Annotated in this window: 46 protein-coding genes, 2 rRNA genes and 2 pseudogenes (2 of these 50 running past the window's edge); 11 read left to right on the top strand and 39 right to left on the bottom strand. The window is 54.1% G+C overall.

Annotated elements, in window-relative coordinates; all coding sequences use genetic code 11:
- The 5 genes from TPCCA_RS01580 to tmpC all read right to left on the bottom strand — a co-directional run.
- Nucleotides 1-961 carry the 5' portion of a translocation/assembly module TamB domain-containing protein gene (locus TPCCA_RS01580; RefSeq protein ID WP_013944987.1) on the bottom strand. 3,446 nt of this gene lie to the left of the window's left edge, so only the first 961 of its 4,407 coding nucleotides appear in the window; its start codon is at nt 959-961; its stop codon lies beyond the left edge, outside the window.
- A gap of 103 nt (nt 962-1,064) precedes the next feature.
- Nucleotides 1,065-2,015: an ABC transporter permease gene (locus TPCCA_RS01575; RefSeq protein ID WP_013944986.1), complete on the bottom strand. Its 951-nt coding sequence runs from the start codon at nt 2,013-2,015 to the stop codon at nt 1,065-1,067.
- Complete coding sequence (locus TPCCA_RS01570; RefSeq protein WP_013944985.1) at nt 2,012-3,214, bottom strand: ABC transporter permease; 1,203 nt, start codon at nt 3,212-3,214, stop codon at nt 2,012-2,014. The genes TPCCA_RS01575 and TPCCA_RS01570 overlap by 4 nt, the downstream gene beginning before the upstream one ends.
- Entirely contained in the window at nt 3,124-4,725 is a 1,602-nt protein-coding gene (locus TPCCA_RS01565) for an ABC transporter ATP-binding protein (protein ID WP_013944984.1), read from the bottom strand. The genes TPCCA_RS01570 and TPCCA_RS01565 overlap by 91 nt, the downstream gene beginning before the upstream one ends.
- A gap of 240 nt (nt 4,726-4,965) precedes the next feature.
- Nucleotides 4,966-6,027, bottom strand: coding sequence for a membrane lipoprotein TmpC (tmpC, locus tag TPCCA_RS01560; protein ID WP_013944982.1), 1,062 nt, complete (start codon nt 6,025-6,027; stop codon nt 4,966-4,968).
- A gap of 157 nt (nt 6,028-6,184) precedes the next feature.
- Between tmpC and TPCCA_RS05480 the strand changes: the two are divergent.
- The 3 genes and pseudogenes from TPCCA_RS05480 to TPCCA_RS05710 all read left to right on the top strand — a co-directional run bounded on the left by TPCCA_RS05480 (nt 6,185) and on the right by TPCCA_RS05710 (nt 8,823).
- Nucleotides 6,185-8,048, top strand: a pseudogene (locus tag TPCCA_RS05480) (major outer sheath N-terminal domain-containing protein).
- Between the two features lie 69 nt (nt 8,049-8,117).
- Complete coding sequence (locus TPCCA_RS05715; protein WP_013944979.1) at nt 8,118-8,462, top strand: DUF2715 domain-containing protein; 345 nt, start codon at nt 8,118-8,120, stop codon at nt 8,460-8,462.
- 43 nt (nt 8,463-8,505) lie between these two features.
- A complete protein-coding gene (locus tag TPCCA_RS05710; RefSeq protein ID WP_275450012.1) occupies nt 8,506-8,823 on the top strand; it encodes a DUF2715 domain-containing protein in 318 nt (105 codons plus the stop codon).
- A gap of 58 nt (nt 8,824-8,881) precedes the next feature.
- On the opposite strand, the pseudogene TPCCA_RS05705 reads toward TPCCA_RS05710, so the two are convergent.
- The 10 genes and pseudogenes from TPCCA_RS05705 to TPCCA_RS01505 form a co-directional block, all read right to left on the bottom strand.
- Nucleotides 8,882-10,462, bottom strand: a pseudogene (locus TPCCA_RS05705) (major outer sheath C-terminal domain-containing protein); the annotation flags it as partial.
- On the bottom strand, nt 10,371-10,907 hold the full coding sequence (locus TPCCA_RS05765) for a major outer sheath N-terminal domain-containing protein (protein ID WP_455432118.1): 537 nt from the start codon (nt 10,905-10,907) through the stop codon (nt 10,371-10,373). The gene TPCCA_RS05765 and the pseudogene TPCCA_RS05705, both read right to left, overlap by 92 nt.
- Nucleotides 10,908-11,241: 334 nt before the next feature.
- Nucleotides 11,242-12,255: a DUF368 domain-containing protein gene (locus tag TPCCA_RS01535; RefSeq protein WP_013944977.1), complete on the bottom strand. Its 1,014-nt coding sequence runs from the start codon at nt 12,253-12,255 to the stop codon at nt 11,242-11,244.
- Nucleotides 12,256-12,327: 72 nt separating this feature from the next.
- Complete coding sequence (locus tag TPCCA_RS01530; protein WP_013944976.1) at nt 12,328-12,690, bottom strand: single-stranded DNA-binding protein; 363 nt, start codon at nt 12,688-12,690, stop codon at nt 12,328-12,330.
- Between the two features lie 22 nt (nt 12,691-12,712).
- Nucleotides 12,713-13,297 carry a transporter substrate-binding domain-containing protein gene (locus tag TPCCA_RS01525; RefSeq protein WP_245522177.1) on the bottom strand — a complete coding sequence of 195 codons (585 nt, stop codon included), beginning with the start codon at nt 13,295-13,297 and terminating at the stop codon, nt 12,713-12,715.
- Nucleotides 13,298-13,310: 13 nt separating this feature from the next.
- Nucleotides 13,311-13,529, bottom strand: a complete 219-nt coding sequence (locus TPCCA_RS05615) for a hypothetical protein (RefSeq protein ID WP_245522176.1) — start codon at nt 13,527-13,529, stop codon at nt 13,311-13,313.
- A gap of 65 nt (nt 13,530-13,594) precedes the next feature.
- Nucleotides 13,595-14,491: an ABC transporter substrate-binding protein gene (locus tag TPCCA_RS01520; RefSeq protein WP_245522175.1), complete on the bottom strand. Its 897-nt coding sequence runs from the start codon at nt 14,489-14,491 to the stop codon at nt 13,595-13,597.
- A 43-nt stretch (nt 14,492-14,534) separates the two neighbouring features.
- The gene (locus TPCCA_RS01515; protein WP_193386056.1) at nt 14,535-15,563 is read right to left on the bottom strand and encodes a PASTA domain-containing protein; all 1,029 of its coding nucleotides are present in this window, start codon (nt 15,561-15,563) and stop codon (nt 14,535-14,537) included.
- Between the two features lie 85 nt (nt 15,564-15,648).
- The gene (gene rpsD / locus TPCCA_RS01510) at nt 15,649-16,263 is read right to left on the bottom strand and encodes a 30S ribosomal protein S4 (RefSeq protein WP_013944971.1); all 615 of its coding nucleotides are present in this window, start codon (nt 16,261-16,263) and stop codon (nt 15,649-15,651) included.
- Between the two features lie 164 nt (nt 16,264-16,427).
- On the bottom strand, nt 16,428-18,161 hold the full coding sequence (locus tag TPCCA_RS01505; protein ID WP_013944970.1) for a CTP synthase: 1,734 nt from the start codon (nt 18,159-18,161) through the stop codon (nt 16,428-16,430).
- Here TPCCA_RS01505 and TPCCA_RS01500 point away from each other — a divergent pair.
- A complete protein-coding gene (locus TPCCA_RS01500; protein WP_013944969.1) occupies nt 18,088-21,204 on the top strand; it encodes a WD40 repeat domain-containing protein in 3,117 nt (1,038 codons plus the stop codon). The two genes, TPCCA_RS01505 and TPCCA_RS01500, sit on opposite strands and share 74 nt — an antisense overlap.
- A 12-nt stretch (nt 21,205-21,216) precedes the next feature.
- Entirely contained in the window at nt 21,217-23,163 is a 1,947-nt protein-coding gene (mutL, locus tag TPCCA_RS01495) for a DNA mismatch repair endonuclease MutL (protein WP_013944968.1), read from the top strand.
- Here mutL and TPCCA_RS01490 read toward each other — a convergent pair.
- The 17 genes from TPCCA_RS01490 to rpsA form a co-directional block, all read right to left on the bottom strand.
- On the bottom strand, nt 23,150-24,091 hold the full coding sequence (locus TPCCA_RS01490; RefSeq protein WP_013944967.1) for an ABC transporter permease: 942 nt from the start codon (nt 24,089-24,091) through the stop codon (nt 23,150-23,152). The two genes, mutL and TPCCA_RS01490, sit on opposite strands and share 14 nt — an antisense overlap.
- Nucleotides 24,082-25,215 carry an ABC transporter permease gene (locus TPCCA_RS01485; RefSeq protein WP_013944966.1) on the bottom strand — a complete coding sequence of 378 codons (1,134 nt, stop codon included), beginning with the start codon at nt 25,213-25,215 and terminating at the stop codon, nt 24,082-24,084. The genes TPCCA_RS01490 and TPCCA_RS01485 overlap by 10 nt, the downstream gene beginning before the upstream one ends.
- Nucleotides 25,212-26,972 (bottom strand): ATP-binding cassette domain-containing protein, encoded by a 1,761-nt coding sequence (locus TPCCA_RS01480; RefSeq protein WP_041609985.1) that lies wholly within the window; start codon nt 26,970-26,972, stop codon nt 25,212-25,214. The genes TPCCA_RS01485 and TPCCA_RS01480 overlap by 4 nt, the downstream gene beginning before the upstream one ends.
- Nucleotides 26,969-28,000 carry a BMP family ABC transporter substrate-binding protein gene (locus tag TPCCA_RS01475; RefSeq protein WP_041610030.1) on the bottom strand — a complete coding sequence of 344 codons (1,032 nt, stop codon included), beginning with the start codon at nt 27,998-28,000 and terminating at the stop codon, nt 26,969-26,971. Before TPCCA_RS01475 ends, TPCCA_RS01480 begins: the two co-directional genes overlap by 4 nt.
- Nucleotides 28,001-28,132: 132 nt before the next feature.
- On the bottom strand, nt 28,133-28,945 hold the full coding sequence (locus TPCCA_RS01470) for an SPOR domain-containing protein (RefSeq protein ID WP_013944963.1): 813 nt from the start codon (nt 28,943-28,945) through the stop codon (nt 28,133-28,135).
- Nucleotides 28,909-29,544, bottom strand: a complete 636-nt coding sequence (locus tag TPCCA_RS01465; protein ID WP_013944962.1) for a dephospho-CoA kinase — start codon at nt 29,542-29,544, stop codon at nt 28,909-28,911. The genes TPCCA_RS01470 and TPCCA_RS01465 overlap by 37 nt, the downstream gene beginning before the upstream one ends.
- Before the next feature lie 85 nt (nt 29,545-29,629).
- On the bottom strand, nt 29,630-30,874 hold the full coding sequence (locus TPCCA_RS01460) for an FGGY-family carbohydrate kinase (RefSeq protein ID WP_013944961.1): 1,245 nt from the start codon (nt 30,872-30,874) through the stop codon (nt 29,630-29,632).
- Between the two features lie 18 nt (nt 30,875-30,892).
- Complete coding sequence (locus TPCCA_RS01455) at nt 30,893-32,158, bottom strand: ribose-phosphate pyrophosphokinase (protein WP_010881743.1); 1,266 nt, start codon at nt 32,156-32,158, stop codon at nt 30,893-30,895.
- Nucleotides 32,159-32,323: 165 nt separating this feature from the next.
- Nucleotides 32,324-33,577 carry an OmpA family protein gene (locus TPCCA_RS01450; RefSeq protein WP_010881741.1) on the bottom strand — a complete coding sequence of 418 codons (1,254 nt, stop codon included), beginning with the start codon at nt 33,575-33,577 and terminating at the stop codon, nt 32,324-32,326.
- Complete coding sequence (locus TPCCA_RS01445; protein ID WP_010881740.1) at nt 33,568-34,449, bottom strand: alpha-hydroxy-acid oxidizing protein; 882 nt, start codon at nt 34,447-34,449, stop codon at nt 33,568-33,570. Before TPCCA_RS01445 ends, TPCCA_RS01450 begins: the two co-directional genes overlap by 10 nt.
- 36 nt (nt 34,450-34,485) lie before the next feature.
- Nucleotides 34,486-35,319, bottom strand: coding sequence for an HAD family hydrolase (locus tag TPCCA_RS01440; RefSeq protein ID WP_013944959.1), 834 nt, complete (start codon nt 35,317-35,319; stop codon nt 34,486-34,488).
- Between the two features lie 54 nt (nt 35,320-35,373).
- The gene (locus tag TPCCA_RS01435) at nt 35,374-37,947 is read right to left on the bottom strand and encodes a cytidylyltransferase domain-containing protein (protein WP_013944958.1); all 2,574 of its coding nucleotides are present in this window, start codon (nt 37,945-37,947) and stop codon (nt 35,374-35,376) included.
- Nucleotides 37,947-38,903, bottom strand: a complete 957-nt coding sequence (locus TPCCA_RS01430) for a hypothetical protein (RefSeq protein ID WP_014342355.1) — start codon at nt 38,901-38,903, stop codon at nt 37,947-37,949. The genes TPCCA_RS01435 and TPCCA_RS01430 overlap by 1 nt, the downstream gene beginning before the upstream one ends.
- Nucleotides 38,875-40,449: a spiro-SPASM protein gene (locus tag TPCCA_RS01425; protein ID WP_320341447.1), complete on the bottom strand. Its 1,575-nt coding sequence runs from the start codon at nt 40,447-40,449 to the stop codon at nt 38,875-38,877. The genes TPCCA_RS01430 and TPCCA_RS01425 overlap by 29 nt, the downstream gene beginning before the upstream one ends.
- A gap of 209 nt (nt 40,450-40,658) precedes the next feature.
- A complete protein-coding gene (gene coaD / locus TPCCA_RS01420; RefSeq protein WP_013944955.1) occupies nt 40,659-41,138 on the bottom strand; it encodes a pantetheine-phosphate adenylyltransferase in 480 nt (159 codons plus the stop codon).
- A gap of 177 nt (nt 41,139-41,315) precedes the next feature.
- Nucleotides 41,316-42,035, bottom strand: a complete 720-nt coding sequence (locus TPCCA_RS01415) for a tetratricopeptide repeat protein (protein ID WP_013944954.1) — start codon at nt 42,033-42,035, stop codon at nt 41,316-41,318.
- Between the two features lie 262 nt (nt 42,036-42,297).
- A complete protein-coding gene (gene rpsA / locus TPCCA_RS01410) occupies nt 42,298-44,898 on the bottom strand; it encodes a 30S ribosomal protein S1 (protein ID WP_013944952.1) in 2,601 nt (866 codons plus the stop codon).
- A 190-nt stretch (nt 44,899-45,088) separates the two neighbouring features.
- Here rpsA and TPCCA_RS01405 point away from each other — a divergent pair, with 190 nt between their 5' ends.
- The 4 genes from TPCCA_RS01405 to TPCCA_RS01390 all read left to right on the top strand — a co-directional run bounded on the left by TPCCA_RS01405 (nt 45,089) and on the right by TPCCA_RS01390 (nt 48,920).
- Nucleotides 45,089-46,549, top strand: coding sequence for a S41 family peptidase (locus TPCCA_RS01405; RefSeq protein WP_245522170.1), 1,461 nt, complete (start codon nt 45,089-45,091; stop codon nt 46,547-46,549).
- A gap of 214 nt (nt 46,550-46,763) precedes the next feature.
- Nucleotides 46,764-47,603 (top strand): 16S rRNA (uracil(1498)-N(3))-methyltransferase, encoded by an 840-nt coding sequence (locus tag TPCCA_RS01400; protein ID WP_013944950.1) that lies wholly within the window; start codon nt 46,764-46,766, stop codon nt 47,601-47,603.
- Nucleotides 47,582-48,331 carry a WecB/TagA/CpsF family glycosyltransferase gene (locus TPCCA_RS01395; RefSeq protein ID WP_013944949.1) on the top strand — a complete coding sequence of 250 codons (750 nt, stop codon included), beginning with the start codon at nt 47,582-47,584 and terminating at the stop codon, nt 48,329-48,331. Before TPCCA_RS01400 ends, TPCCA_RS01395 begins: the two co-directional genes overlap by 22 nt.
- Nucleotides 48,332-48,419: 88 nt before the next feature.
- Nucleotides 48,420-48,920, top strand: a complete 501-nt coding sequence (locus tag TPCCA_RS01390) for a deoxycytidylate deaminase (RefSeq protein ID WP_013944948.1) — start codon at nt 48,420-48,422, stop codon at nt 48,918-48,920.
- A 37-nt stretch (nt 48,921-48,957) separates the two neighbouring features.
- Here TPCCA_RS01390 and TPCCA_RS01385 read toward each other — a convergent pair whose 3' ends face one another.
- The gene (locus tag TPCCA_RS01385; protein WP_013944947.1) at nt 48,958-49,749 is read right to left on the bottom strand and encodes a hypothetical protein; all 792 of its coding nucleotides are present in this window, start codon (nt 49,747-49,749) and stop codon (nt 48,958-48,960) included.
- A 132-nt stretch (nt 49,750-49,881) separates the two neighbouring features.
- On the opposite strand from TPCCA_RS01385, the gene TPCCA_RS01380 reads away from it, so the two are divergent.
- Both TPCCA_RS01380 and TPCCA_RS01375 read left to right on the top strand, forming a co-directional pair.
- Nucleotides 49,882-50,643: a ParA family protein gene (locus TPCCA_RS01380; protein ID WP_013944946.1), complete on the top strand. Its 762-nt coding sequence runs from the start codon at nt 49,882-49,884 to the stop codon at nt 50,641-50,643.
- A complete protein-coding gene (locus TPCCA_RS01375; RefSeq protein ID WP_013944945.1) occupies nt 50,630-51,604 on the top strand; it encodes a ParB/RepB/Spo0J family partition protein in 975 nt (324 codons plus the stop codon). Before TPCCA_RS01380 ends, TPCCA_RS01375 begins: the two co-directional genes overlap by 14 nt.
- Here the strand turns inward: TPCCA_RS01375 and TPCCA_RS01370 are convergent.
- From TPCCA_RS01370 to TPCCA_RS01345, 6 genes are all read right to left on the bottom strand, one after another.
- On the bottom strand, nt 51,601-53,127 hold the full coding sequence (locus TPCCA_RS01370) for a CCA tRNA nucleotidyltransferase (protein ID WP_013944944.1): 1,527 nt from the start codon (nt 53,125-53,127) through the stop codon (nt 51,601-51,603). The genes TPCCA_RS01375 and TPCCA_RS01370 overlap by 4 nt on opposite strands.
- Nucleotides 53,111-54,559, bottom strand: coding sequence for a tRNA (N(6)-L-threonylcarbamoyladenosine(37)-C(2))-methylthiotransferase MtaB (gene mtaB, locus TPCCA_RS01365; protein WP_013944943.1), 1,449 nt, complete (start codon nt 54,557-54,559; stop codon nt 53,111-53,113). Before mtaB ends, TPCCA_RS01370 begins: the two co-directional genes overlap by 17 nt.
- A gap of 9 nt (nt 54,560-54,568) precedes the next feature.
- Nucleotides 54,569-55,222: a tetratricopeptide repeat protein gene (locus TPCCA_RS01360; RefSeq protein WP_013944942.1), complete on the bottom strand. Its 654-nt coding sequence runs from the start codon at nt 55,220-55,222 to the stop codon at nt 54,569-54,571.
- On the bottom strand, nt 55,219-55,584 hold the full coding sequence (locus tag TPCCA_RS01355) for a bactofilin family protein (RefSeq protein ID WP_013944941.1): 366 nt from the start codon (nt 55,582-55,584) through the stop codon (nt 55,219-55,221). The genes TPCCA_RS01360 and TPCCA_RS01355 overlap by 4 nt, the downstream gene beginning before the upstream one ends.
- A 57-nt stretch (nt 55,585-55,641) precedes the next feature.
- Nucleotides 55,642-55,752 (bottom strand): 5S ribosomal RNA (gene rrf / locus TPCCA_RS01350).
- A 48-nt stretch (nt 55,753-55,800) separates the two neighbouring features.
- Nucleotides 55,801-57,671: ribosomal RNA gene (locus tag TPCCA_RS01345) — 23S ribosomal RNA — on the bottom strand (it continues 1,082 nt past the right edge of the window).

Here is a 57,671-nt window from a genome sequence, read left to right as displayed (position 1 = left end):
GGGTATACCCAACCTGAACGTTCCCGCTCACAGACAATTCCTGCATACCCTGTGCTGGCACGTGGGTGTCGCGGAGCCGCGCCCACTTAAGGGGACGAAAATTTTCACAGCGCACGGAAGCTTCACAAGCGCCGGTTGCAGTATTCCATTGCCCAGAAACTTCCATAGGGTAGATGCCCCGCGCCGTGTGAAACTTAAACAGGTCGTCTGCGTAAATTGCCACGAGAGTAAGCGTCGGCACACTGAAAAAAGAGCCGCTCGGGGGTGCAAGCTCGAGGGTGGCGGAACCTGACGTAAACGACGTTTCAAACACGCCTGAGGCGTCCAGGTGTGTGTACAGCGGCCCCCAGGAAGAGGAACGGGTGTCGACATACTCAGCTTCGCAAGAAAGAGCGAACGAGGCGCCAGTTTCCGCAAAAGAAAACCTACCCTGCGGCACAGAAAGGTGCGCGCGTCTGGAATCGCTGCGCACCGTAACTGCAGTGTTATGGACGCGCACGTCTATTTCGCGCAAATCGGCAAAGAACGAAGCCATTTCCCCGTCTTTCGAGAACAGTTTTTGTAACTTTTCTTTCACATGACGGTGACGGTACAGGTCGACGTCCACTGCTCCGTCATGAACATGAAGAGCCCAAATACCCCGCACAGGGTTGGAACCAAAAAGCGAGAAAATATTGTACGCAACGACTATTTTTGAAAAGACGGCAACCTGCTCACCGCGAACTGCTTCCCGAACACGAACATTTCTCAGCGTAACTGCGCGGAGAACAGAAGGGGAGAGAGAATCATACTGAAAACGTAAACCTGAATACTCCTCAACTAAGCCAAGCCAGACGCGCTGCACACCGGCCAACTTTTGCTGCACAAAGCCAGAGAGCGGATCGAAGACGGCCAGAGCGCAGAGCACGAGCACCACAAACAGTGAGCACTCAAACCTACGCACCGAAGGAAGCACAGCCACAGCCCGCTAAGTGTAGCAAAAAACGCGCCCGGAATACAGAACCCCCTACCCGGGTGCTCATTGCAAAGAATAGGTGCCACCCAACTCACCCTTCTTCCAAAAATTAATACCTCCGCGCACGGTCATAGGGCTGACCGATGGCACGCGGTGCCTCCCCACGGCCGCCAAACAATAGCAGCACCACAACCGTCAGCGCATACGGAAGCGCGCTAAACAGCTCGATAGGCAAATGTTTCAACAACTCAACACTCGTGGCATACACGTTCAAAATCTGTGAAAAGCCAAAAAGAACGCTTGTCACCAGCACCCCGAAAGGATGCCACCGTCCTGAAATCAAGGCTGCAAGTGCGATAAACCCCGTCCCATGCGTGCTGTAGACGGTGTACTGGATATCCTGCGTCAGTATCAGCACCCCGCCGCCAAGTCCCGCACAGAGTCCTGAAATTACCACCGCCGCAGACCGCAGACGAAACACACTCAAGCCCGCACCGTCTACCGCATACGGCTGATCCCCTGTGGCACGCACGTGCACACCGAAAGGCGTGCGATACAGTACGTACCACGCCAATGCTACTAGCACAAAACCTAGATATACTGTCGGGTACGTATGGGTGAAAAACATCGGGCCAAGCACCGGAATGCGACTGAAAAAACCGTAACTAGTCTTAACTAACCCACGAGAGTACGCCTGCGTTCCCTGCTGCCCAAAAATAACCTGTGCGAAAAAAACCGTCATTCCTGTTGCACACAAATTGATCGCAGTGCCTGCGATGATCTGATCACTGCACAAACGCACACTCAAATATGCGTAAAACAACGCCACCGACGCGGCAACTGCCATGCCAACTCCCAGTGCAATCCACGGAGCAGCTGTCGTATACGGCTCGCACAGGACCGTCACCGTAGCAGTGGAAAAAGCACCAAACATCATCAACCCTTCAAGGGCAATATTTATCACCCCACTCCGCTCGGAAAACAACCCTCCCAACGCAGTAATCAAAATAGGGGTTGAAAACACAAGCGTCAGCGCCACCATCGAATAAAACGTGTTCATACGCGCGCACCCTGCCTCCCCCACCTGACGAGCATCGCCCGGATTCCATTGTGCATGGAAAGAAAGACAATAATCGCCGAAACGATAATTACCGACACCTCCTTCGGCACTCCGTTCAACTGCATGAGTGGGCCTGCCGCGCGCAACGAACCGAGCAGCGAACCGCCGAACACACACCCCCACGCCGTATTACGGCCCACCAAGGACACCACAATCCCCTCAAATCCATACCCTTCAAATCCGGGTAACACCCGCCCGTACGAAAAAGTACCGATCGCTAGCAACACACCGGCGAGCCCTGCATACATACCCGAAATGCTCGTTGCAAGCATCACACGCCGCCTGACGTGAATCCCCGCATAGCGGGCCGCTTCGGCACTAGCACCAACGACACGGAGCTCATAGCCGAACGTTGTTTTCTCAATGAGAAACTTAAAGCTAACCAGTGCAGCTATCACAAGCAAAAAGCCCCAATGCAGACGCGACCCATTGCTTACACGCGAGAGAAAATCACTGTGCAACGTCGCAGCTGGGGGTAAAGACACCGTACGCATCAAGTCGCTCCCAGGCAAAGCGGTGACTACAAAATTCGCCCCATACAGTCCTACGTAGTTGAGCATAATGGTAACCACCACCTCACTGATCCCGCACACTGCGCGCAACACCCCTGGTATCAAACCCCACAGTCCTCCCCCTACCATTCCTGCAAGAACCGCCGCAGGAATGGTAAAGAAAGAAAGGTGCTCATGCCAAAGGACACCGACACACACTGCGCACACGCTACCGACTACGAGCTGCCCTTCTGCCCCGATATTGAACAATCCCATATGGGACGTAAATGCCACCGCAAGTCCTGTGAGTATCAGCGGCAGACACGTCACCACTCCTTCGCCCATATACCTGAAGTTCCACACGGACCTGCCGGTGCCAAAAGCCTGTACATTCACGCCAAACATCGAACGTACCAAAGCTATGAGAATGTATTTAGGGTGCAAACCTGACACCGCCATTACCACCGCACCTACGGCAAACCCCAAGATCACCGCCAAGCAGGGAATAAGCAGCGCGTGGTATTTGGGGTGAACCAGGCACCCCCGGAGACGCGCAATCACCCCTGTACCCCGGTTTTTTTGCCCGCAGTCTCTTTTTTCCGCATCCCACTCATGAGACGCCCGAGCTCTTGCTCTGTTGCGTCGCACGCGTGCACGGTCCCCACTATCTCTCCCTCGTACATAACTGCAATAGAATCTGCCAGTGCAAGCACTTCATCCATATCAAGGGAAAAGAGGAGCACTGCACCCCCCCGATTACGTTCGGCGACAATAGCGCGATGAACATACTGAACCGCACCCAAATCAAGCCCGCGCGTCGGCTGCGCGGCAATCAAAAGACGCGGTGCACGGTGCAACTCGCGCGCAATGATAATCTTCTGCTGATTACCTCCTGAAAGGGCGCGCGCACGAACCGCACACCCGAGCGCACCGGATTGCACCTCAAATTTTTTCGCCAACGCGTGCGCATGCTGCGCAATTACACGCCGATCGAGAATGCCACGCCGCGCAAACGGCGCGCGAAAATACGAGCGCAAGACCATATTCTCTTCCACAGAAAAATCGAGCACAAGGCCGTGCTTCCGCCGATCCTCAGGAATGTAACTGACACCACGCAGAACACGCTCGCGCACGGAAGTGCGTTGTATCTCGCACCCGTCAAGCAGAATCTGACCTTCCGACACCGGCACAAGACCTGCAATTGCTTCGAGCAGCTGTGACTGACCGTTGCCGTCTACACCGGTGATACACAGGATCTCCCCGCACCGCACCTGAAAACTTACGGCTCGAACGCCGTACGCGCGGGGCGCTGCAGAAGGAGACGCGTCAGCCGACATCTGCCCAGACGTAACGCGGCGCGCCCCCACGCTCAAGGAACGCACCTCTAATACACACGCCCCATCCTTCCTTGAAGCGCGAGGCAGCGCGTAGTCCACCGCATGGCCCACCATCATTTCTACCAACTGTTCTTCTCCCACCTCAGCCACGGAAACCGTACCGATACACGCCCCCCTGCGCAGTACCGTACAGCGATCGGCGATTGCCTTAATTTCACTCAGTTTGTGTGTGATAAGCACCACCGCCTTACCCTCACGAGCAAGACGTCTGATCACCTGCATCAGCTGCTGCACTTCTTGTGGAGCGAGAACTGCGGTAGGTTCATCAAAAATGAGCACCCGAGCATCGCGGTAAAGCATTTTGAGAATCTCAACACGCTGCTGCATGCCAACAGTGATGTCCTGAATTTTCGCGTATGGGTCCACCGCAAGTCCGTAGCGCTCGCACAGCTCTCCCACTGCGCGATGTGCAGCACGAACATCCGTGCGAGCAAAGCGCGCACGAGGCTCGACGCCAAGAACGATATTCTCACTAACGGTTAGATTGTGAACCAGATTAAAGTGCTGGTGCACCATACCAATGCCATGGCGCGCCGCATCGCGCGGACTACGGATGCACACACTCCTGCCATCTACAAATAGCTCTCCAGATTGCTTCGGACACGTACCAAAAAGGACTCCCATGAGCGTAGACTTGCCTGCACCATTCTCTCCCAGCAAGGCATGCACCTCCGCGGTCTGCACACCGAAAGAAACACGGTCATTGGCAACAACGCCTGGGAACTGGACAGTTACATCGCGCATTTCCACCGCGTATGGCATATCCCCTCCCTCAAGTTCATTACTGGACGTCCCCATACTCACTGACCACGGGTGGGTCGAGACACACGCCCCACTCTACGCACCCGCAGAAGAAGAACGCATACGCCTCGGCAAAACAACCCGTGACCCGTAGGGAATGTCCTGCACACAGAAGCCATTCACGACGGCCATGCCGTACAAACAAAAATCAGATGAAGAAGAAGGCCTCCCGCGCGCAGGCACGGGAGGCACCTCTCCCCCTTAGTTCATCATGCGTGCAGATCGCACCGGAACCACTATCTCCTTCGAGACAATCTTCTCCTCAAAACTCCGAATTTTCTCCATGACCGCACTGCTCAAATTGGGATTTTCCTCAGGAATCCCCACTGCCTTGTCTTCAAGCCCGAACATAATGGACTGCCCCCCGGGAAAAGAGCCATCGTACGCCATCTTTGAGATCCGCTCCGCAGCGACATCCGCACGCTTGACCATAGAGGTAAGCACCACAGACTTTGACCCATCGAACACCCCATCCATGTACTGGTCACGATCTACGCCAATAACCCACACGTCCTGACCATTGAGACGACGATCGCGCGCCTCTTTGATAACGCCGTTTCCTGTGCCCCCCGCTGCTTGAAAAATGACATTCACGCCCGAGTCGTACAGCTTTGCCGCGAGCGCCTGCCCCTTTTGGGGATCTGAAAAGGTATTGGCAACCTCAACCACTACCTGTATGTCGGGATCGACGGCCTTAACCCCCGCTTCAAAACCCGCTTCGAAGAGAGGCATCATACCCAGCTCCATGCCAACGATGAAACCGACGGCGCTTTTTCCCGCCTCTTTCGCCTTCAGCGCCGCTGCAACGCCGACAAGGAACGACCCCTCATTCTGACCAAACACTGCAGAAACAACGTTATCCCGGTCTTGGACAACCGCATCGATGACCAGGAACTTCTGCTTAGGAAAACGATCAGAAGTCTCGATGACCGCCTCCACAAGGAAAGAGCCGCATGCTACCACGAGCCCCATATTCTCATCTGCAAACGCAGACAAACTAGGCACGTACTCGGCGTCAGTGAGAGCAGTCACATACTTGCACTTCGCGTTGTTCTCCTGTGCGAAGCGCGAAATACCTTCCCACGCCTGCTGGTTAAAGGACTTGTCATCGATGTCCCCTGAATCGGTTACCATTCCAACGACGAAGTCACCACCCTCTGTGCCCCCTGCGTTTCCCATCTGCGGCCTGTCGCTCTTAGAGCAGCCGATGAGCAGCATGGCGCAAAAAACGCCCGCAAACGCGCGTACCCACTTCTCTCCCATAAGAATCCTCCCCCCTTTACCGACAAACATGCGCAAAATAAGGGGTCACAGTGTAACCCAAGGGGACAAGGAGGTGCAAGGAGTGGTGAGTTTTTGCGTGTGTGCAGGAGGCAGGGTGAGGGGGCTACTAGACAGGGCCGGGGGGGGGTGAGGTAGCATGGGGTGCATGCGGTGGGGGAGTGTGCTGTGTGTGGTGGTGGGGGTAGGAGCGAGCGGGGGAGTGCTTGGACAGGAGTTTTCCCCGAAGCTAACTGGCTCTGCCACACTTGAGTGGGGCATCAGCTATGGCAAGGGGGTAGGCAGTCACGACCAGGCCCCTGGTGCAGTTATGGGCACCGGTCCCTACAATCTGAAGCATGGGTTTCGTACTACCAACACGGTGGGAGTATCCTTTCCCCTGGTTATGCGCACCACCCACACGCGCCGTGGGCAGCACCCGGCACTGTATGCGGAGCTGAAGGTAGCGGACCTGCAGGCGGACCTGAGTCAGGGGAAGGCAGGTTTTGACTTTAAGCGCAAGGGGAAGGTGGAGGCGACGCTGCACTGTTATGGGGCCTACCTGACGATTGGGAAGAACCCCACGTTTCTGACGAACTTTGCCCGGCTGTGGAAGCCGTGGGTGACAGCGCAGTACCAGGAGGATGAGGTACAGTATGCGCCGGGGTTTGGGGGTTTAGGCGGCAAGGTTGGGTATCGAGCACAGGACATTGGGGGCAGTGGGGTCAGCCTTGATGTGGGGTTTCTCTCCTTTGCCTCTAACGGTGCCTGGGATAGTACTGACACCACGCACAGCAAGTATGGCTTTGGGGGCAGACTTGAAGCTAATGTATGCGCGTGCAGGACACCCTCTGTGCACGGTAGAGCTTGCCAGCAATGTTACGCTGGAAGACGGATACCTCATCGGTGCGCAGAAGGACGCAAACAATCAGAACAAGGATAAACTGCTGTGGAATGTAGGAGGCCGACTCACCCTCGAACCAGGCGCCGGCTTCCGCTTCTCCTTCGCCCTCGACGCCGGTAACCAACACCAGGACCCTGCCGGTGCAGGCGGTCGCCTTCTGGCAACAGGGAGCTCGCGGGAGAAGTTTGGCAAGGCGTTCGATGCCCTCAGGGTGCAGCAATTCCACGTGAAAGAGGCCGAGCATCTTGAATTTTTGCTGGGACAGATGGTGGAGTCCTCGATTCTCGAGCGGGTGGGGCTTGCTCTCACGCTGCAGGACGGTACGCTCGTCCCTACGCTGACGAAGGTTGCCACTGATAGTGGGGATCAGTTCATCCAAGAGGCGTTGGTAAAACTCTTGCCCCAGAGGGCGCAGGCGGAGCAGGGGCTACAGGAGATTGTGGCGCCGAGTCAGTCGGACATCGTGCTTATCATGCTGCTGACCTGGCTTGAGCGTGCGTGGCTGGACCGGTTCAATGCTGATGCGCTGCTTACGGCGCAGTGGACCTATGTGTCGGCTGGACTGTATGGGGCGACGGCGGGTACTCATGTATTTGGCAAGCGCGTGCTACCTACGGTGCGGTCCTACCATTTTGATCTGGCCAGTTTTTTTAAGGTGGAAATTAAAAGCGGCGACCCCTATGCCCACCTGCTCACCGGCCTGGACGCCGGCGTTGAAACACGCGTGTACATCCCGCTTACGCACGTATTTTATGTAAACAACGGGTCGCAGCCGTACCAGGGGATGGACAGCACCGGATACATCAACCTGCCGATAGTGAGCAGGGCGTGGTGTAGCTATCGCATCCCCCTCGGCGCTCACGTTTGGGTGAAGCCCTATGCGGTGTTGAACGAGAATACTAATCGTGTCAACCGCAATGCGAACGGGGATGCGCTCCTGCGTGAGCATGCGCTTCAGTACCAGGTGGGACTGACGTTCAGTCCCTTCGAGAAGGTGGAGCTCAGCGCCCAGTGGGAACAGGGGGTGCTCTCCGATGTTCCCTACATGGGTATTGCCGAGAGTATGTGGTCTGAGCGTTACTTTGGCACGTTTATCTGTGGGGTGAAGGTGGTCTGGTGAGGGGTTGTCGTGTGGGCCAGAGAACGGGTACGGTGGGGCACAAGTTTACAGGTGAGGGATTGCAGGGGTATGGGCAGGAGAAGTGTGTGGGGCGTATTGATGTTCGGGTGCATGCTGCCGGGTATGGCGGCGCGTATTACCGTGTCTCCCAAGCTGGGGGCGTATGGGGATGCGCGCGGCGGTCCTGACCTGTGGGGTTTGTGTATTGAGGCGCCAAGCTGGTATCTCTCAGATACGGGGAAAGAATATTTGCCTCCGCGCTATGCGCCGGAGACGCCATTGGTGGGGCTGGACGTAGCGTTCCGTGCAGAGAATGGCTTTCTGCTCCAGGTGACGGTGGATGCAGCACTTACGCGTTTAATGTTCCGCGGTCAGTGTTTGGCCGGTTATTCATTCAGGCCGGGGGGGGGGTAGTACGTATCTATCGGCAGCAGCGGGCTTTGAGTGCACTGCGCTCATCTACGACAGCTACCTCACCATCCAGGTCCTCAATGGGGGTTCGGTGTGTTCGTTCGAACATAAAGGGTGGTATGTTCCGAAGACAGTACTGGGCTTGCTGACGCATCAGAAGGATGAGGGCGCCATATGCGAGAAATCGAGTCTCGAGGGAATTTGTCAGAACTATGCGGTGCCGGTGCAGCTGGGGGTGCAGCATTACTTTGGCGCGCACTGGGGGATAGACGCGACGGCTACCGTTTCGTTCGGTGTTGATACCAAGCTGGCTAAGTTTCGCATCCCGTACACGTTGCGGATTGGCCCGGTCTTCCGCACCTAGGGGACGGCGCCGGAAGGCGCGTGTTGCCGGAAGGCGACCGCGGCGAGCGGGGTAGTGGCTACCAGGAGAGGGTGACGCCGCACACGATGCGGCCGATTCCCTGGGTGAGGCACTCGGATACCAGCAGGTACGGGACATCAGAGAGCATACCCTGTTCCCAATCAAGGGAGAACACCGTCTTCTCTATGAGACTGGCTGAAATACCAGCACGCAGCTGTGCACAGTACTCCTTAGTTAGATAGGTAGCTCCTACTGCTCCGCCTGCAGCAGGGGTATTCAGGTGTGCACGGTTGGTAGAGGCGTGGACCGTAACGCTTGGCTTCACCCAGCCGTAATCCTGCACCGGGATGCGATAGCTACACCACGCCCTGCTCACTATCGGCAGGCTAATGTGCCCTGAGGAGCCGCCGGAAGGGAGAGGGTTCCCGTTATTATTTTTGTACAGGTCATGGGTGAGGGGGATGTACACGCGTGTTTCAACGCCGGCGTCCAGGCCGGTGAGCAGGTGGGTGTAGGGGTCACCGCTTTTAGTTTCGAGTTTAAGGAATCCGGCAAAGTCGCCACAGCTTGCAATGGTGTTGTCTAACACCCTGGTGCCAAAAACGTTTGCCGGTGCTGTGGCAAAGTATATGCCAGAAGACAGCCACTTCCACTGCGCTGTAAGCAGTGCATCGAAGGCGACATTGTAGGTGTCAAGATACAGACACACGGCACTGACTCCCATTAGAAAGGCACGCCATGCAGACGCACGCAGGTTCTGTATAGCCTGACGTATCTGCTTCCCCGCGTCCAACGCATCCGTCTTCTTCTTCACTTCTTCGGTTACAAACGTCTGCCCTTCGGTGAAAAACTTTGTAGCCTCAGCCGTAAGCTTTGGAATAAGATCCGTAAGATCTTGCCGCAACGTTGCCTGTTGATTTGGATCATTGAAAAGGCTGCGTAGATTTCCTATGTGAGGCATAAGCAACTTGTCTGCTATGCGTGCTACCGTTTGGGCGAGGCCATTTGAGAATGTCTGCGCTGCAGTTCTACTCCGACCCACGGCTATTTGCACTTTCTGATTAATTTCAGCGACGATTTGCGTCTGTACCTGCTCAAACCCCTTCACCACCTGCTCTACGCCATACTGCAGCAAAACCTGCCCCATCAGGGAAAATGCAGGAAGCGCGGGAAGCGGTGACGGTGTAGGAGGGTCGGTAATGAACACCTTCAGGTTCGTCAAAAGCGTGGCAGCTACCGGAGGGGTGACTTTTACGTTTGACACTGCCGTTATGTACGCGTTTCCCCTCGACTGAATGGCGGTTTCGGTGGCTGCCGTTACGGCATCAAGCACCTTCTTTGCGTATTCGTCCAGCCAGGCTTCCTGTTTTTGACTTTCTCCCTGGAAGAGGTTATTTGAGAGGGCGGTGAGTTCATTCTGCGCCCTCTGTGTGCGATTTTGAAAGTCTTGTGCACTCTGGTGTTGGTTACCGGCGTCGAGGGCGAAGGAGAAGCGGAAGCCGGCGCCTGGTTCGAGGGTGAGTCGGCCTCCTACATTCCACAGCAGTTTATCCTTGTTCTGATTGTTTGCGTCCTTCTGCGCACCGATGAGGTATCCGTCTTCCAGCGTAACATTGCTGGCAAGCTCTACCGTGCACAGAGGGTGTCCTGCACGCGCATACATTAGCTTCAAGTCTGCCCCCAAAGCCATACTTGCTGTGCGTGGTGTCAGTACTATCCCAGGCACCGTTAGAGGCAAAGGAGAGAAACCCCACATCAAGGCTGACCCCACTGCCCCCAATGTCCTGTGCTCGATACCCAACCTTGCCGCCTAAACCCCCAAACCCCGGCGCATACTGTACCTCATCCTCCTGGTACTGCGCTGTCACCCACGGCTTCCACAGCCGGGCAAAGTTCGTCAGAAACGTGGGGTTCTTCCCAATCGTCAGGTAGGCCCCATAACAGTGCAGCGTCGCCTCCACCTTCCCCTTGCGCTTAAAGTCAAAACCTGCCTTCCCCTGACTCAGGTCCGCCTGCAGGTCCGCTACCTTCAGCTCCGCATACAGTGCCGGGTGCTGCCCACGGCGCGTGTGGGTGGTGCGCATAACCAGGGGAAAGGATACTCCCACCGTGTTGGTAGTACGAAACCCATGCTTCAGATTGTAGGGACCGGTGCCCATAACTGCACCAGGGGCCTGGTCGTGACTGCCTACCCCCTTGCCATAGCTGATGCCCCACTCAAGTGTGGCAGAGCCAGTTAGCTTCGGGGAAAACTCCTGTCCAAGCACTCCCCCGCTCGCTCCTACCCCCACCACCACACACAGCACACTCCCCCACCGCATGCACCCCATGCTACCTCACCCCCCCCCGGCCCTGTCTAGTAGCCCCCTCACCCTGCCTCCTGCACACACGCAAAAACTCACCACTCCTTGCACCTGCCTACCCGCGCGCATCGCGCGCACCCCAGGCGCAGACCTTTGCGAGCGCAAACGCACCGACACACCCAGCCACACATCCCATAAAAAGCGTAAACTGCTCCTGCATCCCGGCTGCAGTTCCCCGTGGGAACAACGTCACGCTCGATCCCAGCACGAGCCCACACACACACGCATGCGCGGACACCGGGTACAACCGAAACCATGCGCGGAGCACCCGCGCCGCCCCCAGCAACCCTATCCCCATTCCCACACAGAGTGGAAACAGGATCCCCCACACGTGCGCAGAACACAACCTGCTTATTACCGACGCGCCAGTCACTCCTCCCCCCTGCTCCACCGCGCGCAAAGACAACACGCTCAAAAGCGGTTGGTACACCCCCGCCAGCAGCAATACCAATGAACCGGAAAATCCTGGCGTGAGCATTGCCGCCGCCGCTAGCGCCCCTGCGCACACGGTCGCCACAAATCCGCGCGTGTGTGCAGTAGTAAGGACCGCCGTAGTCTGAACAGACGCAGGGGCGGCCGCAGAGGATGCGTCACGCGCGTGCTGCATGCGAGAAAACGCACACACTGCCACAAACCCAAGCAGCACAAAGAAAATAATTCTAACTGCACACCACACGCGGCGTGCCGCGTCCCCCACATGCCCGCGCGCTGTGCCTTCCGCCTGCACTGAGTGCTCCGCGGCAACACTGGCGGCACGCACCCGATTGCGCAAAGACGGCACACTTGCTAACAGCACCCCGGCCAAAAAGGCATTCGTAAGATGAGGAAATGCTTCGTACAACGCACGCATAAAGCGTGCGCACACCCCTATCCCCACCACTACTCCCCCCGCAAGGGCAAGCAAGCGTCGCCACTGACGGCACAGATGCGCTCTATCCAATGCTATTGCTGCAATCAGTAATTCCCACGTGCCACAGAGCAGCGCAACCGTACCCCCCGAAAGACCCGGTACCACGTTTGCCGCTCCTATTAACATTCCTATCCACACGTGCATGACCGGTGAACTCATGCTCCGCCCCCCTGCTGGTCTTCTTTCTGCGAAAAAACGCACCTTCCCCTTCATCCGGGCACTTCTCTCAGTTCAACCGCGTCCATCGCATGCGCAACACACCCTCACCATACAAAAAGGAGTCTGAAACTCTACATGCTCAGCGACAATCTTTACCCGCTGCACTCGCACCCCGTCCTCCTGCTGCCAACGATCCTGCTTGAGACGGCCGACCACCCGCAACCCCACTCCTGGCCGCACCTGTTGCGCACACACGCGCGCAAGTGCATCCCATGCCTCAACTTCAAAATACGAAACCTCTGTGTGCACCCGCTTCTCCCCTTGCACGCGCCGTTGCGTTTGAATGCAAAACGCACACACGGCCGCCTCCGGCGCGCGCGCGGAAGCAGATGGAACGACATTTCCCTCCACAATAACGGCATTCAACGGATCCACCGGTATTCCCCCTCCACCCGCCTTAGCGGTCGATGATGGACATATCGCTGCCAAACCACCGCTTTGAGAGCGCTGACACAAAACCCTCTCGCTGCAGCTGCGACAGAGTGCGCACAACCATGTCGCGCAAAGCACGCGCATCCGCACGAAACGCAAACACGTATTCACACGTGTCTATCGGTTCATCCAAAATTCGATACAAGCGCCGCAGGTGCGGCGTCACTGCGCAGAGCGTCACCAAATTCAGCGCCACCACATCTACTTCCGCTCGCGACAAAGCAGTGAGTGCCTGAACATAGTGGGCATACGTTTTCACCTGCCCAAACAACGCGTGGTATGCATCATTTTCTTCCACATCGGTCACTGCGTGGACCCCGAGCCGCTTTCCATGCAGGTCTGCAACCGTTGCGTACGGGGCTTGGCGCAACACCGCAAAGACGCGCACATCGCGTACGTACGGCTGCGTCAGTGCAAATCTGCGCGCGTGATCTGCAGTATGGGTGAATCCGTCTGCGATACAGTCAATTACCCCCGCATGGAGGGCGCGCTCCTTTTCATCCCAATGAACGACTTTCACCTGCACGTCCATATGGAGACGACGTGCCACTTGAGCTAACAGCTCAACATCGTAGCCGCGCCTCCTGCAAAAGCAACGAACACCGCGCAGGAGGAGGAACAACCGAAGAAGGAAGAGAGAAGGCAGAGAAAGTGGCAGCATCCACCAAGGGTGCCAAGCCCCGACCGACGCCCACCACAAGTGTACCCCGCACGCGCGCCTCATCGAACGACGCATCCTGCGCGTGAAACACCCTTGCACGAGGAGTACACGACCAGAGCATCCCCCCCACCCCTGCACACACGCAAAAAAAGCGCAGTGCAAAAAACGCACCGCTGCCTTGCACCTTTATTCTATCCCAATAACCGACTGACCAACACCAAACCATTTTTCTGCAATACGGTATGCCTCACCGGAGGCAGCAATACGATACAAGATTCGCTGAATTTCGTCACGCAACGCACGATCCTCACGCCGAAATGCAACCGCATACTGGCTCAACCCAAGCGGTACCCGCATCACCCTCAGAGGCGCACCCTGACGATGCACTGCGTCATGAGCTTCAACCAGATCCACAAGTGCCGCGTCCACCGCACGGGTGCGCAGCGCCTCAAGCATGGCACTCCGGTGTCGGTACCACACAATCTTCCCGTGTGGTTCAAATCCAAACTGCCACTTCTCATTTCCCGGTACCGGACCACCGCGCAACACGGCGATGCGAGCCTGTTTATGCGACGAGCGCATAGGCAAAATATCACCGCGCATATGCACAGCCGAAACACCTGTCATACGCTGCCCCAATTCCCGTTCCACGTGTGCCAAATCCGGATGCAACCTGCCCTCACGCACAAGGAGTACCTGCGCAGTACGCAGATATGGCTCGGAAAGCAAAAACTCAGTGCGGCGCCGAGCCGTTACGGCAAACGCCGTCCAAACGCAATCGACAAGACCACAGCGCAGCGCATTCCTTTTCAGCGTCCACTTTATGGGACGAATGATAAGGCGTACCCCCAATACACGACAGACCGCGCGCGCAAGATCAACATCAAAACCAACAATCTCCCCATTCGGATAGCGAAAACACATCGGCGGCGTACGATCGCTCACTCCCATAACCAGCGTTTTTGCCACGCGCACGCGCGAAAGAGATAGATCGCTATCTACGAGCAAATCAGGGGAATCGCAGCCGACGGCAAGACACAAAAGCGCCACCAGCAGTGCACAACACACGCTGCGCCAGACCATGCAGCCATCGCACCTTTGCACCCGCAGTGCTCCATCACGCCTGCTAGGAACCTGCATGAGGCAATGCACCCACCTCTCCAGAAAACAATTCCTTCCCCCCCACCGTTAGGAAGAGCGTCGTCCCTGCAGGCAATCCATAGGGGATGGTGAAACGTCCCCCCGGATGCTGAAACATTGCAAGCGCGGTACGCACCCCCCCTGGATACTGTACATCCAACACACAGGACATAGGATACGGATAACGCGGCAGATCGAGAGCTAAGATACCGTATATTTCGTGAGCCTCTCCACGCTCTGGAAAGAGCACCTGCACCTGCATGGCGCGAAAGGCTTCAACGCGCGAGCCAGGGTCATGATCCTGTGCTGAAACCCGCGCGTAGTCCTGCGCATTGGCACGCGTTCTTCCACTTGCTTCTCCGTCTTTTCTCTCCCCAGAAGGAGACGGGGGAGATACGGTAAACTGCAAGGTGAGCGCCGTCTGCGCCATAACACGGTACAGCTCAGGCAAACTATATCCTACCAATAGGGGGACTGTAGTCTGCTCGCGCTCAGACCCCTTACTGACGACAAAACGCAACTCTACATCCGCAGACAGAACCGCGCCAGGAGCAGGGTCCTGCTCCAAAATGGTGCCAGCTGCGCCAGTGCTGAACCGATATAAGTGGGGTGTTTTCACTGAGATGCGGCGCTCAACTTCAGCAGCAGCGATGCGCGCCACCGCTTCTTCAACCTGCAATCCCCGATAGTCCTCAACGTGCGTAGTTACTGCTTGTTGGCTCACTACGAGGTCCACGTAGCGCCCAGCCTTGACGATGGCCCCCGCAGGTGGGTTCTGTTCAAGAACGACACCAGGCTTCTCACGGGTCGAAAACCGCAACTGAACGCGGGGATACAGCTCCTTTGCCTGCATCTCTATAGCAGCAGACACAAAGTCCTTGCCCACGATATGGGGAGTCATCACCTGATCAGGGCTTTTGAGGAACACAAAAAAAGTACACAGCGCAACGGCGCAGACTACCACGAGTATGACAAATGAGGTAAGCACAACAACCCTCAAGGGACCATCATCCATACACCGCCGCCATCCTTCCACGCCCCAAAGCCTCTGGTAAGACTTGGGAGATATTGAGCAACACCAGCTAAAGTGGCAAAGGATCCTACCGCGAGTAATACTCTACGATATGTTGGATATTCCCCACCGGATGGATATCCTGCGCACGCGGCAGCTCAGAAACAGTTGCCGAAAGCTGCTCCTCATCCACGTTTAGCCAGGAACCGCGCTGCCCCTGAGAAAGGGTCAGATTGTGACGAATGATGCTATGAATACCTCTCCGGTTCTTAGTAGTGATGACATCATGCGCGCTAATGCGCATGGAAGGGATATTGGCCGTCTTCCCATTAATAAGGAAGTAACGATGTGACACCATCTGCCGCGCCTGCACACGACTGATCGCAAAGCCCATCCTGAACACCGTGTTATCCAGCCGCCGCTCCATTAGCGACAGCATATTGTTACCCGTCACGCCCTTCATCCGATGTGCCTGAGCAAAAAGATTACGGAATTGTCGCTCGGACATTCCATACGCAAAGCGAAACTTCTGCTTTTCTTTTAGCTGCTCCCCGTACACAGACACCTTTGCCCGCTGCTTCACCCCATGCTCCTTGCCTGGAGGCGCGGGCTTCTTGCCCAAAAGCCGCGTGTACTTTGGATTCCCAAAAATGTTAATCCCCAGCCGACGTACAATCTTTCCCCGTGCCCGCTTCACTGCCATCGCATAACTCCCTGCATGCCGCATCCCTCCCCACAAAACGGATATCCACTCCCTCAAACCTGCAACCGCATCGGAGCACGCGCAAACAAAACCCGCACGCCCACACAAAGCTCTTTCAACCGGCTGAGAAGGAGAGGGGAGTCTAGAAAAAATACCTGCGCGCGTCAAGAACGACTGTCTTTTCGCTCCAAGCCCGCCGCCACCAGCGCCCGGAACAAAGGGTGAGCCCGGTTCGGTCGAGAACAAAATTCCGGGTGGAACTGCACGCCGAAAAACCACGGATGCTCCCCGTGCTCCACCACCTCCACTGCGCCACAGTCTGAATCCACTCCCACCGGACGCAACGCGCTCGCCTCAAAGCGCGCTCGATACGCCGCGTTCAACCCATAGCGGTGCCGGTGCCGCTCCCAGACCTCCCCCCTACCGTACAGTGCACGCGCGCGCGAACCTTCCGCAAGCAGACAGCGATACTGTCCCAGACGCAGGCTTCCACCCGTTGGGGTATCTACACAACCGGGCAAAAGATCAACAACCGGGTGAGGGGTGTCTATCGCAAATTCTCGAGAGTGTGCACTTGCCAGCAACAGTACATTGCGCGCAAATTCAATGACTGCAATCTGCATCCCCAAGCAAATGCCAAGATAGGGCAGGTTCTGCACACGCGCGTGCGAAACTGCACAGATCATCCCTTCAATCCCCCGCACGCCAAAGCCACCTGGAATTACCAGCGCATCTGCGTCCGCAAGAGCGTGCGCAGCGTCCTGCACGCTGCAGATTTCCTCTGCGTCTATCCAGCGCATGTCCACTCGCGCACGATGGCAAATACCCGCCGCCGTCAACGCTTCGCTCACGCTCAAATACGCGTCCGCAAGCGACACATACTTACCCACCAGCGCCACCGTAAGCTCCCGCTGCGGATAGTACAGTGCACGGACCATTGCGCGCCACGCCGTAAGATCTGGCTCTGCCCCCTGCCCTGCTGCAGGATGCAGACCACCGTCTGTACGGACCGTCCCCCCCGCTCCCAACACAGCCGACTGCGCGCCTCCTGCACCGAGATTACGCGCCACCTGCCCCCCGCAGCAGGTATCAAAAAGACGCAAACGCTCACACAAGAGCGCTCCCAGCCCTTCTGCTTCCAAAAGGAGCGGCACCTCATAGATAGAACGAGTCGTCACGTTCTCGACAATAGCACGCCGCTCAACATTGCAAAAAAGGCTCAGCTTTTCGCGCACCGCATCCGTGATGTGACGCTCGCTGCGGCACAGGATGACATCCGGCTGCACACCAAGTCCTAGCAGCTCCTTTACGCTGTGCTGTAGCGGCTTGGTTTTCATTTCACCACAACTGGGTAAGTAGGGAACTAAACCCAAATGAATAAAAAGACAGCGCTCCTTCCCCAGAACACGCCTGATTTGACGAATCGCCTCGATGAACGGAAGCGACTCTATGTCACCGACGGTACCACCGATTTCGGTGATAACCACCCGAGCCCCCGTGATAGCAGCAGCGGCGCGAATTCGCGCCTGGATTTCATCCGTAACGTGAGGAATAACCTGTACGGTAGCACCTCCGTATCCTCCCGCGCGTTCACGGTCCAAAATAGCCCGGTACACGCTCCCCGCAGTCGTGCTATTGAATCTACTTGAAGGCACGTCCGTGAAGCGCTCGTAATGGCCCAGATCCAGGTCCGTTTCGCCGCCATCTTGCGTGACAAACACCTCCCCGTGCTGATAGGGATTCATGGTACCGGGATCCCCATTCAGGTAGGGATCAAACTTTTGATTCACCACGGATATACCCCGGCTCTTAAGCAAAAGTCCGATGGCACCTGCGGCAATACCCTTGCCCAGCGAGGAAACTACACCGCCTGTAATAAAGATAAAAGCCGGATCCATACGGCACCAGTGTAGCGTGTCCATGCGTTTTTTAAAAGGGAGCACCCTGCCTCTCCCCTGCGCCTGTAGGGTGGACTGTCCCATCGGCTTGCATCGAACATTGCTTTCGAATACCATGGGCCCCGTGAACGCGCGCGCTGCCCTCGCTCTTGCCATGGTCTTCACTTTCCAGAGGTTGTGCGCAGAAGAACGTTTCGTTATCTCCACTGAATACTTCGACATCATCTACACCGAGGCCTCGACTGAGTCTGCGCGTATACTGGCGAAGCACGCTGACCGGTACGAAGAACAAATCAGCCTCATGCTCAATCGGGTTCCTGACAAGAAAAAACGCACCACCGTCGTCCTGTATGCCCACACACAGGATGCAGGCGGGTCTTTCTCTTCCAAACCGTCAAGGAAAATAATCATCAACGATACGCGCGTTCCCAATCTGGGTTTAGGCAGTTTTAAGGATTCGCTGCTGAGCATTTTTTACCACGAGCTTACGCATAAGATTTCTCTCGATTTCTTCATGCCGCTACTCCCTCCCCTCTTTACCGAAGGGGTTGCAGTCGCCCTTGAAAGCAACGACGGCACGCAAGGGCGACTGCACGACCCGCTGACAATGCATTACTTAATTCAGAACAAACTGGAAAACGTCTCCCCCTCCTGGAGGGAGGTTGCCGAGCTCAGATACAACTACCCCCACGGTATGCCCTACGTGTATGGGGGAAAATTCACCGAATACCTGCAGAAAATATACGGCAAGGAGCGGTGCGCCCGGCCGTGGCAGAACTCCTGGCGTCTCTTTATTCGACACCGTTTTTGGGACGTTTTTCAAAAGGATCTGGGAACTGCGTGGAATGAGTTCATCGACAGCATTCCAATCCCGGAGAAGGTGGCACAGCCGCAACTCCTTTCTGAACGGGAAGCACAGGGTCACTACGGTGCACGCAGCGCTGCGCCGACGGGCTTCGCCTATTATGACCGTGACCGTTACGCGGTGCGTTTCCGTGACAAAGCAGGTGGGGTGCGCACGCTATTCTCTCATGACAACACGCTGCATCATCTGAGCTTCTCCGAGGACGGACGCTATTTGGCAGTATCAGACACCATTGACACGTGGAGCGAGCGCACGCACCGAGTACGCGTTTTTGACACACACTCAGGCTCGTTCTCGCCGGAGGTATACACTGGCGCGTCCGAAGCTTGCTTTGTGGGGAACGGGCAGAAAATAGTATTCGTCCGGGTGCAGGGGCAATACTCGCGCCTCACGCTCAAGGACCGCACAGACCCTACCTTCGAGAAGGTGTTGTACGAAGCAGGTCCTGGTTTGCCATTCGGTGCGCTGTACGCGCCGGCGTACGCCGGTGACGGCACCGTCGCCATTATTGGCGCACGCGGTATGGAGCGTAACTTGCTTTTCATCCCAGTGGACGACAGGCCAATGACGCAGGTTCCGCGCGAGCAGATGCCACACGCAATGCGGGAACTGCAGTCGCAAAAGATCAAAGGCTCGTGGACGCTCACCTTTAGCTGGGCAAATGTGAACATGCTCTCTCGCCTAGGTTTTTACGACGTGTCCCGCCATACCTTCAGACTAATGGACCAGGACGTGTCAGGGGGGGTGTTTGCACCGGTGGTGTACGAGGCACTGCCTGCTGCGGTGCACGAAGAGTCTGCAGCAGAGGCGACCATACGCGGTGAAGAGCCGGTTGTGCGTGTGGCCTACACCGGCAGACACCGCATGCACATGAGCCAATACCAGCGGGATGACCGCGCCCTGCGCGAGCGGCGGGTGTCGCTGGTTCCCTTGCACCCGGCAGAGGCGGAGGAGCAGTCGCGCCCCGCCACGCTCATGGTTAACGGAGAGTTCATAGCAGACGTGCACGAAGCCGACCGCGGCAGACCGTACCGCGCAGCTCAGTGGATGTGGCCTCCCACGTTCTCACCCCGCTTTGTGCCGCCAAACAGCTTCAGCCTCACAGACCTTGGACACACCGGACTGGGAGTGAACATGAAGTTTGCCGATCCGTTTGGGCTCGTGGAGGTGAATCTCCAGTCGGTTTCTCATTTCTATCCGTTTTTTACCTCGCTGGGGCTGAAAAGCTCTTTTTACGTGGGCAAAACCACGTACGCCCTGCGTGCGTATCACGAGATAGACACCGGAGGGTTCCGGTACACTAAGCTCGGCGGGGCCTTTGAAACGCTGACAAACTTCCCTATGCAGGATGACCGAAACGCGTTTTTTGTGCGAACTGCCGTGGGGGTAGACTCCTACTCCTGCCTGTGCGCCAATGGCGGGGGTAACGGGAATTGCTGCGGCAACAACGGGGGGCAGCAGTGCTGCGCCTGCAATGGACAGGGCGCAAACGGACCGCATTATTACAAGAGCCTTGAAAGCCCCTTCATTCAGGCACAGGTGGAAATGGGGTATAGCTTTTCTCAGCGTGCAGAGCGCACGGGAACAAACTGGTTTGTGGCGGACGTCACGGGGGTGAGCCTGAAGTTACACGTTGCAAATAGCTTTGACACCGGCAAAACAGAAGACGCGGTGCTCGTGCAAACGAAGGGGTCATTCCGCCTGCCGGTGGTGCCCCTACGGGTGGGCGTCAGCGCGTACGTTGGGTATAACGCCGGGTGGCGCGGGGGCAAAGGAAACATTCTGGCGAAGCATCCAGTGTACGGCTTTCCCGGTCCTACGTATTTACCCAAGCTCGCAGGGGTTGATGATAAAGAGGGCTCGTGCAACAAAAGCAAGAGTGCAGGGTTCGGCGCTGAAGCAGTGCTCACCATCTTGGACTACGACATCAGCATATACGATCCCTATCTGCCCGTCTTCTACCGAAATATTGTTTGGAACGTAAGCTGCGAGTACGTGCTCAATGCGCCAGACTTTTCCTCACCCAAACACCTGTGCGTTGCAAGCACATCACTGGTTTTGGAGTTTGACCTGGCGGATGTAAAAGTACGGGCCGGGGTTCAGTACGGCTTCCAACTTGCAGAGACGCAGAGCGCCAAAACCCCCGGTTTCAGCACGATTTTTTCCATGGCCTCGTAGGAAGGTTCCCCCGTGGCGTGTGCAAAGCGCGCTACGGGGGCAGCGCTTCGGCAAAACGCGGGAGCTGGCTGTCTGCGCTCTGGCAAGGGTTTTTCTATGCATGAAACGTCCTACAAACCTATCCACCGGCTGTCCCCTGACACCGCTAAAAAAATCGCCGCAGGAGAAGTCATCGAGCGGCCCGCCTCCGTCGTGCGCGAATTGCTCGAGAACGCACTCGATGCAGGCGCCACCAAAATCCATCTGGAAATTAACGCAGGCGGCTGCGCGCTCATCCGCGTGAGCGATAACGGCCACGGCATGTCCCCCCAGGATTTGTTGCTATGCGCTGAAGCACACACCACGAGCAAAATATCGTCTGCAGACGACTTATTGCAGCTGCGCACGTTAGGCTTCCGGGGAGAAGCACTCGCCTCCATCGCCGCAGTCAGCCGCCTGCACCTTACGAGCACCCGATCAGGGCCCCTCGCGTGGCACTACCAGCCAAAGGCTGCAGGCACCGCAGCGCACGTACCGTCGGTGCCGCAGGGCACCGAGGCAGGCGTGCTAGAGCCTGCAAGTCTTGAGCGAGGCACCGTCGTACGCGTCGAGCAGCTTTTTGAAAACTTTCCTGCGCGCAAACGCTTTCTCGGACGCCAAAGCGCAGAGACCACCCTGTGCCGCAGCGCACTCATCGACGTCTCCCTCGCACATCACCCCGTGGAGTTTCGCTTCACCGTCGACGGAACGCACAAGCTCACCCTGCTCAGTCAGCAAACCCGGAAGGATCGGTGTCTTGAAACGCAAATGCTCAAAGGAGATCCTGCGCTCTTCCACACCATAGAAGGAGGTGACTGCTCGTTTCACTTTCACCTTGTACTTTCAGAACCCGCCATCTGCCGCAGAGAACGCCGCGGTATTTTTACCTTCGTCAACGGACGACGCATTTTTGATTACGGTCTTGTCCAGGCACTTGTGTTAGGAAGCGAGGGATACTTCCCCAATGGCACCTTTCCGGTCGCCTGCCTTTTCCTCACCGTTAACAGCGAACGTATTGATTTTAATATCCACCCTGCCAAAAAGGAGGTTCACTTACAGGACTATGCTCACATCCGCCACACACTCAGCCGCAGCGTTGCGCACTTCTACCGTCAGTGCACTATTGCTCACTACGTACGTGCAGAACCTGCCCACGCACCTGCCACTCAGGGCAACGCGCCAACACATTCCTCACCCCCCTGCACCGGCGTACGAGAAGAACCCGCCGCTCCCTGCGCGCACACACCCCGGTACGAATCTCTGTTCCCTCTACCCGTGCAGCATGCGCACCTGCTTCCTCCGTCACCTCCTCACATCTCGTGCGAACACGCGCGCGATTGCACTCACCCAGCCCCCGCTGCCGAAGGAGATGCGCCTGTGCACAACCATACCCATACAGGTGCATTCAAAGTACTCGGACAGGTAGCAGGAACATTCATCGCCGTAGAACGCAACAATGCTCTCTACCTTATCGATCAACACGCAGCACATGAACGCATTATTTTTGATACGCTACAGCGGAACCTTGGCACTGCACAAATACTTCTTATTCCCTACCACATTCACCCACGCTCGGATGAAGAGGCGCGCATCATGCACCGCGCCTGCACAGAACTTTCTCCTGCAGGATTTCGATTTCACGAAGAACCAGACGGTTCGTGGCACGTAACTGCGGTGCCGCTCCACTGGCGGGGGAGCGAAGAGCAACTTGCACACGATATCCTCTACTCAGGAAAAAACGCGCACGACATCCTGCGCCACGTCCTCGCTACCTGTGCCTGCCGGTCTGCGTGTAAAGACGGCACCATTCTGGATGACGCAACGCTCCACTCGTTAGTGGAGCAGGCTTTTGCATTACCACAATCGAGGTGTCCCCACGGACGGCCCATTTGGATTGTCATTGGCCGAGACGAATTGTTCAAACGGATCAAGCGCACGTAACGCGCTGCAGATACGCAAAAAGAAGCCTGCTACGTCTGCGCTCTCCGCGTCGACACGGGGAAGTGCGCGGTGTGCACACAAATACCACCAGTGAGAGGATGTACGGCAGCGCAAACAGTACACCGGTGGGCACCACGTGAGTGCCCTGCAACACGTCACACATGTGTTCAATACCGGAGAAAAAAATCGCCGCCGGCACACACCACATCATCCGCTTGCGTGCAAGAAAAACAATTGCAAGTGCCGTCCATCCTCTGCCTGCAGCCATCTGCGGGGTGTACGTACCGACACGCAATACTAACAGTCCCCCCGCACACACCGCACACACGCCTGCTACCGCCCACGACACCATCCGATACCGCGCCGCGTCAGTTCCCCGCACCTGCAAGGCTAACGCATCTTCCCCAGAGTGCATAAAATTGATACCCACGTTTGTAGAGTACAGATACAGGTGAAAAACCCACACCAGTGCAAAGGCCACCGCAGTCCCCCACAGGGAGTGAGGTAAAACGCGGGTATGTGCAAGAGAAACATGAGTGAAAGAGACACCATGCGCTGCCGTGTCCATCTGCATCGCAGAAGCTGCAGCGCGTGCAAACATGCTGGACGCACCAAATGCGCTCATCCCCATTGCAGAAAAGTGCACTGCTATGCCCGTTAAAAACGGATTTGCCCGCATACGCTCCGTACCCACGGCCACAAAAAATAAACACAGCGGCACCACACACACGGTAATACCCAGTCCACCCCAATAACTTCCCCATACCAGTGCGAAAAACGCTATGCAAAAGGACGAGAAGGTAATCACCCCTTCCATAAAAATTCCCAACACTCCCGCGTATTCTGTTGCGAGCGCTCCTGCTGCAGCGCATGCAAGCGGTGCTGCGCGATGTAATATTGCTATCACTGTGGTGCCTATCACTCCCATCGAGACCGCCTATGATGTGTATCATGTACAGAAAGCGCATGACGTCTGCGAGTTCTGTGCTTTTCCCCACGAAAACAAAAAACGGTGACAAGGAATCGATATACCCGGCGTGCGCCTCGCCGCACTGCATTCCACGGTGCGGACCATTGTGCAGAAATAAGCAAAAAGATCGCCGCCTGTAAAAATAGCACCACATTTACCGTCAGGTGCGCACCAAGTACTGCAGCTTCAGAGGCTGTCTCCATCCACGCGAAAAAGAACGCAAGCGGTACGAGTACCGTAATGCGTGCATGGGCAATTAACGCGTGCGCTAAGGCTGCGTAACCCATCCCCACAGAAAAACCCACATAGCAGGTGCCAAACAGCCCAACTACAGAAAAAAATCCGGTAAGCCCAAACAGCGCCCCTGAAAGCACCATTCCCCACACATAGGTGGCCCATACGGGAAACCCTACAAAACGCCCAAATTCGGGGGCCTTTCCGCATATGCGAAACTGATATCCTACGCGGGTGTACGAAAAAAAACACCCAACTGCGAGTGCTACTAAGGACGCATAGGTCAATACGGCCGGCACACCGAACAAAGACGTCTGTTGCTGCAATATAAAATGCGAATGAACCGGCGCAGTTGCCAGCAAGTTCCCCGCAGGATCACGCGTAACCGTTATAATCAACGCATCGATGAGAGGCACGCATGCGGTGGATAACAAAAAGGAAGTAATCATTTCGCTAGTTGCCAGCCATGCTTTTAGTATCCCAGAAACACAGGCTAATATCCCCGAGACCGACAGCGCACAGAGGAGCGCAACACTCCATTGCAACAAAAAGCCCACACCCCAGTACTCACGGAGCAACAGTGCGGTGACAAAACCTGCAGCATAGATCTGGCCATCACCACCTAAATTGATCATTCCTGTTTTTAGCGCGCAGCTCGCCCCCAGTGCCATACAGACAAACAGTCCTGCTTTGTGAAACAGGGCACGTATGTAGCCACGGGTAGAAAAAGGTTTGAGAAAAAACGCTGCCAAAGATACGGATGGATTTTCCGAGCACAGAACAATCACAGCACTCATAACTGCAACACCGAGCAACACTGCGATACACGAATTGATCACCCGTTTCACGTATGAGAATCCTGAGACGGAGACGGAGTGCCTGACACTTCAGCACACAACGTACCTGCACGTAGCAAGAAACGTTCTGTGCACAACGCACGCCACTGTGCCTGATGCTGTTCGCGCGCAAGGAGCACAAGAGCAGTTCCTGCCTGTGCTACCTGGCGCAGACGTGCAAGCAAGCGCTGCTCACTGGCGCTATCCAATCCCTCTGCAGGTTCTGCCAAAATGAGGAGACGCGGACGCGTTGCAAGCTCACGCGCTAAAATAACGCGCTGCAACTGTCCTCCTGAAAGCGTGCAGGCAGGCTGCAACGGATCGCAGTAAATTTCTTCTTCTGCAAGAAGACGAGCAACAAAGCGTATCTGGGTGCGCACACGCGTGCGCCACGTACGCAACGTGTAGGGAACGAGCAAATCAAAAAGAGTTAACTGCATTGAGGCACCGCGCTGTATGCAATTAGACGGCACACACGCAACCCCGTGTGCCCGCAGCAGCGAGGGCGTATTGCGCTGGAGGGGGAGACACCACACCTGATCGTGCTCCTGCAAAAGAATATTCCCGGTGCAGTGCGTACGCGACTCCCCAGCGTGCATACCACACAGTATATCTTCCAATACGTGCACACCATCTTCTGGCGTACCGACTATCCCTATGATAGCAGATGCGGCCACAGAAAACGAAATATCTGTGAGCGGAACGTCTGCGTGTTTACTCACCTGCAGCGACTCAACGCGCAACACCCAAGGACGAGCAGAAGATGTGCGCGGCACAGTTGCGCACGACTGGGTATCTGACAGAGAGGAAAAAGAACTTACGGCAGAAGAAGTCACCGTTGATGCGGACATGAGCGCACAGGACACTTTCTGAATACATTCATTCACCTGATGCGCAGAACAGTATTCGTCTAAAAGATCCGTACGCAGAAAACTGCACGCTTTTCCCCCTTCTATCAAAGAAATACGCTGTGCCCATCGCAATGCATCAGCAAATCGGTGCGTCACTACTATCACTCCGCCACCACACCGGGGCGCGTGCGAAGAACGCACAAAAAACTCTTCAAGATGAGAAAAGAAAACCGCACGCGATTGCGCCGGAGCACACCGCGGCTCATCCAGGATGATGAAACGCGGATTGCGAAACAATACACAGAGCAACGATACAAAAAACCGCTTGTCTGCACTCAAACATGCAACGTATTCTTCCTTCTTCAAGGGCATACGCCACTGGGCGATAATGCGATCTATGCGTTCTCTCACCTGTGCACGGCGCACCCACCGCACGCCGGTGAGTGCAGCACTACCCATCACTACATTTTCAAATACTGTTGCGCGTTCTGCAAATACCGGTTGCTGGTGCACTATGCCAATTCCTGCACGGAGCGCATCGAAGGGTACGGAGAAGCGCTGCTCCTTTCCATCCAGACGGAGCTGCCCGTGCGTCGGCACGCAAAAGCCCGAAAGAATATGCGCAAGCGTGGATTTTCCTGCACCATTTTTTCCCAACAACGCGTGAATTTCACCGGTAAAAAAGGAAAGATTCACATCGCTGAGCACGCTGTGCTCAGCGGCGTCCGTCTCACGCGCGCCCGAACACGGGCCATGCGCTGTGTGCGCATCGTCGACTGCGCGCCTTCCAGGGTGACCGAACATACCCCAGACCCCGCGCTTTGAACGCGGCATCACGCGCGGGTAGGTTTTCCCAATATGGTGAAGCGAGAGCACACCGCGCGCAGATGCCCTAACGCTGCGCTCAGCTATCATCAACGCACCGGCAACGTAAGCTCACCGCTTTGAATACGCCTGAGCAACGCAGACTGCCGCACACGAATCGGTTCGGGTACCGTTTGCAGGTACAAGGGATCCTCTTCAATGAAACGTACGTACCCGTCTTTCACCCCCAATGTCCAGGCTCCTGCAGATGGCAGTTCACCGCGAATGCAGCGCAGCGTCTGCTCATACGCAAGACGCTCCTGTTCCATAACGGAACTGCCAACTACGTAGCCCGGTGCCCTCGCATAGCCGTTATCGTCAAACCACGAAACATAAAAACCGAGCTCCCGCGCGGCCGCAAGTACTCCCTGATTCGCACCGCCGCAAATTGGCATCATAACATCCACCCCTTCGTGAAAGAGAATCCGTGCGAGGTCTGCACTTTTTGCAGCGTCATACCAGTTCCCCACCACGCGCACATCGACTTCAAAGGCAGGATCTACTGCACGGGCACCTGCGAGAAAGGCAGGAATAATAGTCTGGGTCATCACCGGATACGACTGCCCCGCAATAAGACCGATTTTTTTATCTGCATTTGCAAAGCGCATAGCACTCGCACTCACTAACGCGGAAAGGTGTCCTGCAAGGTAGGCTTGCTCCCACTGGTTATAGCGAAAGGTAATCAGCGAGTGCTCCTGCGGCGCGTAGGCATCTAGAACCAAAAACCGCTGCAGGGGAAATTGACGCAAAATAGGCTCAAGGACGTGCGGGAGTGCAGGGTTGGAAGACACAATCAAACGATAGCGCTGCTCTGCAGCAAGATGCGCCAACTTTTCGCGCCAGAGCGCCTGGTTCGGCCCCGCTTCGATGATATCAAGCCCAATGCTGCGCCCTGCCGCGCGCTCCTGCGTAACTGCACGCTCAACACCGTCACACAACATTGCATACACAGGACTGTCGTGACGAAAACCTGGGACAAAAACGGCAATACGCACCGCGCGCTCATCTTGCACCGCAGGCCTACACGAAAAGCAAGTAAACACTGCAATGAGCGCACTGAGAGCACGCACCGCACCGTTCATAACACCTCCCCCCAAAAATCCCTCTCTCGCGTAGGGTGCACCCTACCGGCACCCACAGCCTGAAAAGACCAGAGCACTACTCCTCACCCCTGCCCCCAAACGCATTGCACCACCCAGAGAGAAGGAGAAAGACTAGTTTTTCACGCGTTCTTGAAAAACGTAGCATCCGCTAAACTCTGCGATCTCACGGATGCTTTTCATCCAATATTCCGCTTCTGTACGATTAGTAAAAGGACCGACACGCACACGGTGACGCAAGCCTGCACCCGTGCGTTTCGTGAAGATTTCTGCTTTCATGTGTCTAGCTGCAAGCACACCCCGAGCACGCTCGGCGTTGAGCTTACTTGAGAGCGAAGCGGCTTGCACCCAGAAAAGGACAGAAGGAGCAGCAGGCTGCGTGGACGCACCGCGCACGCGCGCATCCCGCTGTGCAACAAGCGGAGCACGGGTACGAGTAGCGGGAGGCGACTTGGCAGACGCTCGGTCACTCCGTGCATGCTTTGACGCACCCTTTGACTCTGCAGATTCCCGAGTGTCAGAGGCAGGAGAAGTTTTCCTGTCCTGCGCCGCGTCTGTGCGCTCAGCACGCGCCGGAGGAGAAACATCAAGACTTTTCGCACGAGCGGTAGGGACATCCTTTACCACCGTGAGATCAGGAATTGCCCTCTGTGTTGGCGCAGGAGTCTTCCCCAGCTCAGGAATTTTTTCAGGATTTTTTAGCCATAAGCTCGGATCCACCGACGGGTGCTCAGGTACGTCACCACGCTCAACATAAGAGGACACGTCGGTCACTCCTGCAGAATTAGAAGAATAGGTAGGAGAGTACAACAAAAGCGCGACGCCAAAAATAATGAGCATAAACACACTCAGGGAGATGACAATCCACAAAATTCTCTTCTGTTCCATATTTACTCGCCTAAAACACCCCTGCGCGTCAGAATGCAATCGACTTTTCGCGCCAATGACGCAACACGCCCACAGTTGGCCACCGTGTAGGTATCGGCGTTTTGCGCGATGCTTTGAGCATAGAAACCCTTCTGCGCAGAAAACCTGCGTAAAAGGTGAGTAAAAGATACTCGTTCCCGTTTCTTACATCGCCACATGCGCAGTATGCTTGGCGCCCATATGTACAAAACAAAACTACAGGCTTGTAACAGTTCTGTTTTATGCAATGTCGGCGCATTCAGTACTATCGCTTTTGGACGCGCAGCCTGCGCGCGCGCTATGTCTTCACACAAAAGACGGGTAACTTTCGGTAACAAAAACTCTTCGTGCTGCTGCAGTAGTTTAGGCTCAGAGAACAGTAACACACCCAAATGCGCAGAGTGCAGGCCGCCATCTTTACGCCGTAACGAAAGGCCGCGCGCAGCCGCAGCCACTTGAAACCGCTCTACTATAGAGTCGCCGTAAGATTCCAAAAGTTCACGCGTGCGCGCATCCGCGTCAATACAGTAACATCCCCGTTCTGCAAGCAGGCGCGAGACCACATTCTTCCCCGCACCACTTCGACCGATGACACCAATTAGTGGACAAAACCCGCGCACAGCGAGAGCGTAACATCAAACACGCACCGTCCTCAAGTGTTCAGAATGTGCTGAACACCCGATATTCCTGCGTATCTTGCGCTGACTACCCCTGTGCCTCACGCGCAGCACGCAAAAGACGCTTCTGTGCATACTGTTCGTGTCTGGCACGGTTGGGAATAAACTCACGCTTGAGACGACACAGCCGTTGCGCTGCTGTTTGCATATCCGCATCAAAACCCAAGGCAACACACGCGAGCGCCGCGTTTCCTGTCAGTTCTGCGTCATGAATTTCTGGTAACACAAAACAACGCCCACTGACATCAGCCTTAAGCTGCAACCAACGACTATCCTTTGCCTGTCCACCTGAAACGGTGTATACCGGTTGCAACTGGGTCACAGACTCCAGATACTCCAGACCTGCACACACCTCAAAGGCAAGATCCTCTACCAGCTGTCTCCCTTCTCCCACCGCGGTGGGGGGATACGCATCATGCAGCTGAAAAGGTAACGCCATAATTTGACCCATCCGTTCCCCAAACCCTTGAGCATGGGTGCGCCGCATATAAGAGGCAAAACGACTCCCTGAATCCGCAATTAAAAACGAGATATTCCAAAAATCTGCTCTCAAAGACGGTAACACGCGGACTCTTGCATCCGCAGACCCGATCGCAGGAGGCAGACGAACACATACATTTAACCCCTCGCTGGATCCTGCCCGATCGCATCCGCTCCCTGCATGTAACGTATTTGTTCCAATGAGTGCTGCCGCAAAGTCCGGCGCGCCGCAGACTACCGGTATTCCCCGATAGGAGGCAACAATTGAGCCAGGAGCCACGAACGGCGCAAAGAGCGTTTCAGGTAACGCACACGCGCGTAAACTCTCAGACGTCCAGTACGTCGGCATGTAACGTCGCTCTGGTAATACCGTAACCGCACACCCCGTGAGTCGATATATCAAGTATTCGTGAGAAGAAAGAAAAAACTGTACATCACGCGCACAAAAATGCAATCGCTGCAAAAGGAGCAAAACCTTTGGCAAAAAAAGAGAAACACCGCACCGGGGATCAGACGCCCCCGCTTGATTCCACAAAATCAGTTGATCCTCGGCATGACTCTTCTTGTGCACGGCAACGACGCTCGGTCCATTGCCCGAAATAGTAATGGCAATAACGTGATGCACGGCACGCAACCGCTCAAACACCGTAAAAAATGAACGCACCCAATCCTGGGCCTTCACCGGCTGAGGAAAGAACACGCGCTGGTACTGTAACACCTTTCCATCTTGGGAAATAATCGCCGCTTTTAGGGAAGACGTACCGATGTCCGCGACAAAGATCCCCGAACCCATGTGCGTTGCGACGCTACCCTATGCGCGCGGTGTCCCCGCAACGGACAAGCGAGCGTGTAGGAGTCGCTCGATGATACTGCGATCATCCAAGAGACTGCTCAACGATTGATTATGATGAATGCGCGCGATGACGCGCGCGAACAACCCTGACACATCGGTTTCAGTATACCACTGCTTGTGCGAAAGCTGTGTGTGGAACACCGCATTTGTGCCAATAATCCGAGAGAAGTACCGTTTCTCGTACGCTTCATCAAATAACTCAAGTGCATTTCCCGTAAAGAAAGGTAAACTCACTGCCGCGATCACCTGCTTTGCTCCGCGACTTTTCAAAAATTCCATCGCTTTTAGCATCGTACCTCCGCTGCCAAGCATATCGTCAGCAATAAACGCCGTCTTCCCCTCCACATCGCCGAGCAAGTTAATTTCTACAATATTGCTCTGCTTTGCATTTTGCGCGACCACCGAATAATCACGCACCTTATAAATCATCGCGAGTGGCTTTTTTAAACCAGAAGAATAAAATTTATTCCGTTCAACCGCCCCGCTGTCCGGCGCCACTACTACAAAAGGGATATCGGGGTCAGAAAGATTTTCAATCTTTGCCAACTCCCGGATAATCTGATAACTGGCGTGTAAATTTTCAAGCCGCGTGCGATGAAAGGCATTTTCAATCTCACGTGAATGTAAATCAAGAGTGACAATGTGACTCACGCCAAGATACTCATATACACTCCCGAGCAAACCCGCCGTCAATCCCTCACGTCCACACTTTTTGTGCTGACGGCTATACGGATAAGTGGGTAAAACCAAGGTAACGCGCCCAGCTCCCGCGTGCCGAACTGCATCTATGGTCACAATGAGCATCATCACGTGATCATTCACGGAGAATATTTTTTTACTTTTTCCGTTATTCACCAGGACTGGTTGATGATTTTCTACATCTTGGAAAATAAAAACGTCCTTGCCACGAATACATTCATTAATTTGCGTTTTTAACTCACCATTTAGAAAACAGATAAACTGTGCATCCACCTTAAAATGCGGTGGATTAAAACGACGTACGTCATCGTGCGCACACAACTCTGTGGAAAAAAGGTCCCGGTAAAAGTTCGCATCTCGTATCACCGACCCCGAGTCAAGACCGTAGCGGTCCGTCAAACGGTCCATTCTCTGGTGAAACTTGCGTTCACACACACGCGTCAAATGTTTGATAGTTTCGTCCGCGAAGTGCTCGCCACCAGGACAGGCGACGATCGCCAAATCAGTAAACCCTGAACATCTCATGCAATCTCTCCACACTTGTCAACGCGGACTGGACAAGCACCGCCTCAACCGCACGATAGGGAGCCCATCCGCGCAGGCTAATACAACGAAACACACCCAAGCGAACACACCTTGCATACGCATCGCACAGCGAACGCACACACGTCATGCGCACAGGGCAACACTTTACTTACTTATGATAGTGATTTCTACCCGTCGGTTTTTTCTACGACCATCCTCTGAATCATTTGGCGCAATAGACTGCTGCGCACCACAACCGCGCGTATATACATGCGCTGCATCCACAACACCTAATTCCTGCAGGTAACGTGCAACCACATCAGCACGCTCTTCAGAAATCCTCTGTTGATCCTGCACAGACCCCCGTCGTGCCGCATGTCCAGACACCAACAACTCTCGATCGGGAAACGCGCGCAAAAGTTCTGCTATTTTGCGCAGCTTCTCGTACTCAGAAGGTGCAAGGGATGCAGAGTCTGCGTCAAATTGAACATTTTCTATACTGATGGTTACTCCCTCTTCTGTTTCACGCACCTTCGCATCAGGCATATGCAAGTCCTTGAGCGTTTCTTGCAGTTCCACCACCGTGCGTGCAGGATCAAAGCGCTCAGGTGCAAAATTCTTCGCCGTCGCAGTACCCTGATATCTCAAAACCGTTCCTCCACTCAGGTATAAGAGAATGCGAAACTCATCGTCGTACTCAGCTATGTTCCCAAGTTCGTTATCCCAATACAAATTTTGCTTAGAAACGCCCGTAGTACGCACCGGATACATTCCTTCTTTTGCATTGCGCTGCACGCCATGTGTCCGTTTGGGCGACTCATAACTCATAGAATACGCCGCAGTAATGTGATGATAGCGCCGACTACCACGCTGAACTTCACCACGGTAGGTATACGACACGGTAAACGGCACAATGAAGGGCGTTTGGATACCAAAGCCGTCACGCAGATCATGCGCTTCTTCTGCTTCATGCTCCCAGGTATCTCCAACTTCGATATCATAATCAGGAAACACCGGCACATTCCGTACTACCGGCATGAAGAATGAACGATCAATATCATACACACCAAATGCGTCGCGCCAGAAAATACTTTCGTAGTGCCTCCCCCAACGAAACGTATTATTGGGACTTTTCTCGGATGTCATGAAGTGACACACATACCGCGCCGCATCAGGCGCCGACCCGTGTGCAACACGTACTTCGGAAACATGCACCGTGATTCGATTCGTAATTTCCGCCGTGTGAGCAAGCGTATCGTTCACAAACACATCCTCGCGTATCAGCGAGTTGATACGGTGCGTATCCCCCTTACGAAACTTGTAGCGCAAGCGCAGAGGGTACGCCGCACTCGCCGCACACCAGACTGCAAGAACACACAGCATTCCCTTCCTAGAAAACACACTTCCCATCATACACACCGAACGGACCTATCCGTCATATTCCGCACGAGAAGTTGCACCCCACCCTTTCCTCCTTTGAGAAGAGCTGTGATAAAAGGACGCCCTATCAGCACCTGCTGCGCACCCAACTCCCGTGCTGCGCACAAATGCGCATAACTGCGAATACCACCGTCTACCCACACTTCACCGGCACAGCGCGCTAACTCTCCACCGTATTCAAAAAGAAAGTCCGCTGTGCTTCCGCGCGCAGTTTCAACCCTGCCTCCATGATTTGATACGATAGCGACATCCGGTTTCAACTCTCTGACTAATTCGACATCGCGCGGCGCAAAAATTCCTTTCACCACGATAGGAAGTTTTGCAAAACGTCTGACTGCACGAAGGTGCGTAGGAGTCTTTTTCTCTAACTGCACTTTATCTCTCATGGTCACAATATGGTACGCATCGATATCCACACCCACAAACTCCGCAACGTCCCGACCCCACTCGATACGTTCAAAAATTTTTTTGTTCACATACGGTTTGATAAACACTGCAGCCTTCTTTTTGAAGGAACGCAACGCAGCAATACCCGACTGCAGTTTGATGTCCGGACAACCATCTCCCACACTCAACAGGACACCCGTTCCGGACACCGCTTCAATGAGCCGATAATAAAACGAGACCTCGTCAGGATATCCGACGTTTTCAACTGCACCCGTCATAGGCGCAAGACGCACGACCGGTAGTTCATGCCTTTGCGGAACATATTTTTTCCATGCAAGGCAGTTCGCGATAAAATTCGCACTGTTAAAAACACCCCCCATCCCTGGTAACTGACCACGACACCCGTATCCATCACAACGGGCACACAGGCGACACTTGTACTCTGAACGTGCAGAACGCACCATGCGATCTTCCTTTTCCCTAAAAAAGCACTGCCCTCTTTACTCTACCACCCCATAGCGCTTCAAAGCCTGTGCAAAACCTGCATCATCATTAGATTCGGCAATATACGTTGCGTGTTTTTTTGCTTCCTCATGACCATTACGCATACAAAAGGAAACGCCCGCTGCTTTGAACATGACGATATCATTCCTCTGATCGCCAAACACGCATACTTGTTCCAAAGAAATGCCGTAGTACTGGCACAATATATGCAGGGCATTCCCTTTATCCACCCCCTCGGGCATTACATCAATCAGGTGCGGCATGGAGTGTTCACAGTGCACTCCATGCAAACTTCCAATAAACTCAGCTGCTGTTTCAAGATCTGAGGGAGAAAAATTTTGTACAAGGATTTTCATAACCTGCTGCTGCCGATCGCCTGATAGTGCTTCTATGGGAAAGATAGGGATAAGCGCGCTCCCCCCACGACGGGCCAAACGATTGTATTCATGGAACGCCCGTATACGCACACTGTAGTCCGGTGCATATACACTGTCAGACGTATAAACTAGGTAATCTAGGCGATGCGCCATGCCGTATTCCAAAACACGAGCAAATGCTTCAGCAGTAAAACATTTTTGAAAAATAGTTTTGCCCGTCTTGATTTCACGGATCATTCCCCCGTTATACCCAACAACCGGTCCAACCAACTGCAACTGCCGCACATACTCCTGCACCATAGGCAGCATCCTACCAGTTGCAATAACAAAAGGGATATTCTTCTCGTGCAGACACTTCACCGCCTGCTTATTCTCAGGTGGAATGTTATTTTCGCTATCCAAAAAAGTACCGTCCATATCGGTAACCACCAACCTAACCTGTGCGCCTGACATCAACATCACCTCTGAACTTGAACAAGTGCACACCCAAAAAACAACACGGCAACTTCACTTACTCGCAGATCCATGCGCGTCTCCTTGCTTTATTGCGTACACCTCCATAGTGTCTCCTAATTGGAACCATTTGCTCAATGCCATCAGCATCTTCCATTTCAACCCACCAGATTTTAAATGCTTGTGAGGATAAAATCGCTCGGGATGATGACCAGTCACCACTATTTTCTTTACCGTAAAACCGTAGCGCAAGAGCTGCTTTTTTACCGTGCGCGCATCCCATATTGTAAAATGATCGCAAGGACTTTGCGCAAAAAAAAGATGCGGAAAACGCATACCAGTGACACCTGCAAAATTAGGGGTAGAAAAGGCAAGAATACCTCCAGGCACTAAAAGATCTGCCACCTTCCTGAGTACCGCCTCCAGGTCCTGAAAATGCTCTATCACAAACCACAGGGTAACGGCGGAGAACGTACACTCTCGAATGTAAACAGATACTTGTTGGGGACGATTCGTGGCAAAGCTGTGCCGAATCACAAAGTCAAAACACTCAGGAAGTAATGGAAACGTTGCAACACAAGCAGGAATGCAGAGTGTGTCTCGCACATGACGCACCGCAAATTCACAGACATCAACCCCAACAGCATTCCACCCCGCAGCCTTTGCCGCAGACAAGAAAGCGCCATATGCACAGCCAACATCTAAAACCTTTTTATCAACTGCAAACGAATTACCTTCATCTGCACAAAAAACTTCTGCATATAAGCGTTCGATCTCCTCCATCCTGCGCGCACCATGCATTCGAATTTGGTCAAAGTCCTCAAGGTAAGTCTTGCCATACTGTGCCTTGTATTCTTCAAAAAAATATGACTCGGAGTATCGAACTGGATCTGAAATTACAAAGGAGAGAAAAATCATATCGCATTCATTACAGCGCTGAAAGGTTTTATGTAATGCACGACCGACAACATCCACCGCTACCATTTCTCCACAAAAAGGACAGCAGTGTTTTTTCCCCCGCGCAACGCGCATGATTTCATCTGCCAGATCACGACACTGCGAATGTCGCGTCACAACATCGGGTATAATAATTCCCTGCTGCATCTGAGACCACAACTCATGCGCAGCAGGATCAGCAGATCGAATAACAGAAAAACCCACTGCACTCGAGAGTAAAAAATGATAGGGCGTTGGTGAAACAAGCAACACCGCCGCCCCTGCAGCTGCAGCCTCAAATGCGGTAAAACCAAAATGGGTAACTACCACGTCCCAGCGGTGGAGATGCTCTTTCAAATGAGGCAAAGAAGGGTATATGTGCACCTTACCGTCCGTCCGTTCAGACGCTTCACCAGGAACTACCACTGAGGTGTCAAAACCTAATGCAGCTATCCGCTCAGCACACGAACGCGCGCGGCCGTGTGTATCTTCTGCCCCATACACCACCAATACGGTGGTGACGCCAGGTATAGGAAAAAATCTGCCGTTTGCCACAGGCAGATCCTGCTCCTTTCTCGTCTCTGGAAGTGGGATAAACGCACTATCACGTACATTCGTAAGAGCGGCCAGCGACCTTCGACCCGGACTTTGCAAGACGGGAAATACATCTATCAAGTAATCCGCATTCAGACGTCCAGATCCCCCCTCATCCAGAGCAAGCACTGGTGCAGTACGCTGAAGTAATTCAATCTCGCACGCAGAAGTACGGAAGTTGTCGACCACTATCAGTGATGCATCCGCAGGAACCGTGTCCACTATCAGTTCCTCAGGAAAGGGAGTAGACAGTTTGCACAGCAAACTACGATCGGGCACATACAAGCAACAGCGCACACGTCCTTGCAGTCGCAAGACCAAATACGCCGCCCGATATAAATGCCCCGCTCCCTGTCCTATTTTCACTGAGGGTACAAATACCACCACCTGCCGCGCGTACGCATACGCATCTAAAATAACATCGGAAGAGAGCGGAAACGGACACTGCAACGTGCACACGTACTCCATCATATGCTGCGCTCGCTGAAAGTCTTCCTGCGTATCCACCGTTACTCGCACATCAGGGTGATACCATGCGGCAGCGGCAGGTTCACGCACACACACGAAAATACCCGGGCGGCGATGTAAGGCAGGTCCTACATGCTCACGGTCATACGCCTCCAAAGGAAGACGATCTGCTAAAAGCAACGAGCGCGCCTTTAATATTTCCACTCCGCTGCCGTAGGGAAGACCGGTGAAGGTAAAATAATCTGGCTCGTTCAGTTCCGCATAACGCAGGAGCGCTGCAGCAGCTGCTTCGTGAAACAAAAAAGGGTTATCTCCGGTAACCCGCACGACGGTTCGAATTGGGAACGAATGCTCAAAAGCCTTAACTGCGATACAAAAGCGGTGGAGCACATCTTCTGCCGATCCTGAAATACAGTAGAACCCATGCGCGCGTGCAACGGGTTCAAAATCTTTTTTAGAATGTTCATCACACGCAAGAATATACGTTTCTGCAGGGATGACCCGCGTTGCCTGCAACACGTAATGTATCAGCGGCTCCCCCATAAGGGGCAACAGCGCCTTTCCTGGTAACCGCGTAGAATCAACGCGTGCTTGCACAATAACTGCAACACCGGAACGATCCTGTTCCATTAACGTGGTTCCCACTCACTTACTAAACGCGCGGCAGTTTTTTTAAAACGGTATCTATTCACCGCCACCCATTTCTGAGCGTCCCGAAAGAGACGGTACGCCTCTATTAGGTGCAGACCAGAATTTCTAAAAAATGAAAAAAACTGCGTGCCCGAAATAAAGGCCCTATCCTTCTCTAGGAGTGGCGCAAGGTTTTTCAGATAAAAGATGCGGTACGAACTATCTGCACTTGCATCCTCTTGCGGGGGAAGAGCCTCATAAAACAGTCTTATTTGCGTATTAACCTCTATGCACTCCCCCCACAAATAAGAACGCAATCCAAAATCAAGATTTTGCCAATATGCATTCGCAATGGTAAAATCAAAACCTCCGCATTGGATAAACCGGTCCCGATGGTATATTCCAACAAAATCATACGGGTATATCGTAGGCGTATGGTTAGTCGTACATTCCGTAGGCTGTGTAAAGAAGTCACTTTTTCGCAAGGCAGGGACAATTTGCGTTGGGAGTACAGTACTGTGGGAAGAACACAATTGCGGCGCAATACACATGTGCGTATTCGTGCGCAAGATATCCTGTATGTGCTGGCTCATACCCTGCGGATCTATGCGCATGTCGCTCCACAGAACTAAAACATACATGACATCAAGTTCTGCAACACCTAAATTGATCATTTCCCCAACCGAAATACACTCAAGCGGTGTGATAAACTTAACGAAGGGGAAACGCTCAGCAAGACCGGTAACATCTGGGGCTGCTGCACTCCGCTCCACCGATACAATTGGCGCGATGCCAAGGGTAGTCAGTTGCGCAAAAAACTCTGCCCGATTCCACCGCACTCCCCGATTGAGTACTACTGCACCTAAAAAAGCAGACGCCACCGGACAGAGTTGACCACCCACCACCGTGTGTGCAACATTTTTCTCGTTAAAAATTATAGGTATAGTACTCATCACACTGCCCACATAATCCTTCATGTACTGCACGAACGTGCTGAAGATACACATCTTGTCCCCGCCGCCAAATCTGTGCAAGATCCTGCTGGAAAGCATTGCCCAGCGCGTGGCGACAGTGCACATCTTCTTTGCACAGCGGAACTCGACCATCAGTGAAAATAATCATATCTCGTTTTAGATGCCAACACGGATACCTCTCCAAAGGAGATAGATCTGCAACCCGCCGATCGGGAAGCAATCCGCACACATGATCATACTTTTGAACAATCACCTGCCCCACACGCTCCTTCCACGTGCGGTAAAAGGGCTCGAGCTCTTTTTCGTTTTCATTCATACGGAAAATCTGTGGCCACAGCACGCCCGGACATTGCGCATGTACCTGCATTGCAAATTCCGTCGCTTCTTTTAGAAAAAATTCCGCTTCTGACAGCGACACACGGTGTACCTGACTGTACATGCCTGAACTCACCGCATCTAAAAACACAATCCAGCCAATGGCAAAAGGAGTGCGCGCACTGTTGCGCGCACATTCGCACAAATCACGCACTACAGACTCCTGCCACCCCAACCCACTTGTCTCAATGAGCACCGACAAACCCGGATACTTGAGAATCTCACGTACGACGTCACACAGCGCAGGATACAACACCGGATCCCCAAATACCGAAAGCGAAATGACCGCACGTTCTGAAAAGTCTGCAATGCGCCGGATCAACGCACACGCTTCCTCTTTTGGCATCAGTGAAGCATTCTCCACCTGCGCAGGAAAAGATACTGGCCGATACAACGAAGAAAGCGGATACGCACGCGTCAACTCAAGCGCATAGTACGCAGGAACTGTGCGCAACGCATGCTCACGTGCGCTGATAAGCTGTGCGTAATTTTCTGCAGTGATATCGGTAAATGCAGCACACTGCAAGAACTGCGCCTTAGAACTCGTATAAAATTCCAGACGCAGATGCCGCACATCAACCGGCGCAATCATAGTTTCTAGATCAAAAGAATTAATGTCTGTTTTAATGCTCTCAAAAATGAACGAAGTGTCAAAACAAATATGTGCATCCTGAGTCAAAGTAGCAAGGATAGGGAAAAGTCCTGGCGCAACAACTGCAGCAAATAACCCCTCCGGGTAGCCATCTGCAAAACTATACTCTGCAAGATATTCGCGATGCTGCGCGTATAACTGGGCGCTCGCCACACTATCAATAAAGGGCGCGTCTGCGCGCAGAACAAAGACAGCCTCAGGTTCTTCACCTGATTGCGCGTATTCCGCACATACGCGTGCAACATGCGCGAAGAAGGCGCTCACTCGCATGTCATCCAGAACGTTCACGCGCAGCGACGGAAAAATAGGCGTAGCGCACTGCATAAAACGCGCAACCTTCGCGGCGCTCGTCGCATCCGCGTACACACACACCCGATGGCAACCAGGCAACGCGTAAGCAGCTGTAACAGCGCGCTCGAAAGCGCAACGCCGCCCCACCCCGGCTGTATTCTCACAGCCCCTCACCTCCACGCACGGCACGAACCCCGGCACTGCTTTCATACACGACTGCTCACGCGTGCCACACAAGGGCACAAAGGCATAATCGCTCAGATCAAAGGCACAGACCACAGCAACCGTTCCCACCGCCCCCTTATCGGCACGCATGCAGGAGAACCTTGCTCAAAACTTTTCTGAACTTTAAAAGCACAGCCCCGAAGATCACTCAACCGAGTGAGAAAAAGAATCATCACATACTCAGCTCATGCAATTCACGCCTGCGTAAATTTCTCTTGCAAAAGGCGGGCAACTACACGGGGGACAAAAGTAGACACATCACCACCGAAAGAAGCAACCTCGCGTACCATGCTGGAACGAAGCGCAGCATAGCAGGGCTTTGTCGCCAAAAAAACTGTTTCTAAACCAGCGTCGAGCGCACGATGAACCCATGCAAGATCAAACTCCTGACAGAAATCAGTAGCATTTCTCACACCGCGAACCAGCACACGCGCACCAACATCTCGAGCGTACGTAACCACAAGCGAACGCCAAGGAAAGACGTACACACCCGGACGATCCCCAAGGACTTGCCGCATCAAATCAACGCGCTCACATTCTGAAAGCAAATACCTTTTCTGAACATTGACCGCAACCAACACGTGGACCTCTGCAAAAAGACTACGCGCGCGCAGAACAAGATCTAAATGCCCAAAGGTAGGCGGATCAAAAGAACCGGCGAAAATCGCCTTCACGCACGGCAACCCCTCACGTTGTTCAGGAACATGCGGCGAACTACACAAAAAACAGGCAGCACTATTTATATTCGCACCCACTCCGTCAACTCCTCGCGGAAAATCGGTGTTCACACGAGCTCTCTACGCTTCCTAGCTACACAACGTGCGCACCGCACGGCGCGAACGCTTTTCCTTCTACTGTGCTCTTCCCCCACCCACTGAGATCGCAATAGCACGCGACTTCCCGAGCGCTGCCCATCCATTGAGCGGAAAGCGCTCGTACAGCTGCGTGTAGGCAGCCGTAGCAGCAGCCGCGCGCCCTAACGCCTCTTCCATGCGACCAACGTTAAAGAGAGCACGGGGAACGAGTGGAAAATCCTGCACGCGTGCACTCCTCTGATACAGCTCACGCGCCTCCTCGAAGCGACCACGCTCATCCGCGCAAGACGCTGCATTAAAATAATACACGCCGGCCACGTAGCTCCTACGAGCACCATACGCTGCACGGACATAGGCCTGCTGTGCCTTCTCCCACTCCTTACGCGCAAAGAAAATGTCCGCGACACAGGCCTGTGCGTACGCATATGCAAAGCCGTCCCGCCACGGCGAACTGGCGCACGACTCAAGGCGCGCCAAAAGCGCATCCTCCTTCGCACGTATGGAAGACCCTCCCCGCCCCTCCACTTCATGACCAGAAGCGCTCACTGTATTATCCGGTTTACGCAACACGTCCCACTCACGCGCTATGCGCGTTACCTCTGCCGAAGCACGCGCGCGTAAACCCGTCATAACCAGCAAACACCCTGCACTTAGCCCTAGCCCCCCGAGGATAGCGACGAGCACACCCACAAGCAACCGCCGGTGCAGTTCCAAGAACCGATCAACCCGCACTATCCCACGCCGCTGCTCACGCATGGATCCCTCCCCCCCTCACAGAATCACTCAACTCGAGAAACCCCACCGACAGGCGCGAGCAGCGAAGCCCCACACCTGCCCAAGGGAAAGAACAGCACACCGGAACTACCGCAAGACACACACGGAGGCTCGGGCACCTACCTCACACGCAAAAGACCCTGCGGAGCAGCACCCACAACAACCGAGGAGGAGCCACCAAAACCGCAGCCAACCCACTGCGCCCGAAAGAACCGCGTATCACACGCGCAACACACCGACCCACTCACTTTCCAGACGTCTGCCTCATCAAATCACCGAGCGTAAACGAGCCTTCGTCCTCCCCCCGCGGGGCGGACATATACCGAGAAAGCTCGTCACGCTGTACCTTTCTTTGATAGTCTCTAACAGAAAAAGCAACCTTCCTGTCCTTCACGTTCATATCTACGATCACTGCCTTGACCCGGTCCCCCACTGCGTATTTCCTTAGCGCTTCATCCGGATCCCCATCCCGATTCTCAACCAGATGCTGCTTGCGAACAAGCCCCTCAACGCCACCGGGAACACGCACAAAAATCCCAAAATCCGTCACGGAAGATACTTCCCCCTCCACGGTAGACCCTACCCCATAGGCGTTCGCAAACACCTGCCACGGATCGTCGCTCAACTGCTTAACACCAAGCCGAATACGGCGCGCTTGCGGATCACACTCGATAACCATACACTCGATTTCTTTACCTACCTCAAGCTCATGGTCTGCAGGACGCGTCCGCTTAACCCAGGACAGATCATCGACGTGCAAAAAGCCGTCTATTCCCTCTTCCATTTCAATGAAAGCACCTGCGTTCGTAACCTTTACGATACGGCGCGTAAAGCGCGCACCCACAGGATAACGAGCCTCTATTTCCTCCCAAGGATTCGCCGTTACCTGCTTAAGCCCCAGAGACACCCGCCCCGCCTGGATATCATACCCGAGGATCATACACTCCACTTCATCCCCAATTTTAACCATGTCACTGGGTTTACTCGTTTTCTTTACCCAGCTGAACTCACTAATATGCGCAAGCCCCTCGATACCCTCAGCAAGTTCAATGAACGCACCGAAATCAGCGATTTTCGTTACACGCCCCTTGACCACATCATTCACGCCGAACTTGTTTTCAAACTCAAGCCACGGATCCGGCTGAAAATGCTTCAGGGACAAATTGATACGCTTCTCCGCCTGATCCAGGCGGATAACCTTCAACTCAATGGTTTGCCCTTTCTTCACAAACTCGCGCGGCCGCGCCACGTGCCCCCAGCTCATGTCATTCACATGCAGGAGGCCATCGAAACCGCCCAAGTCAATGAAAGCGCCAAAACTCGTAAAGCTCTTAACCACTCCGGATACGGAATCTTCAATATGAACCGAATTGAAGAACTCCTCGCGCGCCTGCCGCGCACGCTCCTCCAAATACCGGCGTCGATTAATGACAATGTTGTCGTTGCCGCGATGCTGTTTGCTTTGGGATATACGCTCGATATAGAACTTAGACGTAAGCCCAATGAGACTCTCAGGCTCGTCGACTTTCTGACAGTCCGACTGGCTGATAGGTAAAAAGGCCATCATCCCCGCACCCAAGTCCACTTCAAAACCACTCTTCTTTTCCGTTAGACGGACGATCCTCCCCTCAACCGGAGTCCCGTCTCGCTCCGCATCACGCAACTTAACTTTCAAACCCAAGCGATCGGCCTTCGTCTTGGAAAGCTCAGGGCCATAAGGCGTCACGCGCTCCACATACACCCGAACGCCATCCCCTGCCTTCGGCGGCGCCTCAAACTCCTCCACTGGAACACGCCCTTCAGATTTTCCCCCGATGTCTACAAACACCGTCCCCGCATTAACCTGAACCACCGTCCCCATCCTAACAGAACCAGGTTCCGGAGCCTCAAACGAATACCGCTCCTGCAGCTGCCGCGGCACCAATGGTGTACCCTTCCCCTCCTGATTTTCCACTGAACGCTCTCCTCCCCACAAAGCTCTGCGGTGCGCCTCGCGCGCGATTCTTTCACAAACCTCCTCAATGGTCAAGCAAGAAGTATCCACGTACAGCGCATCAGGCGCACACCTGAGCCCCCCCACGGTGCGCGCCCTGTCGTGCGCGTCACGCGCGCGCATGCGCTGCTCGAGTTCCTGCTTCGATAACCGGCTCGTTCCCTGCGCCCAACGACGCGCCACACGCGCCTCAATAGAAGCGTCAAGGTAGCACTTCAAGTCCGCATCCACAAACACAACCGTCGTTAGATCACGCCCTTCACAAACCACCCGCGCACCACAAACGGCCGACCGGATCTTCCCCGTCATAATTGCCCGAATAGCCGGCATTGCCGCGAAGTACGAGACTGCCGATTCCACCTCATCCGAACGCAACAGTGACTCCACGTTCTCTTCGCCCACGTACATCACACCCGCACGATAAGAAAGCGCAACTGTGCGCGCAAACGAAACCCAATACGCTTCATCAAAAAGTGCAACCTTCTTCTGGGCCGTCAGAGGAGCATATGATGTGTCCAGATTTGTTGCGTGTGGAATAGCCGCGCACCCGACCGCCGCATCAGGGTCCGGAGAAGGAGAGCACGCTTGCACGGCCAACTCCGATACCCTACGCAATGCGGCGAGGGTAAATGCACGGTAGAAAGAACCCGTGTTCAAACATTGCGCGCCAAGGCGAGACGCGAGCAGACGACAGACGCTGCTCTTCCCAGAGCCTGCAGGTCCATCAAGAGCGATGATCACGGTCCTCATCGGCCGGCACTGTAGCACAGTCCTTGCACGCACCGCAACGCAACGGGTGCGAGGATGAACGAAACTTCTCTCTCTCTCTCTCTCTCCCTCCCCCCCATGCACAGGGGTGAAAAACGAAGAAGGGAAGTACAGGGCAGAAAACGGAAGTCACGCTATATCCTGCTCCTCCCCCAGAGCGGGTCTGGAACGCGCCTGCACCTCCCCCAGTGCCCTCCTCCGTCTAATCGCATGGAAAGGAAACTGTCCAACGCAGATTCTTGACACGGACGGGCACGCATTCCATCATCCGCCCATGAGTGTTCTGAGACTGTTTGCGCTCCTCGTCTGTTGTCTGATCACCAGCGCAGCTCCCTTCCCCACATGGACTGCCGCTTATTTGCCACAGTCTTCCGAGGAAGACGAGCGCATGCAGACGGTGCAGGATGTCTACGAATTCCTCCGCAAATACTACGTCGACGAGGTAGACCCCCACATCCTCTACAAGGGGGCACTAGAAGGCATGATTAACTCTCTTCAGGACCCTTACACAACCTTCGTCGAAAGCGACAGCATCAGCGGCGTTAATCTCCAAGACACTACCAAGGGTTTCTTTGGCGGCATCGGCGTTGTCATTTCTAAGTCCAGAACATCCACTCCGGGCAAACCCGCCTACGTGGAAGTGACCGCCGCCATTGAAGACACTCCTTCCTGGAAAGGAGGAATCAGACCGAGGGACCTCATCGTCAAAATCGGCGCCATGAGCACTGACACCATGACTATGGATGAGGTTTTAAAGAAACTACGGGGGCCGATAGGCACCAAGGTGACTCTTGTTGTCAAACGGGGTACAAAGATTTTCCGACCATTCACCCTCACCCGTGCGAAAATTGAAATTCCCACTGTTAAGTACGCAAAAATCGATCCAAACATCGCGTACGTGCGCCTCATAGAGTTCAACCCAGTCACCGCTACCCGCATGGTAGAAACCGTTACCGAACTGCGTAGGCAAGGTTGCGACCGTCTCATTCTCGACCTGCGCAACAATCCGGGAGGCCTTATCACCGCCGCAGTGGACGTTACCAGCTCATTCATTCCCTCCGGAACCGTTGTAACCACTAAGTCACGCGTGCAGGGACACTCCATAACGTTCAGCGTTAACGCACGTGCGCAGAAGCTACCTCCGTCTATGCCTGTGATTGTTCTCATCAACAGGGATTCTGCGTCCGCTTCAGAAATCGTTTCAGGTGCGCTAAAAGACCACAAGCGCGCATATCTGGTCGGCCAAACCACATACGGAAAGGGAGTCGTGCAGCAAGTCTTTGACCTCAATGAACGGGAGAGTTTGAAAATGACTATCTCACGCTACTACACCCCAAGCGACGCAAATATCGATAAGAGCGGCATTCCGCCGGACCTCGAGGTACGAGAAACAGAGTTTACTCCCGAGGAAGAAGAGGCACTTGTCAGTCTATTTAAGTCTGAAAAAGTGAAACTCTTTGCAGAGCAGAACCGTACCATGAACTCCGAACGCATAAAACAGTATGCACGTGGCCTGGCACGCGAATTTAAACTCCGATCAATACTGGTGGAAAAGCTCATCGCACAGGAGTATCACCGGCACAATGCGTCTTTTGTATATGACTTAGAATATGATGAACAACTGCGAAGGGCGGTGGAGTTGATACGCACACAGGATATTCACGCGCTGGTGGCGCGTACTAAAACGGTCAAAGAATTACAAGAGGGAATACAGGAAAAAAAGAAGGTATCTTGAACGTCCAGTTCGCTACGCGTGCGCCCTTATACCCCTTGCAAAGACTTGGTGAGTGTGGCCCTTATCAGGTCAGTCCCGCTGCCCAGGCTGTGGGAGCCAGACTGTGCGTGCTCGGCGCCGCACTACTTTTAGATATGTATAGGGTTTACGGTGAGAGAAGTTCCTTACGGTGGTGTTGTCGCACGGCGTCCGGCGCGCTCAGCGCGTGGACATTATGAAACAATTGCTGATAACTGCAGAACCGGATTCCGGCGGGTATGTGCAGCTTTCAGGCAAGGATTTTCATTACATGGTGCGTGTTCGACGCGCACGCGTGGGGGATACATTCACCCTGCGTACGCAGGCCGGTGCGCAGTACAGCGCAGTAGTATCCGCTCTCGACATACATACGCGTTCACTAATCCTCCACTGCACGCCCATGCCCCCGGTGGATGAGAAAACGCAGGTAACGCTTGTGTTGCTTCAGTGGATGCCCCGCGCGCGCGTCTTTGACGCGATCGTTCGGCATGCGACAGAACTTGGAACTGCGCGCATCATACCGATTCGAGGAGAACGTTCACTCATCCGCGATGAAAAAGACACCCAGCATGCACGCTTGCAGCGCATCGTGCGGGAAGCGCGTCAACAGTCTGGTTCTGCCGTGAACACCCGTGTGGACACGCTCCACAGCCTCCTTGGCGCACTGCATATGCTCGAGCAGGAATTTCCTTATCCTTCTGCAGTGCGTATCTATTGCAGTGAAAAACACGTGGGAGGTTCCTTTCACGAACTGCTTTGGACAGGACGTTCTACACACTGCACCGCGTACCGTACACCCACAGAGCCAAATGCGCCGCACAACACGCCGGATGTGTGCGCGCAGGCGGTTATACTTGCAGTAGGCGCTGAAGGCGGTTTTTCTGATACAGAAGAGTGCACGCTTCATGACGCGCACTTTGCACCCCTGCACTTTCGCACGAATGTGCTGCGCGTAGAAACGGCCGCGCTCTATGCTCTTGCAGGCGCACATCTCCTTCTTAGTGAGGCAGCACTATGGAACAAACGCAGCTGGTAACGCGCATTGAGTTCCTTTCCGTACCCCTTGATGTGGTGCGTGAAGAGTATCTGTGCACCGTCATTCTCTCCCTGTTAGAAAAAAAAGAGCCGCAGCACATTATATTTCTTTCTCTCTGGGACGTGCTAAAGGCACGGCATAATCACGAGTTCCGCACCATGGTAGACCGCGCAGCGTTGTGTCTGCCCACATCCTACAGTATTGTGCGCGGTGCACGCTTTTTGGGATTGCCGACACCTATCTTTCGGCACCCGTTTCAATTCATCATCACCTTGCTCAACGTTATGGACACGCACTACAAATCACTCTACTTGTTCGGCGGTCGGGGACAGAGTCTGCTCGAGGCGGAGCGTAACGTGCATTCTACCTTTCCCGGACTGAGCGTGGTAGGTCGATTTCACGGCTTTTATCGTAAGACGTTAGAAAACAACATTATCACGGCAATTGTAAAATCCAACGCATCGCTGGTAATTGTCGGCAATGGGGTACCAGGAGGCGTACGATGGATTGCGCGCAATCGCGCACACTTCGCCGGTGGCATTTTTGTGCAAGACAGCGAGGTTATCGACATTTTCTCAAAACGGCGCAAACGACCACGCGCAAAAGAACTGTTACACGGACGCAGTCCCTGGGGACAAACACTGCATCCATTGCGCTGGCACAGGAGCGTGCGATACGTATGGTATATCTTTCTCTTGCTTTTCTACCGTATATTCCGCACGAAGTGAGCGATGTTTAAACTCACCCGCCAGAGTGTGCTGCGCACCGCAGCACAAGGGCATGTGCATCTTTAAGGGAAAAAGGGAGCATACGATAATGGGACAACGTGAGGAGTTGGTTACGCGACCGAGTTGGGATGAGTATTTTATGGAAGTGTGTCATGCAATTGCCAAGCGTGCCACCTGCGATCGCGGACGCGCAGGCTGCGTCATAGCGCGCGATCACCATCTGCTTGTAACTGGGTATGCAGGCGCACCGCGAGGTCTCCTGCATTGTGACGAACATGGACACCAGCTACGCACGGTGCAGCATGAAGACGGGACGTGCACGCGGCATTGCGTTCGCACCGTGCACGCAGAGCAAAACGCCCTCTGCCAGGCAGCGCGTTTGGGCATCGGTCTAGAGGGCGCAACACTCTACTGTACCATGACACCGTGCCGCACCTGTGCAATGCTCATCATTAACTGCGGCATTGTGCGTGTCGTTGCTGAGAAGCGTTATCAGACTGCGACAGAAAGTATCATGCTGTTTGCACAAGCACAGATCGCGCTTGAGCACATATACCAAAATCCTGCTGAGTACGGCACCCCCTCATAGACTGCGGGGTTGTTATTTCTCTCGAACACAATGAACATTACGATTTCCACGGAGAGAAGAGCTCGCCGACGGTGTGCGCGCGGGATTGTGCACGCATCTGGCACATGAGCTGCTCCCAGGGAATAGGCGGTGCGCACGCCGCCTTGCGCCCCTCGTGTGCAGCAAGCCATGCACGACGAAAACAGAGCGTGCGCAGCACATCCTGCCACAGAAGCACAATACCGCACGGTCCTGGAAACAAAAAAGCCATTGGTACACTCAGCGCGAGCACACCCATGCTGTACAAAACCATAAGGAAGGTAATACACGGGTGCTCAAAAAATACTCGTGCCGAGAGATATACGCATTGGCGAAAATGCGTTCTGTAGCGTGCACGCACCGGCACAAACCACAGGAGTGCACCGCACGCGAGCGCGTATGTCCAGGCACTGAGTATACCGCACGCGGTAGATACAGAATGCGTGCGTGCAAAGTAATATGTACACACGTATTTTCCAGTTCGAAACAACACACACTGTAGCAGTGCACACCACAGGCTCTGGAGCCACACCTCGCGCAGTGCGTGTGTGAAGACGCGTAGATTCGTATCTGCCAGAGTATCACATCCCCGTTCTCCGCGAACGACACAGAACGCGCACAGACATGCGTACAGCGTAGCCAGTACTAAGACAAACAACACGCTCCGACCAGGCCCTTGGTGCCATAACAGACTGTACCCTACCCCTGCAAGACACAACGCATTGAGCACTACAATACCGAAAAACGCTTCACCACAATCAATGCAATGTTTTTTTATAAGAAAAAGGATCACCTCCGCGTAAGATAGCACAGTTCATCGTATCACTCTAGCTTTTGCACACCGTATCTCCTTACCAGGATTTACCCCATCGCATAGCTTCCCATTCAGACGCGCTTTCGAAGTCCTTTTATTTATTTAGAAAGTGGAGTACACTCCGGCACCATGGGTAAAACCTTGGTGTTCGTAAATCAAAAGGGAGGGGTGGGTAAGACAACCTCTGCCATTAACTTGGGTGCGTATTTAGCGCTTGCAGGAAAGAAAACCTTGCTCGTTGATTTTGATCCTCAAGGGAACATGTCCTCGGGTCTCGGCTTAGCTAGAGGGTTGACCGTGTATGATCTTCTTGCAGGTAAGGCACGCATCAACAGCGTGCTGCGCACTACACCAGTGCGTAACCTTTTTGCTATCCCCGCTTCCATCGATCTTTCTGGCGCGACGGTGGAACTAGTAGATGAACAAGACCGCGAGCTCTACCTTAAAAAGATATTGGCAGAAGTAAAAGACACGTACGACTTTATCCTGATTGATTGTCCGCCCTCGCTGGGTATCCTCACATTGAATGGACTTGCAGCGGCAAACGAGGTGTTCATCCCATTGCAGTGTGAGTATTTTGCACTTGAAGGCCTCACACTCTTACTGCAGACGGTAAAGCGTGTACAAAGTGGTCTGAATACCGCGCTTTCGATCGGAGGCATCTTCTTTACCATGTATGATACTAGAACTAAGCTGGCGCAAGAAGTGGTTAAGCAAGTGACAACCTATTTTGGGGACAAGGTGTTCAATACTATCATTCCTCGCAACGTAAAGTTATCCGAAGCCCCTTCGCACGGGTTACCCATTAGTTCTTACGATGCACAGTGCGCAGGGGCACGGAGTTATGAGAAGCTTGCACGGGAAATAGTGGCACGCGATGGGCAAAGATAAATTAGGCAAAGGTATTGACGCGCTGCTGCAAGAAAGCTCAGATCGATACGATGTTCGTGATTCAGACGGTGTGCAGACTGTACACTATCTTGATCCCACGCTGCTGCAGGCGAATCCACATCAGGCGCGTCGCACCTTTGCGCAGGAATCTCTCGAGGAGCTTGCCGCGTCTATTCGTGAGCACGGGGTAATCCAGCCAGTCCTTGCGGAAAAAAACCAGGACGGAAGCTGGGTCATTATCGCGGGGGAGCGTAGAACACGCGCTGCCATCCTTGCGGGGTTGAATCGGATACCTGTTATCGTGCGCACCTGCGATCATGAAAAAAAGCTTGCCATCGCGCTCATTGAAAATGTTCAGCGAGAAAACCTGAATCCCCTGGAAGAGGCGCGCGCCTATCAACATATCATGGATCTGGGTAATTTAAGTCATGAAGAGCTCGCACAGCGGGTTGGAAAAAACCGCAGTACCATTACCAATGCGCTGCGTCTTTTAAAACTGCCTCCTGAAGTTCAGCAGTTGCTTTCGTCTCGAACGCTGAGCGCAGGGCATGCGCGCGCACTTCTGTCACTCACCGACATGCAGTTGTGTGTAAGCGTTGCTCAGTATGTAGTTACCCATGCGTTGTCTGTACGTGCCGCAGAGGAGTGCGTTGCATGTCTTAATCGTGGCGGAAGTTTGCACGATTACGCTGGAGCTCGCGCGCACACGGCGGCGTCTTCCCCTTCACCCGTCGGTTCTGCTACAGACATCACCCGCCTTCCTCCTTCTTCCCTATCGACGGATGCGCAATTAAATGCGCGCATACGTAACGCAGACATCGCAGACATTGAACAGCAATTGTTGGAACAACTGGGAACCAAGGTGCGCATCAGTGGGAATTTACAACGGGGGAGAATTGAGATCACGTATTTCTCCCAAGCAGAATTAGAAAGACTCTACGGGTTGCTCAAGGCGCACTAATTCTGCGCCATGGTGCGCACAATCTCCTGCGCATGTTCCAAAAGCTGCGGACGCGTGTTGCGCGACGGTTGCATGAGGACCATATCAAACAGTGCGTTCAGAATGTGCCCTATGGTGGGACCTGGAGGAATGCCCTGCGCTATCAAGTCGCGTCCGTTCACCACAAGGTCGCGTATGCCGTGCACAGGCAATTGTGCGGCGACCCTGCGCACGCGTGTTACGAATATTTCAAATTGTTCCTGCATTTTTTTTCCTTCCCGCGCATTCTCGCAGGACACTCCAGGCTGAGCAGATATGCGGTAATCGTCATCAGCAAGATAGGCACGCCGCAGGACACACAGCGATTCTAGCTGAGTAGTACCTACCGTCACAACGAAACGACGGAGCGTTCCTTCAGACCAACATTCGTGTGGAGTAAAACGCGCGTGTGCAACCAAGTGACACACCTGTGCCGTCAGGTAATTCGGGTACTTCAGGCCACGCAAAAGCTCGCGCGCTTCAGCAAGTGCAGGAGGACATATAAACAACGCTGCCCCCGTTCCTGAAGCAGGAAGCGTACGATAGTGAGCCAGCGGAAAGAGAAGTGCTGCAAGGCGGACCGCAAGCTCTGCAGGCACCCGATCGCACGCAGCAAACGCGCACGCAGCAAAGGTGCGAGCGTCACGTCGTTGCTGCGGTGAAACCTGCAGACTGTCCTGCGTCTCCTTCTCCTCCCCTTCATTTCTCCCACACACCTGCGCCAGCGCAGGAAAAAGTGTGTGCAGCAATCCAGTCTCTTCCATTAGGCGGAGCGCAATACTCGGACGGGGAGTACAAAGCATCTTAGAAAGTTCATCACGCACCCGCTCACGAGAAATACGTGCAGTATGAGCGCGTAGCGCGATAATTGCTTCACGCGTGCGCGCTTCGATGGAAAAAGATAACTGCGCTGCAAAACGCACAGCACGCAAAGGACGCAACGCATCTTCAGAAAATCTAGCATGTGCATCCCCAACGCTACAGATAAGACCGTTACGCAAATCGGCGTAACCGCCACACACGTCGATGATTTCCCCCGAGGGGAGCGCGGCAGCGAAAGCATTGACAGTGAAGTCACGCCTTGCCAAATCGTCCTCAATGCGCGCTGCAAAGCAAACAGAATCCGGATGTCTCCTATCGGAATAATCTGACTCAACACGGAACGTAGTGCACTCAATAGAATGCCCTCTGAAAAGAATTGTAACAGTGCCGTGTTCAATACCAGTAGGAACCGTGCGTCTAAAAAGCATACGCACACGCTCAGGGGGAGCGTCAGTTGCAAGATCCCAATCATGAGCACTGCGGTTCAGGAGAAAGTCACGCACAGCACCCCCGACAACATAAATGCAAAATCCTGCACGGATGAAACGCTCACTCACTTCACGCAGCAGCGGACAGACAGGAAACACGCGCACAGACCCTTCCTCACGCTCTACTGCATGCTCGTTTTTTTCTAACAACAATGAATCTCCACTGCGAATCAGAAACTCACAAGAGGATAGCACCCCCGTTATGAACTCTAATCCTTACGTGTGATCCTGCTGAGGCAGCGACGCCACCCCGTTCAATGATTGGGAGGCTCAAATAATTTTCTGTCAAAACGCGTGCGACGGACTGTTCTACTACCGCACATAGTTCCCTCCCATTCCAATATTCCAAATACGCACGGTAGTTTTTCTCTGCCAGTTGCTGCATTGCAGCAACGCGTTCTCCTGCAATACGCTGAGGCACTTTTGCATCCATAGCAAACGCCTCTGTACCGGGGCGTGCAGAAAACGGAAATACATGGATACCTGCAAAACGCAAAGTTTTGCACATACGCTGGGTGTCTGCAAAATCTTCCTCTGTTTCCCCTGGAAAGCCGACGATTATGTCACAACCTAAAAAGGGTTCTTCACGCACACTCCGTAAATCGGAAACTGCCTGATAAATGTCCGCACGTGTGTAAGCGCGTCGCATGCGTCGTAACACGCGATCACTGCCCGACTGAACCGATAAATGAAAATGAGGCGACACGCGCGTGTGCGCAATAGCACGCAAAAAAGCAGATGTTACGCTTTCTGGGTACAAACTCGAAATTCTAATATGAATCGTATGCGTTTCCTGCACAATCAACTCTAATAAACCCGCAAAATCTATACTGCCACTTCTATACTGAGACAAGTTCACTCCTGTAAGTACAACCTCGCTCATACCACGAGCTTCAAGGGCCTGCACCCGCCCAATTACCTCGTGTGTTTCAAGTGATACAGCGCGACCGCGTGCAAAACGAATGCGACAAAAAGCGCATCCACTGTTACAACCGTCCTGCACCTTAATGCTTGCGCGTGAGTGGAACAAAAAACGAGGGGCATACAAAGCAAAACGGGGAACGGCTGTAGGTTCTGAAAACGAAGATACAGAAACGCGCGGCGCATGAGACACACCAGTTAACTGAGGAAGGGCATTCCTTGTGGGCATATGCGTCTGCGATGGAAACTCAGACGTTAGTTCCAAAGAAATAATTTTTTTCTTCAAAGAAGCGAGCAGCGCACGCATACCGCATACATACTGATCTATCGGCGCAGGACCACGCTGCACAAGTAACGCACGGAGACACGAGGGCAGAAGGCTGAGGACATCTTTTTGTTTTCCTGGAAAAGCAAGGACACGATCATCCATGGCTTCAAGAGAAGCAGACTCAAGCTGCGCATAACATCCAGTGACAAGCGCTATTGCAGTAGGATATGTGCGCAACAGGAGACGAACGAGGCGCCGCGCCTTTTGCTCTGCCTTACTTGTGACCGTGCAGGTGTTGATCACACACAGAACCACTGGGGCAGTGGAGGTATTGCCACGGCATACTGCAAAGCCCTCCTGCAAGAAGAGCGCTGCCAGCGACTCAGACTCGACATGATTCAGACGACAGCCAAGCGTCTCGATGCGAACGGAAAACACGAAGAAAACCTACCTACGGAACACGTACCTCAGCACCCGCTCCCTGCCCCGGCGAGCATCAGCCAGATCTCTATTCAGCTGGAGCGCTCGGTCGTAGGCCTGTAACGCATAGCGATAGTCCCCCGCGCGCTCGCGTGCATAGCCCAAGCGGGCCCACCAGAAATCGTTAAGCGAATCTAACTGGAGCGCGACGGAAAAAGCGATATCTGCGTGCAAGAAGCGCGAAGTGCGCAGGTAAATCTCCCCCATAAGATAATACGCGGCGGTCTGCCGCGCTCCATTCGGGGCACACGCAATGTAGTCTTGAAACAACCTAAGCGCTTCTTCATTTCTCCCCAAGTGGCAGAAAGCCTCCGCCTGCGCCTCTATGAGGCGAGGATCATGGGCGGCAACGGCGCGCCCCTCGAGGGCCCACTGGGCAGCCTCATGGTACTTCCCAACCGCAACAAGCGCCCAGGCAAGCACGAGATAATGCTCAAGGTCCTTAGACCCCTGTGCGATAGCTTCCTCGCAGCATCTAATCGCCTCACGGTAACTACCCGCCCGGTAGAAAGCAAGACCAGACTGCTGCGAACAGAGCCTCCTACACACGAAACAGAACACAACGGGCAAAAGAAACCTAGCGACCAAGAGAGCTACCCCTCTGCAAGGGAAACCGATCAACCCGATTCGGGCATACTACACACGCCACTGAAAAAGCACCCACTCTCAAGCACAACTTCTGGCGCGGTAACATCCCCTATCAACCTCCCACATGGGAAGACGCGAACAACAGACATAGCCGTGACGTTCCCGATTACTTCTCCCTTAATGACAACACGATCTGCAACTATCTCAGCGCGAACACGCGCCTGCTCCTCAACCATAAGATCACCCGAGGACTCGATGCTCCCTTCAAAAACACCACGTACCATGAAGGGCTCTTCAAAGCGAACCGTCCCTGAAAACTCAACATCCTCAGCAAGGATAGTACCGTAATCCTCATCATCCAAATCTACCAGGTCAAACGAACGCGCCGAAGCCACCTGCGGACTTTAAGGTTTCGGATAATATTTTGTCAAGCGAGTGATGGGCAAAGGGGAGCCTGGCTACTACCTACTTTCCCGCGAATGAGCAGTATCATCGGCGTAGGAGAGCTTGACTTCCGTGTTCGGGATGGGAACGGGTATGACCTCTCCACCATGGCAACCAGGCAAAATATTTTACGCAAAGGGGTAGGGTGAAGGAGAAGGATGAATAATATGGTCAAGCCTCACGACTTATTAGTACTGGTCGGCTTAATACCTTACGGTACGTAGACCTCCAGCCTATCGACCTTGTAGTGTGCAAGGAGTCTTCAGGAAGGTCAACCTTCAGGGATATGTAATCTTGAGGCGGGCTTCCCACTTAGATGCCTTCAGCGGTTATCCCTTCCGAACATAGCTACCCAGCACGTACCCTTGGCAGGATAACTGGTACACCAGAGGTTCGTCCACTTCGGTCCTCTCGTACTAAAAGCAGCTCCTCTCACATATCCAACGCCCATAGCAGATAGGGACCGAACTGTCTCGCGACGTTCTGAACCCAGCTCACGTACCGCTTTAATTGGCGAACAGCCAAACCCTTGGGACCTGCTTCAGCCCCAGGATGCGATGAGCCGACATCGAGGTGCCAAACTTTCCCGTCGATGTGAACTCTTGGGGAAAATCAGCCTGTTATCCCCGGAGTACCTTTTATCCGTTAAGTGACGGCGCTTCCACACGCTACCGCCAGATCACTAAGACCTACTTTCGTATCTGCTCGACCTGTCGGTCTCGCAGTTAAGCCTCCTTGTGCCTTTACACTCGCGCACCGATTTCCAACCGGTGTGAGGAGACCTTCGCGCACCTCCGTTACCTTTTAGGAGGCGACCGCCCCAGTCAAACCGCCCACCTACCACGGTCCCTTTGCCGGATCCACGGCCAAAGGTTAGAAACCTGACGTACCAAGGGTGGTATTTCACTGTTGACTCCGCCTAACCTGACGGCCAAGCTTCTCTGTCTCCCACCTATACTACACATGGTAAACCAAGTTCCAATAGTAAGCTACGGTGAAGGTTCACGGGGTCTTTCCGTCTAACTATGGGTAACCGGCTTCTTTACCGGTACATAAATTTCACCGAGTCTCGCGTCGAGACAGTGTCCAGAGTCGTTACACCATTCGTGCGGGTCGGAACTTACCCGACAAGGAATTTCGCTACCTTAGGACCGTTATAGTTACGGCCGCCGTTTACTGGGGCTTCAATTCAAAGCGTTGTGTTACCACGAACCTCTCCTCTTAACCTTCCAGCACCGGGCAGGTGTCACCACCTATACGTCTCATTACTGATTTGCAGATGGCTATGTTTTTGATAAACAGTCGCCTGGACCTGCTTTCTGCCACCCTCACCAAAGGCAAGGGTCACACTTCTCCCGAGGTTACGTGTGTATTTTGCCGAGTTCCTTGACGCGAGTTCTCTCGAGCGCCTTAGATTACTCATCCTACCTACCTGTGTCGGTTTGCGGTACGGTCTCTTGCAACCTAACCTTAGACAGTATTTCCCGTCGCCATGACTACACCTGCTTCCCTTCGCTCATCGCTCCAGTCGCACTCGCACCTTACCTCGAACGACGGATTTGCCTATCGCTCCTAAAACGGCTCGGATACTTAGACCAAAACTACCAATCTTTGGCCGGGCTTCACCTCACGCGTCCTGCCATCGAAATTGCAAGAGGTTCCGGAATATAAACCGGATTCCCATCGACTACGACCCTCGTCCTCGCCTTAGGGGCCGACTTACCCTGAGCAGATGACCTTCACCCAGGAAACCTTAGGTCTTCGGCGGGAAGGAATCTCACCCTCCTTTTCGTGTACTTATACCTGCATTCTCTCTTCCATCCCCTCCAGAACTCCTCCCGGATATTCCTTCATCAGTACATGGAATGCTCCCCTACCGCCTTGCACCAAAAATGCAAGACCCGTAGCTTCGGTATACCGCTTAGCCCCGATACATTATCTGCGCATGCGTACTCGACCAGTGAGCTATTACGCACTCTTTCAAGGAATGGCTGCTTCTAAGCCAACCTCCTGGCTGTCCAGGTACTCACACTTCATT

This window comes from Treponema paraluiscuniculi Cuniculi A (assembly GCF_000217655.1).
GTDB lineage: Bacteria > Spirochaetota > Spirochaetia > Treponematales > Treponemataceae > Treponema > Treponema pallidum.
Note: the sequence above shows the minus strand (reverse complement) of the source record. Positions and strands in the feature narration are given on the sequence as shown.

Excerpts from the sequence above, each read along its gene's own strand:
- TPCCA_RS01575 (WP_013944986.1), bottom strand. The coding sequence starts at position 2,015 with ATGAACACGTTTTATTCGATGGTGGCGCTGACGCTTGTGTTTTCAACC.
- TPCCA_RS01565 (WP_013944984.1), bottom strand. The coding sequence starts at position 4,725 with ATGCCATACGCGGTGGAAATGCGCGATGTAACTGTCCAGTTCCCAGGC.
- tmpC (WP_013944982.1), bottom strand. The coding sequence starts at position 6,027 with ATGGGAGAGAAGTGGGTACGCGCGTTTGCGGGCGTTTTTTGCGCCATG.
- TPCCA_RS05715 (WP_013944979.1), top strand. The coding sequence starts at position 8,118 with ATGGGCAGGAGAAGTGTGTGGGGCGTATTGATGTTCGGGTGCATGCTG.
- TPCCA_RS05765 (WP_455432118.1), bottom strand. The coding sequence starts at position 10,907 with ATGCGCACCACCCACACGCGCCGTGGGCAGCACCCGGCACTGTATGCG.
- TPCCA_RS01535 (WP_013944977.1), bottom strand. The coding sequence starts at position 12,255 with ATGAGTTCACCGGTCATGCACGTGTGGATAGGAATGTTAATAGGAGCG.
- TPCCA_RS05615 (WP_245522176.1), bottom strand. The coding sequence starts at position 13,529 with ATGCTCTGGTCGTGTACTCCTCGTGCAAGGGTGTTTCACGCGCAGGAT.
- TPCCA_RS01520 (WP_245522175.1), bottom strand. The coding sequence starts at position 14,491 with ATGGTCTGGCGCAGCGTGTGTTGTGCACTGCTGGTGGCGCTTTTGTGT.
- TPCCA_RS01515 (WP_193386056.1), bottom strand. The coding sequence starts at position 15,563 with ATGGATGATGGTCCCTTGAGGGTTGTTGTGCTTACCTCATTTGTCATA.
- rpsD (WP_013944971.1), bottom strand. The coding sequence starts at position 16,263 with ATGGCAGTGAAGCGGGCACGGGGAAAGATTGTACGTCGGCTGGGGATT.
- TPCCA_RS01500 (WP_013944969.1), top strand. The coding sequence starts at position 18,088 with ATGGCACCTGCGGCAATACCCTTGCCCAGCGAGGAAACTACACCGCCT.
- TPCCA_RS01505 (WP_013944970.1), bottom strand. The coding sequence starts at position 18,161 with ATGGATCCGGCTTTTATCTTTATTACAGGCGGTGTAGTTTCCTCGCTG.
- TPCCA_RS01490 (WP_013944967.1), bottom strand. The coding sequence starts at position 24,091 with ATGGGAGTGATAGGCACCACAGTGATAGCAATATTACATCGCGCAGCA.
- TPCCA_RS01475 (WP_041610030.1), bottom strand. The coding sequence starts at position 28,000 with ATGAACGGTGCGGTGCGTGCTCTCAGTGCGCTCATTGCAGTGTTTACT.
- TPCCA_RS01460 (WP_013944961.1), bottom strand. The coding sequence starts at position 30,874 with ATGGGTTCGGGGATCTTTGTCGCGGACATCGGTACGTCTTCCCTAAAA.
- TPCCA_RS01455 (WP_010881743.1), bottom strand. The coding sequence starts at position 32,158 with ATGAGATGTTCAGGGTTTACTGATTTGGCGATCGTCGCCTGTCCTGGT.
- TPCCA_RS01445 (WP_010881740.1), bottom strand. The coding sequence starts at position 34,449 with ATGGTGCGTTCTGCACGTTCAGAGTACAAGTGTCGCCTGTGTGCCCGT.
- TPCCA_RS01440 (WP_013944959.1), bottom strand. The coding sequence starts at position 35,319 with ATGTCAGGCGCACAGGTTAGGTTGGTGGTTACCGATATGGACGGTACT.
- TPCCA_RS01435 (WP_013944958.1), bottom strand. The coding sequence starts at position 37,947 with ATGGAACAGGATCGTTCCGGTGTTGCAGTTATTGTGCAAGCACGCGTT.
- TPCCA_RS01425 (WP_320341447.1), bottom strand. The coding sequence starts at position 40,449 with ATGAAAGCAGTGCCGGGGTTCGTGCCGTGCGTGGAGGTGAGGGGCTGT.
- TPCCA_RS01415 (WP_013944954.1), bottom strand. The coding sequence starts at position 42,035 with ATGCGTGAGCAGCGGCGTGGGATAGTGCGGGTTGATCGGTTCTTGGAA.
- TPCCA_RS01405 (WP_245522170.1), top strand. The coding sequence starts at position 45,089 with ATGAGTGTTCTGAGACTGTTTGCGCTCCTCGTCTGTTGTCTGATCACC.
- TPCCA_RS01400 (WP_013944950.1), top strand. The coding sequence starts at position 46,764 with ATGAAACAATTGCTGATAACTGCAGAACCGGATTCCGGCGGGTATGTG.
- TPCCA_RS01395 (WP_013944949.1), top strand. The coding sequence starts at position 47,582 with ATGGAACAAACGCAGCTGGTAACGCGCATTGAGTTCCTTTCCGTACCC.
- TPCCA_RS01390 (WP_013944948.1), top strand. The coding sequence starts at position 48,420 with ATGGGACAACGTGAGGAGTTGGTTACGCGACCGAGTTGGGATGAGTAT.
- TPCCA_RS01380 (WP_013944946.1), top strand. The coding sequence starts at position 49,882 with ATGGGTAAAACCTTGGTGTTCGTAAATCAAAAGGGAGGGGTGGGTAAG.
- TPCCA_RS01375 (WP_013944945.1), top strand. The coding sequence starts at position 50,630 with ATGGGCAAAGATAAATTAGGCAAAGGTATTGACGCGCTGCTGCAAGAA.